Origin of the sequence: Lacticaseibacillus camelliae DSM 22697 = JCM 13995 (assembly GCF_001436615.1) — a bacterium.
GTDB lineage: Bacteria > Bacillota > Bacilli > Lactobacillales > Lactobacillaceae > Lacticaseibacillus > Lacticaseibacillus camelliae.
In genome coordinates this window covers 1-44,041 of sequence record NZ_AYZJ01000016.1, presented here as the reverse complement: position 1 = coordinate 44,041, position 44,041 = coordinate 1, and the positions used below count along the sequence as shown (strand labels likewise).

Genomic DNA, 44,041 nt, shown 5'->3' with positions numbered 1-44,041 from the left:
GAACCAGATATTGTTGTGGTAGAAAATTTGTCTAACTTTTCTATGGCACTTCATTGGACGCACCGCGACTTCATTATCCACTTTTTATTCGAAGGACTGCAACAATGTCAACAAAGCCGCTGAGATTTGCTGCCGCTTTGCTTCTGGCAAAGTTTTGAGGTAATTCAGCAACGCCAGGGTGTTGATATCGGCGAACTGGTCGGCCGCAAAAAAGTCAGCCAGAGTAAGTCCCAACGCATCGCCGATTTCCGTTAATTTCTTGATGCTGATGTTATCAACGTCGCCGCGTTCAACTCGGGAAAGCAAGCTGACCGAAACGCCAGCTTGCTCTGCCAGTTGTTCGATCGTCAAGCCGAGCTTTTTGCGTTGCGCGCGCACCAGCCGACTAATATTTTTCAATCGCCGTTCAGCTCCATTCACACTTAACACACTTAACTAGCCTACACGGTATAAGAAAAACGGTTTCAATTAAAGAGCTTAAAAGATGCAGAAAATAAAAATAACAGTTTCAGAAGAAAATAATAAATGAAAGCCGCGGCCGCGGTGAAAATCGTGCTTATTTTCAGCAAATAAAAAACTTAGATTTAGAAATATTTTTTTCTGTATATGGAGACTATCTGCGGGTTAACCATCAATTCAGTCGACTCGGGTCAGCTCATCCAACGTTTTCCCATCGTCATCGATCAATTCTAACCAGCCATTCGTGTCGCCGTAATACAGAAACAGACCGACTTCGTTCACACTGCGCAGGGTCACCGCGGCAGTCGTGGTGTAATCAGAAATCTTAGCCGCGTTGTCTGCGCGCAACTTGTCTCCGTACTTGGTGCCGTAGCTCTGCGAACCGTCGCGATTGAGCATCGGCTCACGGACCAGCTTGGCCCCAGGCACAATAGTCATTTCCTTGGCTGCAGTCCAGTACACCGTCGCCTCGCTACCGCCGCGTTTCACGTGGAACGCGTGCGTCTTCAGCGCCTTGTTGAAGCGATGCCGGGCCTTGGGGGGCCGCTTCTTAGTCGGAGCGGCATCCTTCAGCTGAATGCCTAAGCGGACCAACACCCACATCTGCGCCTCCAGCAATTGCTGAACCGCTGTCCCGGTGGCCGAAGCACTGCCGTCTGCGATCAGCTGTTCAAAAAAGCGCTGGACCTTGACCCCGTCCACGCTGTCCGGGACGCCAAGGATAATCACACCGTCCGCCTTCGCTGGTACGTCGCCAACGCCGACCAACACCTTAGCGGCCGTCGCGAGGCGCACATCATTTGCAGGCACCGGTTGCTCCAGGTCGCGCGTCAGCAGCATGGTGCCCAGCCCATCGCCTAGGGTCACGCGTGTCTCCGTGTCAGTCATGGTCACTGTCATTGTCAGTTTCATGTTTTTCTCCTTGAGATAAAAAAAGCGGCCAGCGCGGTCGCTTTTCAGCGGATGTTACTTCGTCTTAGCAAGCGGCTTTTCCGCCCGCGTTGTTTTCAGGTACTGCGTCAGGACTTTGATTGCCCAAGCGTAGTGTGTGGAAGCAACCATGGTCGCAAACTCGCCAAGCGACAGGCTGCCGGTCCAGGGGTAGAAGCCCCTGAGGAACATTTCCTCATTATTGGCTTGCTCGAACTGGTCCATCAGATCGCTGTACAAACTTTCGAAGGCTTTTTTGGCCTCCGTCAGCGTGGTCTTCTGGTTGGCCTGCCAGATCTTGCGGCTCAGCTTACCGCTATTCTTCCAACTATAGGGTTTCGGCATGAAACGCTTTGCGGTCCCAGCCAGGTTTGCTTTGCTCCAATCCAGGTACATTTTTTGCCAAGCTGCCAGCTGGACCAAAACGTCGCGAACGTTACGATCGCGGCCTTTGAAAGGAAAGGTCCCGTTTAATTCTTCATCTGACATGTCGCTTAAAATCTGATCGAGCTTATCGTGCCGCTCAAACGTTGCCAAAATCAATGACTGCCGTGAATGTGGCTCTGCCAAGTTTAATCGCCTCCTGAGGGATTTGAGATAAACGCATTCAACACTGTCTCCACTCTCTATGGTGGGCCTAAACGCGAAAATTTTCAAGGCCGGGCCTTAGAATTGACAAACAAATATTTTAAAATATAACAGAAAGCGAATGCAGAAAACTCGCCGTCACCAGACGGAATCGATAAAAAAAGCCCTTTGCATCTCTGCAAAGGACGGATGGTACTAGTCTTCAACGACAAATGGCAGAAGACCCATGATGCGTGACCGCTTGATTGCGATCGTCAGCTTGCGCTGGTTTTTGGCGCTGGTACCGGTCACCCGACGCGGCAAGATCTTGCCCCGTTCAGAGATGAACCGTTCCAACAAATTGGTGTCTTTGTAATCGATGTAATCGATGTGGTTTGCGGCGATGAAGTCGACTTTGCGACGACGACGGCCACCACGACGCTGTTGTGCCATGGATGTCACTCCTTTACTCATTGATTGATTCAGCCTTACCTAGGTGAGACTGATTGGATTAAAACGGCAGATCATCATCAGAGATGTCGATTGTCTTGCCATTGTTGGCAAACGGATCGGCACTGTTGTCAGACTGAGCCGGCTTTTGCTGGCTCGCACTGGCTGCTGATGATGCAGGGGCGCCAAAGTTTGGTGTTTGCGGGGCCCGTTGTTGAGGCTGCCCGCCGCCAAATCCTGACTGAGGCTGTTGGCCGAAGCCGCCAGCCTGTGCTTGGTTGTTGCCGGTTGCCGGTTCAGACGGCCGCGCTTGGGTGGTCGCCTTGCTTTCCAGCAGCGCGAAGTTCTCGACGACGACTTCGGTGACGTAGACCCGCTGGCCTTGGGCGTTGTCATAGGTGCGCGTTTGAATGTGCCCCTCGACGCCGACCAGTGACCCCTTGCGCGTGAAATTGCTGAAGTTCTCAGCACTCTTGCGCCAGATCACACAGTTAATGAAGTCCGTCTCGCGCTGGCCTTGGGCATTGGTGAACTGCCGGTCAACAGCCAGGGTGAATGACCCGACCGCGGTCCCACTTTGGGTGTAACGTAGGTCGACATCGCGCGTTAAACGCCCGGTCAATGATACATTATTGATCATTCAAGTTTCCCCCTTAACGATAACTAGTCGTTGCGGACAACGATCATGTGGCGAAGAATTTCGCTACTGATCTTAGCAAGTCGGTCGAATTCGTCGATCGCCTTGGAATCGTTAGCGGTCAGGTTAACGATGTGGTAAGTGCCTTCTGTGAAATTCTTGATTTCATAGGCAAACTTACGCTTCTGCCAATCCTTGGAATCAATGATGCTGGCACCATTTTCCTTCAAGATATTGTCAAAACGTTCAACTAATTGAGCCTTGGCCTCTTCGTCGATATCTGGACGAATGATGTAGGTCACTTCATACTTAGTTTCAGCCATTTGACATGTCACCTCCTTATGGACTATTGGCCCTATTCCCTAGGGCAAGGAGTAAGCGTGCCAAAAGGGCACATGCTCACAAGCTAGTAGTGTATCATACCGAATGGTTTTACTCAAGGAATTTCGGGCGGCACCTAGGGGGGGCGGAGCGGCGACCTCCGGCGGAATTCGGCTGGCGACGCGGAGCTCGAAATGGTGGGCACCGCTTCGAGCCTCGGTGTAAGCGGCAGCTACGCATGGCTTAGAGTATGCGGCAAAGCCGCTTACTCTAAGCTCAAGCCGCTAACACCAATTTCACCACTGAGCTGATTCCGCCTCCGGTCGCTACTCCTATTCTCTATATGTAACACTAATTAGGACCCCAAACATAAAGGTCAGATCGACACGGTCTGGATCTGCATGATGTTCTTGTTCATCGAAATGTCCTCAATGATGTCCGCGTAATTCATGCCCCGCGGCAGCTCGATTTCATAGATGTTGGTGTAAACCGAATCGGTGTCCGACTGGGTCACACGGAAGTTGACGTCGGTGACCTTGATGTGGTGATCGTCAAAGTACTGCTGGATGAATTCCTTGGTTTCGACCCGGTGATGGTACTGAACCAACAATCGTTTCATCGTGTTGACGTGCAGTAGATTTTTGGCGAAGACCAGCACCAAAATAATCAGGATGGAGCCCGGAATCGCGATGTCGTAGTTACCCATCCCGATCGCCAAGCCGATGGCGGCAACGGCCCACAGACTCGCCGCAGTCGTCAGGCCGCGCACGGTGCGGTGCTGCACGATGATGGTGCCGGCACCCAGGAACCCGATGCCGGAAACGACCTGGGCGATCAGACGTGCGTCATCGGCCCGCAGCACACCGGAGAGCTTAGGTTCAGCCAACGCGGTGTTCAACGCGTTAAAGCCGATCTCTTTTTGCATCAGCGCAATCATGCATGCGCCCACGCACACCAGCACATGAGTCTTAATGCCCGCTGGCCGGTTCTTATGCTCACGGTCGTAGCCGATTACCCCAGAGATCAACATCGCCAGCAGCAGCCGCCCAATGATCTCTAGCAGACTCAAAGAATAGTGCATTGTCTTTACCCACTTCTTTCAAAAAGGACCGGGAAGGTAAAATCCCCCGCCCGGTCCGTATCTAAGTAACAATTATTGATCGTCGTCTGAACTGTCATCACTGTCGTTGCTATCGCTGGCCGATTGATCATCTTGATCATCCTCGGCGCGCTTCAGCAACTCGTTGACCTGCGAGTCTGCATCCCCAGCGTAGGAGCCGGCACTTGCTGCGTCGCTGCCTGCAGGCTGGTCGGCGGCCGCTGCGGCACTGCCGTCAGCACTTGCCGCACTATCGGTTGGTTCTGGCTCATCTGGCTCTGGGGCCAGCTTTGCCATCGTTGCAACCTTGGCGCCATCATCGACCTTGATCAGCCGCACGCCAAGCGTGGACCGCCCAGTTTGCGAAACCGTGTCAATGTTGAAGCGGATCATGACCCCAGCATCGGTGATCACCATGATGTCTTCAGTGCCATCAACGGTGGTGACGCCGGCCAGCGGCCCGTTCTTTTCGGTGATATTGGCAGTCTTGATGCCCTTACCACCGCGCCCTTTGATTGGGTACTCAGAGGCGGCGGTCCGCTTTCCGTAGCCTTTTTCGGAGATCACGAAGACTTCCGAATCCGGCTTGAGAATGTCGGAACCAACCACGTAGTCCCCGTCCCGCAGGCGCACGCCGCGGACCCCGGTAGCAGAACGGCCCATGCTGCGGACGTCCTGCTCCTTGAAGGTCACAGAGTAGCCCAGGTGCGTGCCAATGAAGATGGTGTTTTCGCCGGTGGTCGAAATGACGTTGCTCAGCTCGTCGCCGTCTTTCATGTTCAAGGCAATCAGGCCGTTCTTGCGGATGTTGTAGAACTCCCGCGTCGGCGTGCGCTTGACGACCCCGTTGCGGGTGACGAAGAACAGGTAGTCATCGCTGGCAGCCTCGGCGTCCTCATCCGCGTCTGTGTCGTGGCGCTTCACATTCAGCACCGTCTGAATCTTTTCGTTGTTGTCAATGCCCAGCAGGTTGATGATTGGGATGCCCTTGGCCGTGCGGCTGTACTCAGGGACTTCGTAGCCCTTCATCCGGTAAACCTTACCGGTGTTGGTGAAGAACAGCAGCATGTCATGGGTCGAAGTCGTGACCAGGTGCTCGACAAAGTCATCGTCGTGCACACCAGTTCCTTGGACTCCACGGCCGCCGCGGTTTTGCGCCTTGAACTCATCGCTTGGCAGGCGCTTGATGTAGCCGTTGTGCGTGAGGGTGATCACAACGTTTTCCTCTTCAATGAGGTCTTCGTCTTCGATGGTCAGGTCCTCGCCGACCAGCAGTTCAGTGCGGCGCTTGTCACCGAACTTCTTTTGGATGTCGAGCAGTTCGTCGTAAATGATTTGGTGGATGCGTTCAGGCTTGGCCAAAATGTCCTTGTAATCGGCAATGGCAGCGAGCACGTCTTTGTACTCGTTTTCGACCTTCTCGCGTTCCAGACCGGTCAGGCGGACCAGCCGCATGTCGAGAATGGCCTGGCTTTGCTTATCAGACAGGCCGAACTTATCCATCAGGATGACCTTAGCCTTATCCCCGGTTTCACTGCCGCGGATGATGCTGATGATCTCGTCGATGTGATCCAGCGCGATTTTCAACCCGGCCAGGATGTGCTCCCGCGCCTGGGCCTTTTTCAGATCAAACTCGGTCCGCCGGCGAATGACTTCTTCCTGATGCTTCAGGTAGTACTGCAGGATTTCCTTGAGGCTGAGGGTCTTCGGCGCCCCGTTGACAATGGCGACCATGTTGAAGGAAAAACCGGTCTGCATCGGTGTCAGCTTGTACAAGTTGTTCAGCACCACGGAAGCGCTCATGTCGCGGCGCACATCAATGACAATGCGCATCCCGTCGCGGTCGGACTCATCGTTCAGGTCGGTGATGCCATCGATCTTCTTTTCCCGGGCCAGCTCGGCGATGCGTTCAACCATTTTCGCCTTGTTGACCATGTACGGAATTTCGGTGACGATGATGCGTTCCTTGCCGGTTTTCGACGTTTGAATCTCGGTCTTGGCGCGCACGATGATCGTGCCCTTGCCGGTTTCGTATGCCCGGCGAATGCCAGACTTGCCGATGACCAGCCCGCCAGTCGGAAAATCGGGCCCAGGCAGCGCAGACATCAGGTCCGCTGTCGTCGCGTCCGGATTATCCATCAAGATGTGCAGCGCGGAAATGACCTCCGCCAGGTTGTGCGGCGGAATGTTAGTGGTCATCCCCACGGCGATCCCGGTCGCGCCGTTGACCAGCAGGTTCGGGAAGCGCGCCGGCAGCACGGTCGGCTCTTTTTCGGTGCCATCGTAATTGTCCTGATAATCGATGGTGTCCTTGTTGATGTCGCGGAGCATTTCCATTGTGATCTTGCTCATGCGGGCTTCGGTGTACCGCATCGCGGCGGCACCATCGCCGTCGACAGAGCCGAAGTTCCCGTGCCCGTCGACCAGCATGTAGCGGTAGGAAAAGTCCTGCGCCATGCGGACCATGCCTTCGTAAATCGATGAGTCACCATGCGGGTGATATTTCCCCATGACATCCCCAACGATACGTGCGGACTTCTTGTATGGCTTATCCGGTGTGACCCCGAGTTCATTCATGCCGTACAGGATCCGGCGCTGGACCGGCTTGAGGCCGTCTCTGACATCGGGCAAGGCCCGTGCCACGATGACGCTCATCGCGTACTCCAGGAATGAGGTCTTCATGGTTTTGGCCAGATTAACGGTGGTGATCCGGCTTTCTTGACGATCATCCATGTGAATTCTTAGCTCCTCTCAGTGGTGCTGTTTAGTGGTACTTCTGTTTACTTAAAAAGTTTACTGATGCCTCGGGAGTGGCCTCCGTACAAGCAATGTAGCGACGCGCTCGAGGGGACATATCTGCCATCGGTGATGCCGTCTTGTGGCCGGAGCCGGGAATGTCAGTTTCGAAATTCTGCTTGGCGGTTTACCGCCTAGCAGAAGACCCGACTGAGAGACTCGCTTGCGAGGCTCGAAGCGGTGTCCGCTACTTCTAGCTACGCGTCGCCAGCCATTCCCGGCGTAGGTCACAAGGCCCCCCGATTAAGCATCGATGTTCTTGCTGTCGACGTAAACCGCGTTATCTTCGATGAACTGGCGGCGCGGGCCGACCGAGTCGCCCATCAGCATTTCGAAAATACCATCAGCGTTCTCGGCGTCCTCTGGGGAAACCCGCAGAAGCCGGCGCTTGTCCGGATCCATGGTGGTTTCCCAGAGCTGGCTGGCATCCATTTCGCCAAGCCCTTTGTAACGCTGAATCTCCGGCTTTGGTGACGGTGGCAGCTGCCCCAGCGTTTCTTCCAGTTCTTCGTCGGAGTCGATGTACTTCATCATTTTGCCTTGACGCACCCGATACAGCGGCGGCTGGGCGATGTAGACGTAGCCGGCATCCAGAAGCGGCCGCATATAGCGATAAATCAGCGTCAGAAGCAGCGTGCGAATGTGCGCACCGTCAACATCGGCATCGGTCATGATGATCAGTTTGTGATAACGAGCCTTGGAGACGTCGAAGTCATCGCCAAACCCGGTGCCCATGGCGGTGAACAGCGTCCGAATTTCCTCGTTAGCCAAAATGCGCTCCATGCTGGCTTTTTCAACGTTCAGGATCTTCCCCCGAATCGGCAGGATGGCCTGCGTCAAGCGACTGCGGCCGGACTTCGCGGAACCGCCCGCGGAATCCCCTTCGACGATGAACAGCTCGGAAATCTCAGGATCCTTGCTGGAGTTATCCGCCAGCTTGCCTGGTAAGTTGGAAATTTCCAGCCCAGACTTCTTGCGGGTGACCTCACGCGCACGTTTAGCAGCGGCGCGGGCCTTATTCGCCAGCATGGCCTTGTCGATCAGCTGCTTACCCTCTGCCGGGTGCTCCATCAAGAACTTGGAGAAGTGCTCGGAGAACATACGGTCAACGGCCGTCCGGGCGTCAGCATTGCCAAGCTTGGTCTTGGTCTGACCTTCAAATTGCGGATCCGGGTGCTTGACGGAAACCACAGCGGTCATGCCTTCACGCACATCTTCACCAGACAGCGGCTCGTCGTTTTCCTTCAAGGCACCTGACTTGTGGGCGTAGTCGTTGATGACACGCGTCAGCGCGGCCTTAAAGCCGGTTTCGTGAGTCCCGCCTTCGATGGTGTGGATGTTGTTGGCAAACGTCAACAGGTTGCTGGCGTAGCCGTTGGTGGCGTACTGAAGCGCGACTTCAACGGTGATGCCTTTGTACTGGCCTTCCACGTAAATCGGCTCCGGCAGCAGGTTGTCCTTCCCCTTGTCGAGGAATTCGACGTACTCGCGAATGCCGCCTTCCGCCTTGAACGACAGCTTTTCGGCGGTGTCCTTGCGCTTGTCGGTGAAGTTCAGCTGCAGGCCCTTGTTCAGGAAGGCCAGCTCGCGAATGCGCTGCACCAGAATTTTGTCGTCATAGGTCGTGGTTTCAGTGAAAATGTCCGGGTCCGGTACAAAATGAACCTTGGTGCCGTGCTCATGCTCCGGCGCATCCCCGATAATCTTCATCGGGGTCTTCACTTTGCCGCGCGTGAAGTCGATGTAGTAACGCTTGCCGCCACGGGTGACCACGACATCCAGTTCGGTCGAAAGGGCGTTGACGACAGACGCGCCAACCCCGTGCAGCCCGCCGGACACCTTGTATCCGCCGCCGCCAAACTTACCGCCGGCGTGCAGAATAGTGTAAACCGTCTCCAACGCTGGCCGGCCGGTTTTCTTTTGAATGTCGACTGGGATCCCGCGTCCGTCATCGGTGACGGTGATGGAATTGTCCGGCTCAACCACGACATCGATTTCGCTGGCAAACCCGGCAAGGGCTTCGTCAATCCCGTTGTCGATGATTTCCCACACCAGGTGGTGCAGACCCTGACTCGAGGTCGTCCCAATGTACATCCCCGGCCGCTTGCGGACCGCTTCAAGACCTTCAAGGACTTGGATCTGGCTGGCGTCGTATTCGGCGGCCTTTTCCTCTTTTTCCTTGACGAGCTCTTCTTGGGTTTCTTTATCTTCTGCCATTCATGCTCCTCCTTACGCTTCCGCAGAGTCTGCGGTCAGAACCCCATTTTGCACGTGATACACGGCCGGGGTCTCAATTATTTCCTGGGCAATGCCATCCAGGCTAGTGGTGGTGAGAAAAGTCTGCACCTTGTTTTGGATGGCCTTCAGTAAATGAGTCTGGCGCGTGTCATCCAGTTCGGACAGCACATCGTCAAGCAGCAGCACCGGGTACTCCCCGGTTTGGGCCTTCATCAGGTCGATTTCGGCGAGCTTCACAGCCAGCGCAGTGGTGCGCTGCTGACCCTGGCTGCCAAAATTTGCCACGTCTTTGCCGTTCACAATGAACGCCACATCATCGCGGTGGGCGCCGACCAGCGAGGTGCCTTGGTCGATCTCCCGGCTTTGGTGTTCGCTATAAAGGTCCTGAAGCGCCTTGTAGGCCGTTTTGACATCGCCACGGGCACTTGACGGCACTTGCGTCCGGTACTCGAACGTCAGCTTCTCCTGGCCTTTGGTGATGCCGCTGTGGATTACCGCGGCAAAGCCTGCCATCTGGTGAAGCAGGGTCTCTCTCGCAGAGACAATTTCGGCGCCGTACGCTGCCAGCTGATCCGACAAAACGGAAAGGTAGACCAGGTCTTTAGCCTGGTGGTACTTCAGCTGCTTAAGGTACGCGTTGCGCTGTTTCAGCATGGTGCGGTACTGAGTCAGGTTGTACAGGTACTTGGGACTCATCTGTCCGAATTCCATGTTGATAAAGCGCCGGCGGTTGGCCGGGCTACCTTTGACAATCGCGAGGTCTTCCGGCGCAAATAACACCACGTTGAACCGACCAAGGTATTGGGAGAGCTTCGGCTGCTCGATCTGATTGACACGGGCACGCTTCCCCTGCGTTGAAATCACCAGCTCCAATTGCATCGGGCCACTGCTGCGACCGATGCGCCCATTGACCCGAGCGAAGTCTTCACCAAAACGGATCAGTTCGCGGTCATTGTTGGTGCGGTGGCTGCGTGCTAACGCCAACACGTACACCGCCTCGAGCAGGTTCGTTTTGCCTTGTGCGTTCTCGCCGATCAGCACGTTGATCTGCGGCGAAAAATCAGTATCGACGTCCGCATAATTACGGTAATTATGCAGGGTCAGGTGCTCAAGCTTCACGCGCGCGCCACGGTGAAGCTGGTGTGATCCGGTAAAGTTACGGTATCGCCAGCCTCAAGCTTGCGCCCACGCCGGTCCTCGGCCTGGTCATTGACCAGCACCGTATTTTCTTTCAGAAAATACTTAGCCGCGCCGCCGCTATCCACGACACCGGCATCTTTCAAAAGCTGCCCCAGTGTAATGAAGGCGGTTGTGATCGTCACAGTCGACATGCTGCCACTCCTTTGACGTTAGATTTATCGCAATGTGCGAATTTACTACCTATATATTATACCGTATTAATGCATAAGCTTCAATCCAATTTGGCGTTTTAAGCGGCTCTGCGGCTGATTTAGTGGGGGACGGTCCACCGTACACAAAGAAGGCAAAAACGGCCAAAACGCAAAAAATGGCCATTCTCGCGTTTTTCGGCGAGAATGGCCACTTTATTATGAGGTTGGGCCCCGAATCAGACTAAACGTTATCTCTGCCGTGTAAGTGCCAGGTGAAAGCAGCGGCGTTTTCGGAATGATCAGCCGACTTTCGGCTAGGGACACGGTTTGATTATCAACTCCAGAAAGCGCAATCGCCGCCTCTTCGGTTCCGGTCTCCTGCTCGCCCAAACGCAGCCGCATCGGCAGCGCTGGTGGCGCCTTGAGACTTATTTGCAGTGTCCACGGTCCGTTCGCGGTGATGTCCAACTGATGCCACTCAGGCGCAACGGCGATCGAGCCGGCGGCGATTTGCGCCAAAGTATATGTACCAGTGAAAAGCGGTGGCAGTGGGACGACGGGAATGTCGCTGGTTAGTGGATCGAGAAACGTTCCCAAAATATTGTCGTAATCGTACACCTGCGACGCCTTGTCGTCATCACTCTTGAAAGGTGAGATTTTATACTCAATCTGCCATTTCATCGGGAAGCTCGCCCTAGTTAAGCCGCTAAAATGGACCGTGCCATCTTCTGTAATTGGTAATACAGTTCTTTTGCCGCTAGCGCTGACCCATGCAAATCTAACCTGGCCATCGCCATATGGTGGCACAATAACAGGCAGCTTAACGGTGGCTTCCCCACGTTGATTGACAGCAATAGGATTTGGATGATGAATAACCCTGTAGCTGCCTGCTTGGATTCTCTGAAGGTCTGTGACCGCTGGCGGTCGATACACAGTAAGCTCTTCATTAGATGACAAAGGTTGCAAATTGGGGGTCAACACTAAGGAAAGCATATTGGGGTCTGCCGCTGTATGCCATTTACTTAAAGGGAGCACATATTTATGCTCATTTACATCGACCAAAAATAGTTCAAGCGGGACAAAATCGAATATTTCATACCCGTTAGTATTCACGCGAAAAGCTTTTGGGTCTGTGCCAACACTTGAAACGACATGCAGAGTGAAATCCATCTCAAAGCTCTCTTCATTCTCCAGATTGATAGTTTTTATCCGATAAAATTGTTCACCAACCGTTCTTGGTTTAATTAACAGGTCTCCGAACAAGGAAATAGATAGTTCCGGCGCTGGTTGAATCTGACCTGAACTGCTTGTGTTTATTCTTGAAATAATTAACTTCGGACTTCCCAAAAAGCTTCGTCCGTGGTCCAATGTCCAGGGAGTTCTTAGCTTAACGTCTTGATTGACCACTGTCCAAAGGTCTTTGGGAAGCATATACATACCCCCACTTTGCATCCCAGGCGACCACGTCACATTTTCAAACAACAGATTCTGATAAGGCAGCGCCGCCTCGACTCGCTGCCCGCCACCCCAAAACATTCCGACCAACATGACGAACCATAACCACCACTTACGCATCTCGCGGCCCCCTTTCTAGCCGTAGATTACGCAATGCAAAAACCCCTGCGACCAAAAGGCCACAGGGGTAATATCAAAACGGGTTTAGTTAGAAGGTCCGGACTGGTGTGATCAGCTGAACAAAGTGCTCTTTGTCCTCAGTTGGCACCAAAGTGAATGGCCGTAGTGGCGCAGTGAACGCGAGAACGATTGAGGTCCCGCCAATGCCTTGCAGCGCATCTTTCATGTAATCCGGGTTGAACGAAATTTCGAGGTCGTCGCCTTCCAGCTTCTGGAACTGGAGGGCTTCTTCGACGTTCCCGACGTCAGGCGAGTTGCCGTAAATCGTGGCCGTTTGCTTGGCAATGTTCAGGCTGAGCCGAACCACGTTGTTGGAGCTTTCGTGTGACAGTAAGCTGGCCCGGCCAATGGCTGCCAGCAGAGTTGGCGCGTCGAATTCGATGTTGGTCGTGCTGGTTGTTGGAATCAGGCGGCTGGTATCCGGATAGTTGCCTTCCAAAAGTCGTGAGTAGAACATCGTGTTACCGGCGATGAACAGCACCTGATTAGAGGCAAACCGGATTTCGACATTCTCAATGTCATCGGTCAGTGTCCGGCCCAGTTCAGTCAGACTCTTACCTGGAATGATGACGTCGTAGCTGGCATCCCCGGCATTGGGCAGATCCAGTGTGCGCTGAGCCAGGCGGTGGGAATCGGTCGCAACGGCAATCAGCTTGCCCTTTTCAATTTGAATGTGGACACCAGTCAGGATCGGCCGACTCTCCTGGGTCGAAACAGCAATAACGGTTTGTGAGATAAGCTGACGCAACACGTCGGCTGGCACCGTCAGTGCATCCTCGCTGGACACTTCTGGCAATCGCGGATAGTTGTTTGCGTCCAAGCCGTTGATCTTGAATTCAGACGAGCCACTGGTGATGACAGTCTGGAAGTTGTCCTGAACGTCCACGGTCATCGTCTTCTCTGGCAGGCGCTTAACGATTTCGGTGAAGAACCGTGCTGGCACGGTGATGCTGCCGGTGTCTTCGATTTGCAGATCGTTTTGCTCACTGGTGGCGTCGATTTTGCTTTCAATTGAGATGTCGGCATCACTGCCGGTCAGCACTAAAGCAGTGTCCGTTAAGTCCATCTTCAGGTTCGTCAGGATCGGAATGGTGGTCTTCGTGGTAATGGCCCTGGACACATCATTCAACGATTTGATGAACGTGGCACGTGTGATCGTGAATTTCATTTTTTCTGTCCTCCCAAGCGTAGCGTTATCTATATAATACGCTTTTTAAGTAATAGTAGTAGAGGCTGTGGACCTTGGGGAAAAACTTGAGAAACCCAGGCAAATAAGTTTTCCACCTGTGGATAACTCGGCGTAAAAGTCGGTGCTGAATCCCTGAGTTTTCCACAAGTCCTATCCACGGTTGCGCAACCGGTTCTTCAGCTCGATGACCTGATCCTTCAGCGTGGAATCGTCTGTGATGGCTTGCTCGATTTTTTCGTGGGCGTGAATGACGGTGGTGTGATCCTTGCCGCCAAACTCCTGGCCGATTTTCGGCAGACTGTTGTCGGTCATTTCGCGGGCCAGATACATCGCGATTTGCCGCGGCATGACGATTTGCTTGACGCGCTTTTTGCCTTTCAGATCGCTGACGGAGACCTGATAATATTTGGCGACGATATCCTGAATTTTGGCGATCGACAGCTCGGAGTCCTTGCCCGACAGCTTCAGACTCTTGAGCGCCTCAGCTGCCATGCTGGTCGTGATGTCCTCATGGGCCATGGTGGCGTAAGCCTGGACCCGCACCAGCGCGCCTTCCAGCTCACGCACGTTGGAGTCGATTTGGCCGGCGATGTAAGACAGGGTGTCGTCGGGGATGACGAGGTGCTCGGCATTGGCCTTGTTGCGTAAAATGGCGATCCGAGTTTCCAGATCTGGCGGCGTCACATCAACGGACAGGCCCCACTTGAAGCGGGACACCAGACGCTCTTGCAGCTTGGGAATCTCGTTGGGCAACCGGTCCGACGTCAGGACGATTTGTTTTTTGTTCTCATATAAGGCGTTGAATGTGTGGAAGAACTCTTCCTGCGTGGCTTCCTTGTCGCCGAAGAACTGAATATCATCGACCAGCAGGAGGTCGACGTTGCGGTACTCCTGCCGAAACTCCTCCTGTTTCTTGGTCTGGATGGAGTTGATGAAGTCGTTCGCGAAGGCCTCCGAGGTCACATACTTCACGTTGGCCTGAGGGTTGTATTCCAGCAGCTGGTGACCGATGGCCTGCATCAGGTGGGTCTTGCCCAGCCCCACGCCACCGTACAAAAATAGCGGATTGTAGAGTACGCCGGGTTCCTCGGACACGACTAAGGCCGCGGCGTGCGCCATTTGGTTGCCCTTGCCGGTGACGAAGGTCTCAAACGTGTACTTACTATTGAGATGAGATGTTTCCTTATAGGTCGGAATCGGGGCCGACTCTGCCTGCGAGTTGGCAGGCTGGGTGCCTGGTGCAGCGGTGCTGGTGGCAGTCGAGTTGTCACCCATGATTTTAATGACAGGCGAGATCTCGAGGTTGCCGAACTCGTAGCACCACTCGACGACCTTCGTCACTAGGTTCTGTTCCCAGTAGGTTTTGTGTAGCTGTGACGGGACCCCAATGGTGATCGTGGTTTGGGTCAACGTTAGCGGTTTGACCGCCCCGACCCAAGTGTTAAAGCTGACTGGGGTCATTTCTGCCCGGAATTTTTCTTCTAAATATGCCCATAGCTCATCGATATTTGGCACGTATTGCCCCTCCGCAACCGAAAAATGTAGTCGAAATCAAGCCGCCAACCGATTTTCCCATGGATGATCGATTCGCGACATCGCACTTTTCAGTTTAGCATTGCCCTGTAGAGTTTTCCACAGAATCAGAAGTTTTCCACATGTTGACCGTCCAAGAAAATCAAGTTTCCCCAGCGCAGGGATAATCTTGTCCCCAACGCGTGAATAAACCGCTAAAAGTCAGCTTTTTTTCGAGTTATGCACATTCTGGTGTGAAACGTAGGGCCCGTTGTGATGCATGTTTCACAAGTTTTGAACAGGTTGAAAACATCCTGTTGATAACTTTCTCAACAGGCTGTGATTTTGCCGACAAGCCGTTCATCAGCCTGGGGATAACCGAAAATAGCGAAAAGTCGGGTGACAGGTTGTCCACAGCTTTGTGCGCAAAGTGGCCAATTTGTGGACAATTCCAGAAGGGATTTTTTTCAAGGAATCCTTGACGCGGCAGGGGGTAGTCCGTATAATGAAAAGTTGTTTACTGACAATCAGTTATTCGGCGTAGCAATACGCATTAAATAGCAAACTTAACAGGAGGTGTTCCTATGACCACCAAACGGACTTTTCAACCGAAGAAGCGCCACCGCGAACGTGTACACGGCTTCATGAAGCGGATGAGCACGAAGAACGGCCGCAAAGTGTTAGCACGGCGTCGCGCTAAGGGACGTAAAGTATTATCTGCCTAACCAACCACTGACCGCGTCAGTGGTTTTTTTTTGCAAGGTGCCTTGCAGTCGCGCTCTTGGCAGGATGGGTAGCCGCTACGCATAGCTAGCCACTCCTGAGTTGCGACTGCAAAGCCCGATTAGGGATCCTCACCTTTTATTATAGGTGGAAACCCCAGAAAAACCCGTGCGAGGCGCGGCCTGGTCTTGTATACTAGTAAGCAGATTGTGAGGGAGCGCTTTGCGAAAGTCATACCGCATTAAAAAGGAATCAGAATTTCAAGACGTGTTCGACAACGGCGCATCAGTCGCGAACCGCAATTTTGTGATCTACACCCTAAAGCGTGACCAGAAACATTTTCGCGTTGGCATTAGTGTCGGCAAGAAGGTGGGTCACACCGCAGTGATGCGCAACCAGATCAAGCGTTACATCCGCCAGAGCCTGCTTGAGCTCAAGCCTGAGATCGACCCGCAGGCGGATTTTCTCGTGATCGCACGGCGCAGCGCCAACCAGCTTGACATGGCCGGGACCAAGAAGAACTTGGTTCACGTCATGAAGCTGGCTGGCCTACTCGCTGAATCAGACGTGACAACGATATAATACGGTTTTTGTTGGAGGACTTATTCGTGAAAAAATCGACCAAACGGCTCTTACTGAGTCTTGGTATCATTACGCTGGTGCTAGTTTTAAGCGCTTGCGGGACGTCGACAGTTACTAAGGCATCGACGAACCCGTGGGACCGTTACGTCATTTATAATGCGGCCCAATTTGTTCTTTGGCTGGCTAAGATTTCCGGTGGTAACGTCGGTGTCGGGATCATCTTATTCACCCTGATCATCCGGATCCTGATTTTCCCGCTCAGTTACTACCAGATCAAGAGCATGAGCAAGTCGCAGGCGATTGCGCCGCAGCTCAAGGAACTACAGAAGAAGTACAGCTCCAAGGACACTGAGACCCAGCAGAAGTTGCGTGAAGAAACGCAGAAGCTGCAGGCCGAAGCGGGCGTCAACCCAGTTATGGGCAGCTTGCCGCTGCTGGTCCAAATGCCGTTCCTGCTGGCCCTGTACCAGGCGATTTACCGGACCCCGGCGCTGAAAGTCGGGCAATTTCTGTGGATGAACCTAGGCAAGCCTGACCCGTACTTCATCATGCCGATCCTGGCGGCGCTGTTCACCTTGGCAACGTCGGTGGTTTCCACGCTGGCTCAGCCGACGCGGACATCGACGAGCTGGATCATGGCCGCCGTTTCGCCGCTGATGATTTTAGTCGTGGCCTTTAGCTTCCCAAGTGCCCTGTCGATTTACTGGGTCGTCACCAACGCCTTTTCACTGGCGCAGACCTTCCTGCTTCAAAACCCATTCAAGATGAAGAAGGAACGGGAAGAAAAAGCACGGGCCGAGAAGGAACACGAAAAAGCTGTTCGCAAGGCTTACAAGCGTGCACTGAAGAAGTAATCGGGAGGTTATCATGCCCACTTTCCAAGGAGCCACGATCCAAAAAGCGATCGACGCCGGTCTGAAAGCAATGAAGCAGGACCGCGCCGCCGTTTCTGTCGAGGTCGTGCAAGAAGGCAAAAAGGGCGTCTTAGGCATTGGCAAAAGGCCGGCGATTGTGAACCTGCAGATCAATCCGGAGCCAAGCCCCGCACCCAAGGTCAAACCTGAACCTAAATCACACCACCGCCCACCGCTACCCAAGCCTAAGTTGCCAGAGGCGTTGCGCCGTGATCAACCCGTACGTGACGACCAAACCGCCATTGCGCTGGTTCAAAGTTATCTCGAAGACATTACCACGCAGCTGCAGATTCCCACCACGATCGACAGCGAGCGTCGCGGGGACACCGTGTGGTACGCGATGACCACACCCAAAGATGCGCTGCTCATCGGTAAGCACGGGAAAATTATCAACGCGATTCAGTACCTGGCCCAAACCGAGTTTAACCACTACGGTAAAAGTAAATGGACCATTATGCTGAACGTCGGCGATTATCGTGAGCGCCGCGATGCTGCGGTTCGCCGGTTGGCCGAAAAGTCCGCCCGCGAGGTCATCGCACGCGGCACGGCGATTTATCTCGACCCGATGCCGTCGTTTGAGCGCAAGGCGATTCACCAGACCCTGGCCGACAATGAATACGTTGAGACGCATTCCGAGGGCCTCGACCCGCGGCGGTACGTCGTGATCACGCCGAAGCGGCCGAATTTTTGACAGATGGTCCGCAATTTTGTATGATACAGGCAATTCAATAAGCGATAAAGTAGTCAAAGTGCTTTGTCCATGCTGATCCCCAGACTGGGGACCAGTGTGGCGACGCACTTTTTTTATGCTATGGTGCGTAGAGTTCGCGGTCTTAGCCCGACGATCAGCCTAGCTTGAAGGTTTGCCGCCGTTTTTTGGCGGCGAGCCTTCAGGCGTAGCTGAGCGCTCGGGCGTTGCGAACTCGTAGCCCGATTAAGGTGAAGGTGCGCAGAGTTCGCGGTCTTAGCAGGATGGGTAGCCTAGCCTAAGGCATTGCCACTGGTTTTTGGCGGCGGGGCCTTAGGCGTAGCTGGCCACTCCTGCGTTGCGAACTTGGAGCCCAGTTAGTGAAAGGACGATTAACGTGGCACAAACAGTCACTGAATACGATACGATCGCGGCCATTTCGACGCCGCCTGGCGAAGGGGCGATCTCCATCGTGCGCCTGTCAGGCGAAACGGCGGTCCAGACTGCGAACAAGCTTTTCAAGGGCAAGGACCTGACCAAGGTGCCCACGAATACCATTAACTACGGGCACATCATCGATCCGGATTCCGGCGAGGTGGTCGACGAAGTGATGGCGTCCGTGATGCGTGCGCCGCGGACCTACACCTGCGAGGACATTGTCGAGATCAACTGCCACGGCGGCATCGTCGGCACGAACCGCGTCCTGCAGCTGGTGCTCGGCGCCGGCGCCCGCATGGCCGAGCCTGGGGAGTTCACCAAGCGCGCCTTCTTGAACGGCCGAATTGACCTCACCGAAGCCGAATCGGTCATGGACCTGATCCGCGCCAAAACGGACCGCGCGATGCAGGTGGCGGTCGATCAGCTGGATGGTGACCTGCGCAAGCTGATCACCAACCTGCGCCAGGAAATTCTCGAGGTGCTCGCCCAAGTCGAGGTCAACATTGACTACCCCGAGTACGACACGGATGAGATGACCACCAAGATGCTGCGCGAAAAGGCGGAGCTGGTGCTCAGCCGCGTTGACGAGCTGCTGCAAACGGCTAACCAGGGCCAGGTGCTGCGTGAAGGGCTCGCCACGGCGATTGTCGGGCGGCCCAATGTCGGCAAGTCCTCGCTGCTGAACCACATGCTGCAAGAGGACAAGGCCATTGTCACCGATGTGCCCGGGACCACGCGTGACGTGCTGGAAGAGTACGTCAACGTGCGCGGCGTGCCGCTGAAGTTGGTCGACACCGCCGGGATTCGCAAAACTGAGGACAAGGTCGAAAAAATCGGCGTTGAACGCTCGCGTAAGGCAATCACCCAGGCCGACTTAGTGCTGCTGGTACTGGATGCCAGTCAGCCTTTGGCCGCAGAAGACCGCGAACTGCTTGATTTGACCAAGGATAAAAAGCGCATCGTCGTGCTCAACAAGCAGGACCTGCCGCAGCAGCTTGACATGGCGGCACTGGCCAACCTGGTGCCGGAGGAGCAGATCATCCGCACCAGCATGCTGGATGTTTCCGGGGTGGACGCGCTGGACAAGCAGATCAAAAACCTGTTCTTTGGCGGCATTGAAAACAGTCAAAGCACAGTGATGGTCACCAATGCCCGGCAAAGCGGGTTGTTGCGCCAGGCCAAGGCGAGTCTCAAGAGCGTGCTGAGCGGCATCGACGCGGGGATGCCCATCGATCTGGTTCAAATCGACATGACTGCCGCCTGGGACAAACTTGGTGAAATCACCGGGGATGCCGCACCGGACGAGCTGATCACCCAGTTGTTCAGCCAATTTTGCTTGGGCAAGTAGTGGTTGCCGGCACCGTTCATTTTTTAACGATAAAGGAGTTCTTAAATCATGGCAGATCCAAAAGTACGTGAATACGAGGCTGACACCTACGACGTGATCGTGGTTGGTGCCGGTCATGCCGGCTGTGAGGCCGCGCTGGCCGCGGCGCGCATGGGTGAGAAGACCTTGCTGATCACGATTAGCCTGGAAATGCTCGCCTTCATGCCGTGCAACCCGTCTGTGGGCGGGCCGGCTAAGGGCGTCGTGGTCCGGGAAATCGACGCACTGGGCGGTGAAATGGGCCGCAACATCGACAAGACCTACGTTCAGATGCGCATGCTCAACACTGGCAAGGGTCCGGCGGTTCGCGCGCTGCGGGCGCAGGCGGACAAGGCCGCTTACCACCGCTCCATGAAGGACACGATTGAAAAAGAAAATAACCTTGACCTGCGCCAGGGGCTGGTTGAGCGGCTGCTGGTCGAAGACGGCACCTGTGTCGGTGTCGTTGCGGCCACAGGGGCACGCTACCGCGCCAAGAGCGTGGTGCTGACGGCTGGTACGTCTTCACGCGGCAAAATCATCATCGGTGAGCTGATGTACTCCTCAGGCCCGAACAACTCCTTGCCTTCCATCAAGCTGTCAGAGGACTTGGAGCGCCAAGGCTTTAAGTTGCGCCGCTTCAAGACCGGCACACCGCCGCGCGTGGACGGCAACTCAATCGACTTTTCGCAGACCGAGGAGCAGCCGGGCGACACCACGCCGCACGCGTTTTCCTACGAGACACCGGATTCCGTGTACCTGAAGGATCAAATGTCGTGCTGGATGACCTATACCAACGAAACGACGCATAAAATTATTCGCGCCAACCTGGACCGCGCCCCGATGTTTTCGGGGGTAATCAAGGGCGTTGGGCCGCGCTACTGCCCGTCCATTGAGGACAAGGTCGTCCGCTTTGCCGACAAGCCGCGCCACCAGCTGTTCCTGGAGCCTGAAGGCCGCGACACTGAAGAGTATTACGTCGGCGACTTTTCGACGTCGATGCCCGAAGAAATCCAGCTGAAAATGCTGCATTCCGTCGCCGGGCTTCAGCACGCTGAGCTGATGCGGCCGGGTTATGCCATCGAGTACGACGTGATCGAGCCGTGGCAGCTGACCGCAACGATGGAAACGAAGATCGTCAAGAATCTCTTCACTGCCGGCCAGATGAACGGCACCAGTGGCTACGAAGAGGCAGCCGGTCAAGGCATCATGGCGGGCATTAATGCCGCCTTGCGTGCCCAGGACAAGCCTGGCTTCACGCTACGCCGCTCCGACGCCTACATTGGGGTGATGATCGACGACTTGGTCACCAAGGGCACTAACGAGCCGTATCGGCTGCTGACGAGTCGTGCCGAGTACCGCTTGATCCTGCGCCACGATAACGCGGATCTGCGGCTGACGGAGATGGGCCACGAGCTGGGTCTGATCTCCGACGCCCGCTACGCCAAGTTCCAGGAGAAAAAGGCGGCGATTGAGGAAGAAATTAAGCGGCTGGAAACCACTCGTCTCAAGCCGAGTCAAGTCAACGACTGGCTGGCCAGTATCAACGCTGCGCCACTTAAAGATGGCGTGCTCGCCAGCGATTTTCTGCGTCGGCCGGAGGTGTCTTACGATGACCTGATGCAGTTTATTCCCCGGGAAATACCACTGGACCATTATGTCACGGAGGAAGTTGAAATCTCCCTAAAGTACGCCGGCTACATTGAAAAGGAAAAGCAAAGCATCGCTAAATTGGAGCGGATGGAAGCCAAGAAGATTCCTGACCGGATCGATTATTCCGCGATCAACGGACTGGCGACAGAAGCGCGGCAGAAGCTGACCAAGATTCAGCCGCAGACCTTGGCCCAGGCCAGTCGCATCAGCGGGGTCAACCCAGCAGATGTGGCGATCCTGTCGGTTTATGTCGAGCAAGGCAGAATCGCAAAAGTGGCGCCTGGCGCCTAACGAAAAACGGCACTGACCTCAATGGCCAGTGCCGTTTTCATGTACAGAGATAGGTTAAGCGCGTTTTTGCTGAATCTGCTTGTATTCGGCCGGTGGCAGCTTGCCCAGCTCGACCAGCTTGCTTTCAATCTGGTCCAGAACGGCGTTGCGGTCATCGTGGTCGTTGACAAAGTCGTATTTGTCGCGGTCGATCGTCAGCAGCGTGGAACGCGTGTAGCCCTTGGACCAGTCGCGGTACGCCTGGTTGACGCGGTGGTAGTAGTCGATCAGTTCCGGCTTTTGGCGAATATCTTCCATTTCGCGACCGCGGCCCTGGATCTCATCGATTTCGTGTTCCGGGTCGATTTTCAGGTAAACAGCCAAATCAGGCATGCCATTCCAGGGACTGCCGTTGACGTTGGCCTGCATTTCCTGGGATAAGGTGACATAGACGTTGAAGTCGACATCATCGATTTCACCGTGCTTGTGCAGCTGGCTGGCCATGACGAAGTCCGATTCCAGTGAGGAATCCATCACCGCATTCTCCTGCAGGATAGCCTTCTTGAGCTGCTGGTAGCGGAACGTCAGAAAGGCGATCTGCAAAATAGTCCCAGTGGTTTTCCGGCTATCTTCGCCAGCGGAGTAGAACTTCTGCAACATGTTGGCGATCATGCCGTTGCCTTCGACGTCCTCATAAAACGCTGAGGAATGGAGATCCTGTGACAGGATTTTTGTGAGGGAGGTTTTGCCCGCACCGATACTTCCGAGGATATAGATCATGAGTCTGCTTCTTTCTGTGACCAGTAGTTTCTAGACAATAACGTTGTCCATTATACGCGAAATCAGCGGGCTTAACAGCGCAAAATGGGCCAGATGTGGGTGGTATTCGACCCGCCCCCACAAGATACGCCGAACAAATGGCGCGGTGCCGGGGATGCCACTGGGGGCGCAAAAAAACCAGCACCACAGGAAAATGATTTCCCAAGTACTGGGTTGATTGCCAAATTTTTAGGAGTCCCCAGGCGGCCTTGTAAAAAGGTCTCAGCGCACCGTGAGCAGGCTGATGATGACGCCGGCAACAATGACCGCGACCACGCCCTTTAAGCCTGTAGCGCGCAAGGAGAGCTGGTTGGTGCGCCACTCCGCAAAGATCAGGCCCAGCGTGACGATCAGTGCTACGATCCCCATGATCAATAATTTCATTACCAGTGCGTCCATGAGCCGCCTCCGCGTCAGTTATACTTCTAGGTCAAAAAAGGGATTGATCTGCTTTTGCAGGTCGTGGATCTGGACCAGGTTGACCGAAGGCATCAGCCGGTAGATAAAACCGGCAAATGTGTCACGGTGAAACTTGTAGTCCATCCGGCCCATCCGGTGCGGCCGGCCGTTCTTTTTTTCCCAGACTTCGAGATTATATTCCGCGTCCGGGATGATTGCAATATACCTGTGATCGTCGAGCGCGACGATCGGCTTAACAACTGATTGATCCAACATCGCCATTTCCTCCAAATTCCAATCGAGCTGATGGCCTGCCTTCCGGAATGTGCTAACAGGTAATCGCTGTGACATCAATTATAGCAGAGTCGGTGCAACCGGCGCGGTAAAAAAGTTTGTGAAATCTCGTGAATCAACTTTCACAAGCGTCCAAATTGGCGCGGCCGTAAGAAGTAGCCTGTCAAGCCCCAAAATCAGGAAAGGCGCATTGAAACAAGGATGAAAGCATACTATGGTACGCACCAAGCGGCCACAAAAAAATATTTTTCCTTGGCCACCCAGACAACTAAATTTCACAAAGTCGGTGCGTCCGACTGCACTGACACTGATTATACGAACGAATGTTTGCCAAGTCAACAGAGATTCGTTGACCACTGAAAATTAATTCATTTATGTCAGGAAGAACGCGACGATTGGATTCAAATGTCCCAAAGAGGCGGTCGCGACATCCGGAAGCGGAATGACGTCACGCCAATTGAAGGCAGCAGGCATTCAGCCCCTACGCCTGTGCCTGCAATGTTATTTAATGGCAAAAATGGCCGAAAAGCCCGCGTCAAGTGGCACGAGCTTTCCGGTCAGAAAGTATTTCCCGGGTGATGTTAGATCAGGTTGAAGTGCGTCAAGGCATCCACAATGCCACCTTGCTGGTAATCAGTGGTTTGGTAGTCAGCAATGGCGGCCACTTGCGGCAGTGCGTTGCCCATCGCGACGCCCACTGTGGCGCGCTTCAGCATGGGGATATCGTTGTTTCCATCACCAAAGGCGTAAGTGGGGATCCGCGCAAATTCCGGTCGGTCCGTCAGGATGTCGATGCCGGTGGCCTTGTTGATGCCGGCGTTGACCACGTCCAGCGCGAATGGCCCGTTGCGGAAGAAGGCGAGTTCCGGAAAGGCGGCGACATACTGAGCCCCAACTTCGCGGCCCTTGTCGGTGTTCGGCGTGAACAGCAGCATCATCACAGTCGGTTCGTGCAGGTAGAAATCGTGATCAACCGTCGGGTTGGCTTGGTGTACGAGCTTGTAGTTGCCTTCGATGTTGGCGTCGTGGTGAGTGGCCGCAACGTGTTGATCGTTGTAAAAGCTGATGGCGACGTTGTCCTTGTCTGCCTGGGTCACAAACCGTGCCAGTTGAGGTGCCCCCACTGGGCTTTGGTACAGGTGCCGCCCCTTGTAAAACACGTCTGCCCCATTGCCGCAGATCAGCGTGTCAATGCCGGTTTGCGCCACCAGGTCGTCCAGCTCCCAACGGTTGCGACCAGTGCAAATCACCGGCAGGACATCTTCGTCTTGCATCCGTTTGATTGCGTCCAGGTTTTCCTTAGGTACCTGCTTGTCTTGGTTCAGCAGGGTGCCGTCGAGGTCAAAAAAACAAACTGCTTTGGTCATGTGATCCTCCAATAAGATTAATAGGGCTATTCTACCATACCCGCACGTAAAAACGGCCGCGAGCACCAGCTCGCGGCCGTTAGTGGCAAATTACTTGCTGAGTTTGGAAGCGGCGGCTTCATCAATAATGATGATGGCGTCTTTGTGGTTTTGCAGGACCGAAGCCGGCACGTGGTCGGTCACAGGGCCCTCGATCGTGGCCTTGATGGCGTCGGCCTTATTTTCGCCGTAAGCCATCAGGATGATCTGCTTGCCCTTCATGATCGAGCCGATGCCCATGGAGATGGCGTACCGCGGCACGTCCTTTTCATCGTCGAAGAAGCGCTTGTTGGCTTCGATCGTCGATTCAGTCAGGTGAACCTTGTGTGTCGTCGAGTCGAAGCTGGAGCCTGGTTCGTTGAAGCCGATGTGACCGTTGCGGCCAATGCCGAGGATCTGGATGTCGATAGGGTTGTCGGCGATGATCTGGTCATAGTCCTTGGCTGCCTGCTCGATGTCAGCGGCGTTACCGTCCGGCACATACGAGTGCTTGAACGGCTTCTTGTTGAACAGGTTGTCCTTCATGAACTGGTGATAGCTTTGCGGATTGCCCTCTGGCAGACCCACATATTCGTCGAGGTTGACAGAGGTCATGTTGGAGAAGTCGAGGTCGCTGGCAACCATTTCTTGGTACAACGGAATCGGCGTGGAGCCGGTGGCCAGCCCTAGTACCTTGGCACCGTTGTCGATACCTTGCTTGATCAGCTCGAAGGCTTTCTTGCCGCCCTCGTTTTTATCTTTAACAGTAATGACTTTCATGTCTGTTCCTCCTTGTTTTGGTCTAGTCCATTATCGAACGTTCAGGAGAAAATGTCAACCGGTCTATACAGATTTTCACATGAAAAAAGCGGCCCTGGTGTCACTCGCCTTAGGACCGCTTTCATTATACGTAGATGGGCGCACTTTGCCTACTGATGCGGATCGGTCAAGTACAGCTGGCGCAAATCCCTGAGATCGGTCGCCGAAAAGCCCAGCTGTTGCATGACGTAATGCGGCCAGTCGCCAAAGTCGCTATCGATCAGGTCTTTTACGGCGACGTAGCAGGAGGCCTCAGCAGCGTTCTTGTTCATGCGGTCGACCAGCTCGCTGGCGCCGGTTTTCAGCGCGGCCTGAACCTCTTCCGTTGGGGCGAAGAAAACGGCGTTGGTCAGCAGGTAGTCTTCACGAATCGTGGCCTCAGGGACGCCCAGCGCGCCTTCGATCATCATTGCGCCGATGCCGGTGCGGTCCTTGCCCGCCGCGCAGTGGAAGAGGACCGAGCGGCCGGGCTCAGGATTGCCCAGCAGCAAGCTGAACAGCTCGCGGTAAACATTATTCGCATGCGGGTCGGTGAGCATTTTCAGGTAGACCTCGGCCATCGGATCCATCCGGTGATCAAAATGCGCACGCAGGTGGCGACCAATTTTCTGGACCAGACCGTTGTTGTCGAGCGGGTACACAGAAAGATGCTTGTAGGTGACGCCTGGCGCGAGCACGTCTGGACTCATCGCGACCTCACTGTCTGAGCGGAGATCGACGACGACATTGAGTCCGTATTTACGGAGCCAGACGGCGTCTTCCGGCGTCAATTCGGACAGGCTACCGGAACGCAGGAGCTTGTGCGACGCGATGACCTTGCCATCCGCTGCCGGGTAATCGCCGAGTTCGCGCAAATTAACGCTATTTTTCAATGAAATCAAACGGTCGACCATGAATCCGCCTCCAACTTAATGCTGAATCCATTATAGTATAGTCAGCTGGAGAAGGTTCAATCGGGCTGGTGATGCAGGAGTGCAAAGGGGCAGAGAGAAGTTTCACCAAACGCTGTTTCTAAAGGGTTTACCAGCTTTTTGACCTGGTTTTCTGAAAGCGGGTGGCCTAGGAATAGCCAGAACCGCCATTTTCGCGTATAATCGGAAACGACAAGCACGCAAATAAAGGAGCGAATCATGGCAGGAATCAAACTGTTCACGCTCAACGGCAATGTGCCGCTGGCGCAAAAAATCTCACAAGAACTCGGGGTGCCGCTGGCGCCTGCGTCAGTCAAGCATTTTGCCGATGGCGAAATCGCGATCGACCTGGATGATTCTGTCCGCGGGGCGGATGTTTACGTGATCCAGCCGATTTCGGACCCGGTCAACGAGAACCTGATGGAGCTTTTGATCATGATCGATGCGCTGCGCCGGGCTTCCGCGCACGCCATTAACGTCGTCGTGCCTTACTACGGTTACGCTCGTGCGGATCGTAAGGCCCGTTCGCGTGAGCCAATCACGGCCAAGCTGGTCGCGAACCTGCTGACCATGGATGGCATCGACCGCTTTGTCGCTGTGGATCTGCACGCCGATCAGCTGCAAGGGTTCTTCGACCTGCCAGTCGATCACCTGCGCGCGATGACCCTTTTTGCCAAGTACTTCAAGAGCCTGAACCTCGGCGCCGAAAATGTGGTCGTTGTGGCGCCGGATCACAGCGGCACCAAGCACGCCCGGGCGCTGGCGGAGCTGCTCAACACGCCGATTGCCATCGTCGACAAGCGAACCGATACCGGCGAGGTGGGTGTCATCGGCCATGTGCGCGGTCAGCACACCATCATCATCGATGACATGATCGACACTGGCAAGCGCGTAATTGACGCAGCTAAGGCCCTGCGTGAAGCGGGTGCGCTTGACGTGTACGCAGCGGCCACTCACGCGGTCCTGTCGCGCGGCGCTGCCACCAAGCTGAGTAAGCTGGACCTCAAGCAAATCGTGCTGACCGACACGATCAACATGCCAGCGGAAAAACACTTGCCGAACATGAAGATCCTATCCGTGGGGCCGATGCTGGCGGAGGCCATTAAACTGATCTCCACGAACCAGTCGATCCACCCGTTGTTTGAACCCCAAAACGATTAATTAGTAAATCACGGCGTCAGGCGAATTTGCCTGGCGTTTTTGCGTGGTCTCGCACAATTATGTCCGGGTTTGACCAGTTTTTTGGACTTTTTTGGCAAAAGGTGTTGCGCCAGTAGGGCTTGCATGATAATATATTTAAGTCGTCAAGTGATGACATCCAGATTCATGGGTGGTTAGCTCAGCTGGCAGAGCAACGGACTCTTAATCCGTGGGTCCAGGGTTCGATCCCCTGACCACCCAGAATAGCGTTATCAACCAGTAGCAAACGTTGTCAAAACAGCGTCGTTACTGGTTTTTATTTTAACCAGATTGTTATTGGCTGTCATTGATTATCAATAAAAGAAAACCACGAGAAAACCACGGAGTTCATTTCTGCTTGGCAGGCGGTGGCCGTCCATTATGGGCGGCTATTTTATTATCTATTGTTGCTACTGCATGTTATACTGTGTTCGTCTATAGAGACAATATAACCAAAAAGGAGGAATTATCATGCATTTTCTTTGGGCTTTAATTGTTGGCGCAATAATCGGCGCTATTGCAGGTGCGATTACAAGCAAGGGCAAGTCTATGGGCTGGATTGCAAATATTGTTGCTGGCCTTGTCGGTTCCTCTTTAGGGGAAGCACTCCTTGGGCACTGGGGTCCTCAGTTGGCCGGAATGGCCATAATTCCATCGATAGTCGGAGCAGTTATTATTGTCGCTGTTGTATCTTTCTTTGTTGGCAGATCTAAAGACTGACGGGAGGTCGGACTATGGACGCATTAAAATCGGTTTTTAAGTTCATGGTAGCAAGCACTTTTCTTGTTGGTGGTGTCTTGGTAGCTGGTACAATTTGGGCAGCTAAGGGGATCGACAAGGCTGGAGATAAATTGCAAGATTCGATTCACGATTGATAGGTGTTCTGGCCGTCCATCATGGACGGCTATTTTTGTGCCAGTAACTGGTTCTGATATTCGTTGTCTAGTGCAGCCACGACCGTACCTCAAGGAACAGTCGTTGAAATTGTGTCAGAACGCGTCTGTCAGCGCCGTATTCAAAGTGGATTTGAGCCACTTAGGACTTTTCCAGAACTCCATTGTTCCAGGTCAATTAGATTGACCTTAAATCCTGATGGCTCTTGCCCATAACGGATTATCAGCACACAAAAAAACGGGCATTTCTGCCCGCTAGATGAAAACGGCAAGTCACGTAGTCAGCTTCCAAAGCAGAACGATCTGCCGGTGAAGTTGTCTATTTTTGTGGCTACGGAGTACAAACGCTTCGCGATGATGAGCCACGGTCTGTAAAATGCGCCACCGGTTAGCTATGCCGTGCGTCGGTTAAAACGGATCTACCCGCTTATCGCCTAGGACTGTCTTAATTATATCATAATCTATTGGTTATTGATACTATACGTCTGCTGCGAACAAGCCACGTAGCTGCTGGATCATGCTGACCACTGAATACGGTGGTTCTTGACTCGCCGTGCTGACCTCACCCCGGTTTTGATACCAGAATTCGGTCATCATCGCCACGGCGACGTCGAACTGTGAATATTCTTCCAGCTTGGCAATGTCTGCGGTGCTGTCTACCGCATTGTGGACGTAGTCTTGAGCGGCTGTAATGTAGTTTTGAATGAGTGTGTCATCAGTATCAGTCTGCACACGCAGGCTATTTTTAATGTTATCAGTAGTGACAGTCATGTGCTCATCTCCTATATAAAAATAGGGCGTACCCCAAGGTACACCCCAGACTGTTTCATTAAGCTGCTGGCTTGGTTACCGGTGTGATGTCAACAATTCGAGCAGCGTCTGGATCAACCACTTCATAGTCGTTGCGAATGACCACGGCCAGCCCTTGGCTGTAGCTGTCGAACCGTTCCCACTGGGTGTTGACCTCGTTCTTCTGGGCTAAGAAAATTGCTTGAGAAAAGTCTCCGATGATGATCCGATAGGTGCCCGCCTTATCAGTCGGCAATACTTTGTTAGCAATCACGATCACCGGTGCACCGAACAGCTGCTTGCCAGATGGTGCCGTGATAGAGGGTTGAAGCAGGTAGCGACCTTCGCTGTCCTTGAGGGTGTCAAGGTAGTTGTAGGCGTCCTGATTAACGATCACAGACAGGGACAGCGCCGGGTCCAGTTCGATGTTGAACGTCTGCTTGATGTCGTCTAAGCCGGTACCGGTGATGTGCTTGAAGTTATCGTTGGTGCCCGTCTTGCCAGTCAGAACGCTGATAATGTTGCTATTGTCCGTGTTTTGTACCAGCTTCTTGAGTTGATTCTTAACCTCGGCAACAATATCAACTTCACTGTCTTCTACCAGTTCATTAGACAGATAGATCTTGCCAGCACGGGTCGCGACTTTGTAATCGACACCGCGGAACAGGGTCGCATCGATCTCCGGAACGTCGGCGAGTTCTTCCTTGGTGGCCAGTACGCCGTTGTTGGTGAGGGCGATCGGGTAGGTGCCGACTGGGGTACCAACTTGCTTTACCGTCACGTATTTAGCCAAGTCATAGTCGGATTTCTTGAGGTTCCAGACGTCTTCAATGACTTCTTGAGGGACGACAGCACCGGCGGTGGTTGTGGTCAGGCCGTCACGTTGCTCACCCATGCTACGAATGTAGTCTTCGTAGGCCCGCGATGCGGTGTATTCTTCATTATCAATAATGGTTTTTTCAGTCATGGTTTTATCTCCTTTTTCTGGTTGTTCAGTATTAGTTTTCAGCCACTCGGTGTAGCTGCGTTTGTCCACTTGGACGTTGGTATCGTCATACGCTGGAATAGCTACCAGTGAGACGTCAAACAGGCTCTTGACTTGCTTGATGGTACGGATCACTTGGCCACTGTCGTCCTTAGTGAACGTGTCACCATCGGGTGCTGCGTTGAAAGTGAAGCTCATGGCTGACAGGTTTCCAGCTTGGACGTTCGTGTACGCATCGTTGGCGGTGGTGGTGTCGGGGAGAGTAGCTTCAAAGTGAAGTCCCTTGTCGTCTACGTCAAGTTGTAGGGTGCCGGCTTTAGTGCTGGCGAGGACCTTGCTAAAATCGTGATCAGATACCAGATAGACGTCTGACAGATCCACGCCATCGAAGGCACTAGGATCGACGACTTCCTTAAAGCCACCTAGATCCTTGCTTGGACTATTGAAGACTACGGCATAGCCGGTGAGCTTCTTGGGTGTATCATTTGGTGCGGTGCTTGGATCCTTTTGGTCTTGGCTGTCGTCTGCTGTGGTAGGATCAGCGGCAGTTAGATCAGCGTCAGGATTCAGGCGCTTTTCTACGTCATCATTGTTCATTTGACGCACTTCCTTTCTGTTTATCTTGATAAGTGACAAGGTTGCTTAGCGGCGTATAGTTCAGGCTGGCCATGATCTCATCTCCACCGGGAATTGATGGCAGGTTCAACTTAGCGCGTGCTTCATTGGTGGTCAGCAGTCCGCCTTGCAGCCCCTTAATGGCTAGTTCTTGCATCGTCGTGGGGTCAGCACTGAACAGCTTGTCTGTGTTAAAACTAAACCGGTTGTCACCCGTTGACAGCTTGGCGTCCATCTCACTAGTGAAGCAGGTGAAGTATTGCACCAGCGTGTTTTGCAGATAGACTAGGTTTGATTGCACGGCGTTAGAGTGCTCGCTCTCAATACCTAATCGATCTAGTGGTAAGCCGAACGCTTTGGCAATCTGTTTCGTTGTCCAATCGCTAGAATTGACTAGATTCAGCACGTCAGTATTAACTTCGAGTTGCTTGTAGTCCATATCATTGTCGAGAATGATGGTCTTGAGGGCATTGTCACCGCTGTTAGCAGTCTCAAACTTTGATCGGATATTCTCCTTGGCCTTGGCATCGAGCTGGGACTTGTTCACCTTGAGTATGCCAGTCCCTTGGACACCGGTATCGAAGAAGCCTTTGAGTAGCTTGTGTCCCGCATGTTGCACCCGAACTTCATCATGCAAGCTGTAAAGAGGCGATAGGCCCTTGTATCCGTCTTGTGTGAAGCACTTGAAGTGCAATACCTCGTTGGCGCTTAAACGCTGTGAGCGACCATTCTGGGGCGTATACGTGTAGCTGATAATGCCGGTCGTATCGTCTTGCTTGACCACCATTTGGCTGTTTGGAACAAACTCGAAGCCGGTGACTTGTCCGCTAGGGTTCTTAGTAACGCGTGCGAAGCTATTACCATTCAGCAGCATGTTGGCCACTAGGGCAAACTTGAACGACCATGCTGTCATGTGATCGTTAGGGGCCTTGTTGAGTAACCCGCTGATACGCTTGTCATTGTATTCAATCGGGTTAGTCGCGAGGTCGCTGGCAATCACGCGCACCGCCGTAAATACGTCCGAGTTTCGCAAAGCATGAACGCCCACATAAACGCCGCTGTCGTTGCTCGTCATGCTGACAAGGGCATCTAGGAACGGTTCGCTGTTGTCATCGCGAGGTTGTGTTGTGTCATTCGTGAAAAAGCTCATTGTTTCACCTCCCTTTGTTGAAGTTGATGATGACTGCGATGGCGATCAGGGCTGCGCCGATTGCTACCATGCCAACGCCACACCCGAACAGCCACCAGATACCAGTGACGATACAGATCATGCCTAGCAGTAATAGCACGGTCTGTGCGTTAAAAGCTGAAGTCATCGCCCGAATAAAAGTCATTGTCCGCTACCTCGCTTTCTTTGTTTTGATCCATGGCAATGGTGTAGGCATTCATCAAAGCCGCTATGGGGTCGATCCGTGTCGCATTGTGTGCCTTGTCGATGATCGGGTTGTTGTTGGCGTCATACTTTAGAATGGCGTTGTTCACCGCATAGGCCAGTAGTTGGTTGTCTGCGTGCTTTAGGAGGCCGTTAAATAGATCATCACGGAACCGCACAGTCGGTATTGACAGCGTGCGCTGGCCTTGGCGTACCTCAACCATTGGCAAGTCTCGTTTCTCAAATTCTGGCAGTAGGTAGCCGAATGACCACGGATCGTAACAGATGGCGCGCACACTCCAGTGGTTCCGCTCGATTATGTCGAGAATGAAGCGTAGCACCTCGTCATAGTCGATCATGCCGCTGTCGAGTTTGGTAATGCTGCACTCGCCGCGACTGGCGCCACTGATGTAATCGAACCCGTCACGTTTGATTTTCTCTTCCAGTCCGTACTTAGTCCCCACGAATGAATGGCTGTCAGCATACAGGTAGCCATCTTCTGGAACTAGCCATGAGATGCTGGTCAGGTCACTAGACTTGGAGAGGTCCAGCCCGATATACACGTCTTTTCCTTTGGTGTCTGGCGGCTCGATAGTAGCTTTCTCCCAGTCGTCCAGACTGATGTAGCTGTCTGCTCTAGCTGATTGCCACATGTTGAAATTCTTGACGAGGATCGGTCGCAATGTTCCTTGCTTGGCTGACAGGTCCACGTCTGCTTGCAGGCTAGGCCGCATTGTCCTTGCTCTTTCAGCATTGGCCAGTAGTGGATTGGACTTCTCCCAAGTCTCTGGTGAAAAGGCTTCGTCTTTGCTATCCTGCTCAAAAATGGCAATAAAATACCGATCAGCTTGTTCGCGACCGGTTAAGATTTTGGAAACGAATTTGTATTCCTTATACATTGGGCCGTTCATGTCTGGCCCCGTCGTTGAGATGACGGCTAGTAAACTGTTATCACTGTTGATCTGGCCAGATTTGAGTGTTCGTAGAATCTCATCGGTACGAGCTAAGGCGAATTCATCAATAATAGCCAAGTCACTTTGATAGCCATCTAGGCTGTGCAGATCAGACGCAAGCGGCACGGCTCGGCTGTTGCTCGGCAAGTCAATGATCTCGTTGCGGTTAATCTTCAAACGTTCTCGCACAGAGGTAGAAACTTTCCAAACTTGACGTAAGCCGCTAGACAACATATCGAATGCTAAGTGTGCTTGAGCGTTGCTGTTGGCTGTATAGACGATCTCTCGGTTCATGGCTGGCTTGTTCTCCCTGAGGAGATACAACGCACCTAGATCAGCCATCAGGAAGCTCTTACCATTCTTGCGTGCCATGCTGATGTAGGCTCGATCATACCGGCGGTTGCCGGTTTCCTTATCACGCCAGCCGAACAGCTCTGAAATCAACCACTTCTGAAACAGCTCTAACTTGAGTGGTGACCCATCACGTGCCGGCATCAGTTCGATGAATTCAATGGCTTTGTTGGCAAAGTCCTCATCGAAGTAATACGGCCATGGGTTCTTCTTGCGCTTGCTGGCTTTTAGGTCTCGCCGATAACGTCTTGCAGCTTGCTTGATTTTCTTGCCGGCCACGATGTCGCCGCTTATTACCTTGTCGGTATATTCAGTCGCATAGTTCATTGGGCTATCAACTCCGCGAACGGGTCGTCAGGCTTCTTCTTAGTCTCGCTCTTCACTGCTAACTTAGCCCGGCTGTAGACGGATAGACCCAGCAAGTCATCGATGCGGATCATCTGGTTCGTGGCATCTAGCTTCATCTTCACGGCCGGATTGGCTTTCACGCTATCAGTGGTTTCAACCGTCATGCCTTGCTCTTTTACAAGCTCGGCCGCTTTCTGAATGTCAGAATAGGCTTGGCAGTGACTGGCAATCAGGGCAGCGTCCAGTTCGCTCACTGGAATGTCTTTCTTGAGTAACGGCACAATACGTTGCCACTCGGTCACGGCATAGTCATCAAGCCATGCAGGGGGCTGCTCAACTAATTCTTGATAGGTAAATAATGATTCTTCCATGTCGCGCCGATCGGCGAGCTTCTTCTTGCTCATCGTGCCACGCATTTGGGTAATGGATTTAAGCGGTGCGCCCATTGCTATCGCGTCCTTTCTTTATAATTTGGATCAGACTTATCTAATCTAATTATAACACGAATTTTCTAGTTTACATAATTAATTACGGTAATCACTGATTTTCAATGGTTAATCTGGGATGCTTGGTCCCCATGACTGCATGACCTAGCCCCCATAACTAGATGGGGATAGCGTGCGGCGTCTTCGACTTTCGTCTTCACGCCATGGCAAGTGTTGCACAAGCTTTGTAGGTTGCTCTCGTCGAAGCGTCGGCTCCAGTCCACACGTATCGGTACAATATGATCTACGACGTCGGCTTGCACGTATAAGCCGTTGGCCTTGCATCGTTCACACAGCGGATGTGCTAGGCGATAGGAATACGACAGCTTGCGCCATGACTTGGACTTGTAGAATTGGAAGTAGCGACCACCGATCTCTTTGCGGTGTGCATAGCGTTCGTTGTCGGACGCTCGCGGTTCTGGCTGGTGCTTGTCACAGTACCGTTGATTGAACGGCACCATGGTGTTGCACCCAGCGTGGTTACATAGCTTCATGATCATGCCAATACGCCTGCTTGTTGCTGGTCGACATAGTAGACGCTGACTACTAGCTTGTGGTGTTCCATTTCTAGAAGTTTATTTGCTGGCTCCTGATATACCTGAATACTTTTGACCTCTACCGAATGAATCGCAAAGAATGCTGTCAGCATGCGGTTGACCTCTTTCTCTGTTCCTGCTACTTCAAATTCTTTCATAGTTCTAAGCTCCTTTGGTTGTCTTCTTGAGCGTCACAATATCGAACGCGTTCGGATCATCGTCATAGGCAATAGACTTAATTGTGTACAGTGCGCTGTTCAGCTTTATCATCATGCTGTCGTCTAGCGCGTCAGTGTGACGTACCACGATGGCGATGGTGTCCTCTAAGTCTGTGCCAGTGATCTGGTAGGTCTGTGTAACGGTGCGGTTATATGATCCATAGAACAGGGTTCCAGTCGGCTCAAATGTAGAGATGTTAATACCTGCGCCAGTCCTGTGGTTAACTGTCTTACCGATTTCAGCCACCTTGTTCAGGCGGGCAATTGAATAGTTCTTCATGTGATTAACGCTCCTAATATCTCTTATCCTTGACAAGATCAATCATGCGTTCAATTGAACTAATGGTGTCACTTGCTGAGAAACAAAGTTCATGGTATGCAATATGGCTAATGCTTCCATATGAAGATCGTGTCAATAGGTTAACGTGTGAGAATTGAAAACCATCTGATATTTCAAACGTTGGATATACTTCGATTTCATAGCCTTCACGTTGCTTAACAATGATGAACCAATCTTTTGGTGTCATGCTGCGCACTACGTAGTGTTCCTTCACAAGCGCCCCGAGTTCAGTCCACTTGTCCCGATCGTGGTTAACGTCTAAGAGTGCTGCTCTGCGATATGCTGTTTTTGTCATTTTAATTTCTCCTCGCGTATAGTTTTAAACTTGTTTGTCTTTTACGTGGTCCACGTGGTCCACCCGGGCAAACGCCGGTATATCGGCGTTTTGAGTTACAGCTTACGTGGTCCATACCCGGTCCATACCCGGTCCAGTTTATTAGCTGTAAATGGTGGACCACGCATGGACCACGTATAGCCCACGTAGGCAAAACTCGCAATCCATTGCTGTGCCTGGGATTGACCACGTGGACCACGTGGACCACGTTAGAAACTAGAAAACTATATCCGCACATACCCATGTGGCCGGTTTCCGTGGATGCGTAACCTTTGCGCTTGCCAGCCTTCCATGTTGTCCATAATGAGCTTGATCCGTTTTGCGTCAGAGTTTGTACGCCCCATCAGGTAACGATCCACTGACTTGTCAAACACCACTTCCATGATTTCTCTTGTTGTGGTTTGTTGCAGTGGTTGTAATTCACCGGCGTCTAAGTGCTGTTGTAACCAAGTAGCAACATCGCCGTTATGGTCAATATGCGTGTGAAAGAAGCTGGCTTTTAGGCTCAATGACAGCTTTTCCCAATTCGACGGTACTTTCATGTTGAGGAAGTCCTCAATGGCCTCTTTCATCGGGTCCACGGTCTCTGCTTCCTGTTGATATGGTTTCGCCAGTTGCATCAGCTTATCGTCAGCAAAGACACTCTCACCTGCATCCACCCATGTTTTGACCTCTGCCAGTACCTGATGTACATCGTGGTTGATCTTCGGCACGCTTTCTTCATTGCGCCACACCACCTTTGTGGGCTTTGTAACGCCACATCTGATAGGGAAGAAACGACGTTCACCAGTGGCGTCTTTCAAATAGTCCTGTTGATTAGTGCTACCAATGAATACACACTTGCGTAAGTGTGGGTATACGTAATGGCTATAACTGCCGCGATATGAATCAGACTGGGCGCTAATGAAACTCTTAGCTGATTCAATCTCGGTCTTTTTCATAGCGGAAAGCTCACCGAGTTCCATGACCCAGTTGCCTTGTAGTTTCTTGTAATCCTCATCGGTCTTGCCCATCGATTTCAGTGAATCGCTGAACTTCTCCGGGAATAAGTTACGAGCAGCGGTGCTCTTGCCTAGCCCTTGTTTGCCTTCGAGAATTGGAACGAGCTCAAACTTGCAACCGGGCTTGTAGACTCGTTTCACTGCACCAGCTAACCACTTGCGCGTCACGATGCGTGTATATTCGCTGTCCTCGGCACCTAGGTAGTCGATGAAGTACCGTTCAGCTCTCGGGGTGCCGTCCCATTGTTCCGTTTCGATCCAGTCTTTAACCGGGTTGATCGACTGCTCTTTGCCAATGTTGACCATCGCGTCTTGTTCGTTTTGCTTACTGAACAATATATTGTGCTTGCGTTCAATGTATGAGCGGACGATAGCATCGTCTTCATCGGTCCAGAATCCTTTGCGGATTGGTAATCCTTTTGCGCCTTTGGTCTTGATGAGTAACTCTGAGAAGTCGTCCCATGCAATCACTCCGGCAAAGCTAGGATCATGTTCTATTAGCAGTTGTAGGTTGACGACTGAATCTTTCTTGATCCCACCGTTACCGTCAACCTTGAGTTCTTCTCGCCACTTCTCTTTGCCCGAAAAGTCGACACTGACCACTTTGTCAGCTTCCTCTTTAATATCTTCTGGCATTGTTTTAACCAACGGCACGCCTCCTCTCTTCGGCTTTCAATACTGACTTGAAAATCTTGTTCACTTCGGCTTCTGGTAGTGGGCTGTCTAAGTAGCTGTCGTTAGTGGTAAACAGCAAGTTATACACTGTTACTGGGTCTGCACCCGTAAAGAACAGCTTGCCAGCAATCCTAGTTAAGAAGTCGTTGCGGTTTCCATTTCCAGTACCGGCTACCATCTCGTCGAGCAGGCGACCGGACCAGCGCTTTCCTGTGTAAGCAGCGGAACCCAGATTCGGGTTCGGATGGTTGACACGCTGAATCTCAGTAAGTAACCACTGAGGCGCGGGTGATAGCTTGGTGATCTTGTGCCCTTTAAGTGGTTGATACATGCCGTTCTCGCGAATGCTAGGAAAAACCGGCACGCCCAGCGCCGTGTAATCGAGACCGGTTTTCTCTCCAGACTTGGAGAACAGATCGGCCCGACTAGTTAGCTTGATATTCTTGGGATAGGTGAAGAACATATGAAGTCCACCGTTTGGGGTAGTTTCAATATAGGTAGACGGTATCTGGCCAGCGCGCCCATCAGCGCTTAGTTTTGCCAGCGATTCATTGCCATCAGCGGCACTCTTGTGGCCCATGTCAATGTCGAATACCAGCATGCCGTCAAGTCCTAGGCCGATATTGTAGTCCGGGTGTTCACCCCACCATGCCTCGGCTTGCTTAGGGTCCGTGGTAGCATCCTTATACCCGTGTGAGCCTTTGAGCGGTGTTCTGGTGCCTGGTGCTAGGGGATAGACGGCAAAGCCGTGTTGCTGGTATGAGAGGGCCATCTCAAGCATTGTCGGCATCGGGATCACCACCTTGCTTCATACCAGCTTCTAGCAACCGACGGCTGTCGATGATCTTGTCCATCATGCAGCTAAGTAAAGCTTCGTACGTACCACTTGAACGCGTCACTTCTAAGAGCACGCGTCCTTCATCTTTTTTGTTAATACCGCCACTTGATAAATCATACAGAGCCTGAATTTTGTCAGATAGTGCTAGGCCAATGTTGCTTGCGTCTGTTAGAATTACGTTAACTTCTCCCAAATCATTAATATCCATCATAAATTGCCTCCATTTTCCTTGACAAAAGCATCTAACTAGAGGCAAGCTAAAAAGGAATATAGATCTTTTCGCTTGTCTTCTTCTCGCCTTGAGTTGCCGCTCTTGGCGATTTTTTTGTGGCTTCAATCAGTGAGCGCTTTTCGGCTTTTTGCGCTTGCCAGTACCGATCACACTCGGCATCGGCTTGCACGTAGTCTCGCCACTGAAATCCGAACCTTGTGCTAACCATTTTCGGCATGACGATCGTCCTCCGAGAATTGAACGTAAGCACCGCAGACAGCCCCAATCAGGAATGCCATGCAGAGTGCCGGGACGGTGAGCGGGTGGCTTAGTAGCCACGCAATGAGATTAATCATCAGCGGCCTCCTCGTTTTCATACAGCTTTAGGATCTCCGATACCCGCAGCAGCTCTTTTGCAGCCGTGATTGCCAGCTCACTGTTGGGGACATACTTACCGCCAACCGTGACATTGCTGTCTTCTGTAATGGCCAGAATGTTGAGGTTAATGTCGTCCATCAAGTCTCCGAGTTCGCGGTCTAGTGCCATCTCTTCTTTACTGAATAGCTTCATGATGTTGTGCCTTCCTGACGCTCCTGCGCCTGTCATAAGTTGCTTACAATTTGCCGCCTGCCCAGCGTGATTATTTGCCGTTGTTCTTCATGTAGTTGTCGATGTCTACGGTATTGATCCGCTTAACGCCACCAACCACTTGCATCGGCAAACCTTTTCTAGTCCAAGACAACAGTGTGTTACGAGCAACACCGGCATAAACTGCTGCTTGTCCGATGTTCAACTTTTTGGATTCTTCATGCCGTGGTGCAAGCTCGCTAACCGCTTGGATCACTTCCTGATGAATACGGCCTTGTAGCTGCTTGTCGAAGTCCTCGGACAACAATAGTTCTGCTTTCATTGAAGCCATTTGAATTCGCCCCCTTTCACTCACAATATGAGAATATCATAAACTCACATATCGTGAATGTCAAATGAAATCACATGCTGTGAGTCAATGTGCTATTATCAACTTTGAAAGAAGGTGAATTCGTGGAAAATAGGCTTGCACTTTTACGTAATGAAAAGGGATTGACGCTTAAACAATTGGGGAAAATTCTTAACGTTCGAGACAACACTTTAAGCCAATACGAAACAGGAAAAAGAAACCCTCAACTTGGATTATGGGAAGAAATTGCTGATTTTTTTAATGTCTCGTTAGACTATTTATTAATGCATACTGATAAACGAGACTATTCGTTTTCCTCAACTGAAGATGTAATAGATTTGCTAACAAAGTTTCACGATAAGAAGATTTATTATGATAATTTGTCGAAAGAAACTGTTCTAGAACTGTCACTATGGCTGTTAAATCATTTAGATTTGTTCACCGATGGTCAATATAAAAATCTTCTTGACGAGGTAGATGGATTAGTTAGATATGCTTCGTCTGAGTATAAAATGCTTAATGAATACTCTAAAGAGAGAAAGAAGCGAGAAAACGTTAAGCAGCAAATAGTCGATTCTTTGGATTATGAAGAACCGTACGACGTTCTTCCAAAACAAGTATTAGAGTTCATGAGGCTTTCCGATCGAAAGGGCTGGGACGTCGCTCAAAAATATTTGGAAAAACTCGACAAAGAACCAGATCCTCCGGAGGAATAATTTATAACCAATTCGTAGTTATCGTGGCCGATAACTCGGCCGCCACCTTTTACTCGAATTTGAGTAAAACTCTCCAATCTAACACCGCCTGCCCAGCGTGACGGATAGGAGAAGAATATGGCATCAATTAAAAAGTACGCAACGAAAGACGGCAAAGAGTTCTGGCGCGTTCAGGTCTTTGCTGGTAATGATCCACAGACTGGCCACAAGAAGTACAAGGTGCGGCGAGGGTTCAAGACAAAAAGAGAAGCCACTGTTGCAGCAGCTAGACTTGAACTAGCAATCAGCAACGGTGACTTAGAAGAAGAAAAGCCAACACCCGTGTTCTTTCGGGATGTATATGAGGAGTGGTATGGAAACTATATTAATACGGTAAGAGAATCTACGTGGGCCCGAACGGCTGGCATGTTTGACAACCATATTCTACCGGCATTTGGTGATAAGCGGATCGCCACTATAACCACTAAGGACGTTCAGAAGGCTGTCAAACAGTGGTTCGAGTTCACGTCAGCGAACTATAAGCGTTGGTATAACTATGTTTCATCGGTTATGGACTATGCAGTTCGGCAAGGGTACATGGACAAGAATCCAGCCAAAGCCGTTGTGCTACCGCACCATGACGATCTAGCGGGTGATGAGCCTGAGAACTTCTGGACTAAGGAACAGATGAATCATTTCTTTTCTTGCATTGACCAAGCAGCTCACTTCGACATTTTCGTCATGTTTAGGGTATTAGCCTATACCGGTGTTCGACGTGGTGAGTTACTAGCGTTGACTTGGAACGATGTCAGTTTCAAAGACAACAGCGTGAAGGTCAACAAGACACTGACGCAAGGCGATAAGGGACGGCAAATAGTTCAGGCGCCAAAGACGCGAGCGGGGCGGCGTACAATTCCGGTAGACAACCAAACGATTGCGTACTTGAAGCGATGGCGCAGAATTCAGCAGAAATCGTTCTTAAGACTGGGCATCAATACTATTGGGCCTGACCAGTTGTTGTTTACCAATACTAAAAACGGTTATCAGTCATTGAACACGCCCTCAAAGCGTCTGCATAAAATTCAAGATGATAATGACCTCACCCCAAGGATCACTATCCACGGGTTTCGGCACAGTTTTATATCAAACTTGTTGATTGCCGGCGTTCCTGTCACTTCGGTACAGAAGTTGGTCGGGCACACTGATCCGACTATTACGCTTGGCGTGTATGCTCATGTCAGCGCGAAACAAGAATCGGAGGCCACTGCTGCACTTGCCAAATATATGCAAAATTGAATTAGAAAACCACAGAGAAAACCACGGGAGTTTTAAGGCTGGTTGGTAACAGCTCTAGGGTGCATGGTTAAGGCGTTTCATGTGAAACAGTTACGTTTCCCCTGACCACCCAGAAAGCAACATTATCGTGGTGCATGTGGCTATATAAAGCCCGGTGCACCGCGTTTTTATTTCGCGGAAAGTTACCGAGATACAGCGGGCTATTCAAAAGAGCGACTCTTGCGATTTTTAGAATGAAAATCCGATTAGCGAGCGGGGATGCGCGGCCTTTCACAGGTCACGCGTTTTTTGTTTAGATAATTATTGAGTCCTAGAATCCCCCCAGGTCGCGTTTTCTGGGCTTATTTGTGGGATAGCGGAGCTAGGGAGTTCATTCCGACTACGCGCTACCTAAGAGATAAATGGGTGCTCATTGCTACGAGTGCAGGTTATTGCAGGTAGGATCATGCGCGGGTGTCAGATTTTTACAGGTTTCTGAAGCGTACACCCTCTCGCGCGAGTGATCTAGGATTATTCCGGATATCGGGACCATACGACCGGATCCCCGTCTGAGGTTAATCGCATTTCTGCAGACAGGGGAGCGAGCTAAACTCCCTAATTAATTGATACTGCATTGATTGTGAACGCGGTGTACAATTCGGTATGAAGCGGTTACTACGGCAATAGGGGCGCCTACGATGAAAATAAAGTTTAACCCAAAATTTTACAAAGGCTTGCCCTTTTGGTGTCTCATTGTGTCTGTTCTAATGTCGCATGTTGTCCATACGGGGTTTATATCACTGATTTTATGGTTGGGGACAGTCGCCACTATGTTTAAATTAGAACGAACCAGTAAGCAGTAACTCAGTGCCCAACTATCCAAAAATTCTGAAATATGTCGTCTTCTTGAGTGCGTGGCTATGTTTGTGCTTCTGCCTAATCACCGTAGGGCGGGCCTATTATGCGCTGTGGTATGGTAAACCATGCCAAATTGATCAGGGAGAGCTTCTGAGCGACTCTTACGAGCGTTATAACGGGTTGTAATTCGGTTTCCCAACGCTTAGCTAAGAGATGTCACATCATTGAAACTAGTTGGAATGATGCGTCGAGGATTTACACCACAAGTGCAACAAATTAACTAAATAGAAAAGTCCATCGCTTTAGTCTTTGTAGAATGGAATCACCACAACAAGGAGAACTCGACTATGAGCCTGCACAATCATCCTGCCTTAACGGAAGATTTGTCTGGTTATTCGAAAAGGGGAGTTGTTGATGAGAAGATTATCATACCGATCCGTGAGACCCGATGACTATCCTGTGATGGCGGCTTGGTACAGGGATCCCCGGGTGATGGCGCCGGTGGGTTTTCCCGAGGGGATAAGTAAAACCACTGATCAGATTGCCGCAACGGTCGCACGCGATATGGCGCGGCCAGGCGCCGGGTGGGATATCATCCTACTCGACGATCGGCCAATCGGTGAATTCATTTACAGTATGAAAACTTCGGATGCGTTGACGTTTGATATCACGATTGGGGATTTCAGTTGCCAGCAAAATGGCTTTGGTAGCCAAGTACTGCGCGAGCATCTGCCCATAGTGGCGCGTGCACAGGGCGCGAAACATGTGGTGATTGAAGTTGATGCAGCAAATGAGGTCGCACTGCATGTTTATGCCAAGGTGAGCTTTAAGCAAGATCCTCACCAGGCGGTATCCTGGCGTGATAGTCGTGGTCAGATACATGAAGCAGTTGCTCTAGTGTTAAGCCTGTGAGCCTTGCTGATTATTTCAATCATATTCGACTTGTATGTGATGCGTTAAGCAGATTGTGATAAGCGATTGTTCAGCGCAATCTTCGCCGGACGGGGTAGCTAAATTGTAAAAGTAGTAGTTTAAAGTTGCGCCAAACGAAAACCTCATCCCATAAAAATGGAATGAGGCTATTGGTGTAAGAAGAAAATGTAAGGGGAGTTAAAATTTTGCGTTTCTAGTGTTTAGATGTGCTTGCGCTGATTTCCAGCCATGCCAAACAATGCCCCAAGGACTGATAATGCGCCAACACTAGCCGCAACCACATTGTTGGTGCTACCAGTTTGTGGCAATGTCTTTCTGATTGGTTTACTCATTGCTACCGTTTTCTGGGGTTGCTTTTTTGTGATTGAAGCTGGTGCGTCAGTTTTGGTAGGAGCTTTAACTAGCGCCCACCCATTATCGTCATAGCCTGCCTGGCGGAGCTGATCCTTTGTGACAAAAAGGGGGTCGCCAACAACTGTACGAGTCTTAACTAAGGGTAAACCATTGGCATCAAACCCGGCTTGTTTTAATTCATCAATTGTAATGGATTCTGGCGTACCTACTTGAGTTTTATTAAACGAGTACTTATCCGACAGTGCTTGGGCTTCCTGCTTTTTAAATTCATTAAAAGTGGTGTTGGCCTGATCTTGCCGCTGTTGAGCTAGAGCTGCCGCCGTGGCGTTCATTACTTTGTTTCTATCCGTTACGCCTTGCTCGTATCCCTTGGTGAAAGCCTGATTTTTCAGTGCTGTGGCAGTAGGGGACTTGCCCTGGCGACCGATGGCGTAACCGTCT

Annotated in this window: 49 protein-coding genes and 1 tRNA gene; 13 read left to right on the top strand and 37 right to left on the bottom strand. The window is 52.0% G+C overall.

Translation table 11 applies throughout. The features are described from left to right. Positions 1–84: 84 nt before the first annotated feature. From FC75_RS02640 to dnaA, 14 genes are all read right to left on the bottom strand, one after another. Positions 85–399, bottom strand: a complete 315-nt coding sequence (locus tag FC75_RS02640; protein ID WP_054662828.1) for a helix-turn-helix domain-containing protein — start codon at positions 397–399, stop codon at positions 85–87. A 237-nt stretch (positions 400–636) separates the two neighbouring features. After that, a complete protein-coding gene (locus FC75_RS02635) occupies positions 637–1,371 on the bottom strand; it encodes a hypothetical protein (RefSeq protein ID WP_056989052.1) in 735 nt (244 codons plus the stop codon). Positions 1,372–1,425: 54 nt separating this feature from the next. Next, positions 1,426–1,959 (bottom strand): ClbS/DfsB family four-helix bundle protein, encoded by a 534-nt coding sequence (locus FC75_RS02630; protein WP_056989051.1) that lies wholly within the window; start codon positions 1,957–1,959, stop codon positions 1,426–1,428. Between the two features lie 213 nt (positions 1,960–2,172). Beyond that, the gene (gene rpsR / locus FC75_RS02625; RefSeq protein ID WP_054662813.1) at positions 2,173–2,409 is read right to left on the bottom strand and encodes a 30S ribosomal protein S18; all 237 of its coding nucleotides are present in this window, start codon (positions 2,407–2,409) and stop codon (positions 2,173–2,175) included. Between the two features lie 58 nt (positions 2,410–2,467). Then, entirely contained in the window at positions 2,468–3,046 is a 579-nt protein-coding gene (ssb, locus tag FC75_RS02620; protein WP_056989050.1) for a single-stranded DNA-binding protein, read from the bottom strand. A gap of 23 nt (positions 3,047–3,069) precedes the next feature. Then, the gene (rpsF, locus tag FC75_RS02615) at positions 3,070–3,366 is read right to left on the bottom strand and encodes a 30S ribosomal protein S6 (protein WP_054662810.1); all 297 of its coding nucleotides are present in this window, start codon (positions 3,364–3,366) and stop codon (positions 3,070–3,072) included. Positions 3,367–3,740: 374 nt separating this feature from the next. Further along, positions 3,741–4,445 carry an MgtC/SapB family protein gene (locus FC75_RS02610; RefSeq protein ID WP_054662807.1) on the bottom strand — a complete coding sequence of 235 codons (705 nt, stop codon included), beginning with the start codon at positions 4,443–4,445 and terminating at the stop codon, positions 3,741–3,743. Between the two features lie 72 nt (positions 4,446–4,517). Beyond that, positions 4,518–7,196: a DNA gyrase subunit A gene (gene gyrA, locus FC75_RS02605; RefSeq protein ID WP_056989049.1), complete on the bottom strand. Its 2,679-nt coding sequence runs from the start codon at positions 7,194–7,196 to the stop codon at positions 4,518–4,520. Positions 7,197–7,502: 306 nt separating this feature from the next. Beyond that, positions 7,503–9,476 carry a DNA topoisomerase (ATP-hydrolyzing) subunit B gene (gyrB, locus tag FC75_RS02600; RefSeq protein ID WP_056989048.1) on the bottom strand — a complete coding sequence of 658 codons (1,974 nt, stop codon included), beginning with the start codon at positions 9,474–9,476 and terminating at the stop codon, positions 7,503–7,505. A 12-nt stretch (positions 9,477–9,488) separates the two neighbouring features. Beyond that, complete coding sequence (gene recF / locus FC75_RS02595) at positions 9,489–10,616, bottom strand: DNA replication/repair protein RecF (RefSeq protein WP_054662801.1); 1,128 nt, start codon at positions 10,614–10,616, stop codon at positions 9,489–9,491. After that, positions 10,613–10,828, bottom strand: coding sequence for a S4 domain-containing protein YaaA (gene yaaA / locus FC75_RS02590; protein ID WP_054662798.1), 216 nt, complete (start codon positions 10,826–10,828; stop codon positions 10,613–10,615). Before yaaA ends, recF begins: the two co-directional genes overlap by 4 nt. 216 nt (positions 10,829–11,044) lie before the next feature. Continuing rightward, positions 11,045–12,403, bottom strand: coding sequence for a hypothetical protein (locus tag FC75_RS02585; RefSeq protein WP_056989047.1), 1,359 nt, complete (start codon positions 12,401–12,403; stop codon positions 11,045–11,047). Positions 12,404–12,491: 88 nt separating this feature from the next. Next, positions 12,492–13,631, bottom strand: coding sequence for a DNA polymerase III subunit beta (dnaN, locus tag FC75_RS02580; protein WP_056989046.1), 1,140 nt, complete (start codon positions 13,629–13,631; stop codon positions 12,492–12,494). A 171-nt stretch (positions 13,632–13,802) separates the two neighbouring features. Next, positions 13,803–15,167: a chromosomal replication initiator protein DnaA gene (gene dnaA, locus FC75_RS02575; protein ID WP_056989045.1), complete on the bottom strand. Its 1,365-nt coding sequence runs from the start codon at positions 15,165–15,167 to the stop codon at positions 13,803–13,805. A gap of 581 nt (positions 15,168–15,748) precedes the next feature. On the opposite strand from dnaA, the gene rpmH reads away from it, so the two are divergent. From rpmH to mnmG, 6 genes are all read left to right on the top strand, one after another. Then, a complete protein-coding gene (gene rpmH, locus FC75_RS02570; protein WP_003568442.1) occupies positions 15,749–15,889 on the top strand; it encodes a 50S ribosomal protein L34 in 141 nt (46 codons plus the stop codon). Between the two features lie 220 nt (positions 15,890–16,109). Continuing rightward, on the top strand, positions 16,110–16,469 hold the full coding sequence (gene rnpA / locus FC75_RS02565; RefSeq protein ID WP_054662792.1) for a ribonuclease P protein component: 360 nt from the start codon (positions 16,110–16,112) through the stop codon (positions 16,467–16,469). Positions 16,470–16,495: 26 nt separating this feature from the next. Further along, positions 16,496–17,323, top strand: a complete 828-nt coding sequence (locus FC75_RS02560) for a membrane protein insertase YidC (protein WP_202813278.1) — start codon at positions 16,496–16,498, stop codon at positions 17,321–17,323. 13 nt (positions 17,324–17,336) lie between these two features. Continuing rightward, positions 17,337–18,074, top strand: coding sequence for an RNA-binding cell elongation regulator Jag/EloR (gene jag, locus FC75_RS02555; RefSeq protein WP_054662789.1), 738 nt, complete (start codon positions 17,337–17,339; stop codon positions 18,072–18,074). Positions 18,075–18,468: 394 nt separating this feature from the next. After that, positions 18,469–19,857, top strand: a complete 1,389-nt coding sequence (gene mnmE, locus FC75_RS02550) for a tRNA uridine-5-carboxymethylaminomethyl(34) synthesis GTPase MnmE (protein WP_056989043.1) — start codon at positions 18,469–18,471, stop codon at positions 19,855–19,857. Between the two features lie 48 nt (positions 19,858–19,905). Further along, positions 19,906–21,819, top strand: a complete 1,914-nt coding sequence (mnmG, locus tag FC75_RS02545; protein ID WP_056989042.1) for a tRNA uridine-5-carboxymethylaminomethyl(34) synthesis enzyme MnmG — start codon at positions 19,906–19,908, stop codon at positions 21,817–21,819. Positions 21,820–21,873: 54 nt separating this feature from the next. Here the strand turns inward: mnmG and FC75_RS02540 are convergent, their stop codons facing one another. The 6 genes from FC75_RS02540 to FC75_RS02520 all read right to left on the bottom strand — a co-directional run bounded on the left by FC75_RS02540 (position 21,874) and on the right by FC75_RS02520 (position 26,407). Continuing rightward, positions 21,874–22,578 (bottom strand): deoxynucleoside kinase, encoded by a 705-nt coding sequence (locus FC75_RS02540; RefSeq protein WP_054662786.1) that lies wholly within the window; start codon positions 22,576–22,578, stop codon positions 21,874–21,876. Between the two features lie 261 nt (positions 22,579–22,839). Continuing rightward, positions 22,840–23,016 (bottom strand): hypothetical protein, encoded by a 177-nt coding sequence (locus tag FC75_RS12875; RefSeq protein ID WP_169790456.1) that lies wholly within the window; start codon positions 23,014–23,016, stop codon positions 22,840–22,842. A gap of 18 nt (positions 23,017–23,034) precedes the next feature. Then, the gene (locus tag FC75_RS02535; RefSeq protein WP_056989041.1) at positions 23,035–23,292 is read right to left on the bottom strand and encodes a hypothetical protein; all 258 of its coding nucleotides are present in this window, start codon (positions 23,290–23,292) and stop codon (positions 23,035–23,037) included. A 599-nt stretch (positions 23,293–23,891) separates the two neighbouring features. Then, entirely contained in the window at positions 23,892–24,677 is a 786-nt protein-coding gene (locus FC75_RS02530; protein WP_056989040.1) for a Cof-type HAD-IIB family hydrolase, read from the bottom strand. A 90-nt stretch (positions 24,678–24,767) separates the two neighbouring features. Beyond that, positions 24,768–25,475 carry a glucosamine-6-phosphate deaminase gene (gene nagB / locus FC75_RS02525; RefSeq protein WP_056989039.1) on the bottom strand — a complete coding sequence of 236 codons (708 nt, stop codon included), beginning with the start codon at positions 25,473–25,475 and terminating at the stop codon, positions 24,768–24,770. 149 nt (positions 25,476–25,624) lie between these two features. Next, positions 25,625–26,407, bottom strand: coding sequence for a tyrosine-protein phosphatase (locus FC75_RS02520; protein ID WP_056989038.1), 783 nt, complete (start codon positions 26,405–26,407; stop codon positions 25,625–25,627). A 237-nt stretch (positions 26,408–26,644) separates the two neighbouring features. Between FC75_RS02520 and FC75_RS02515 the strand changes: the two genes are divergently transcribed. The 4 genes from FC75_RS02515 (at position 26,645) to FC75_RS12870 (ending at position 28,479) form a co-directional block, all read left to right on the top strand. Continuing rightward, positions 26,645–27,586 (top strand): ribose-phosphate diphosphokinase, encoded by a 942-nt coding sequence (locus FC75_RS02515; protein ID WP_056989037.1) that lies wholly within the window; start codon positions 26,645–26,647, stop codon positions 27,584–27,586. Positions 27,587–27,753: 167 nt separating this feature from the next. Continuing rightward, positions 27,754–27,826 (top strand) — tRNA-Lys (locus tag FC75_RS02510). Positions 27,827–28,075: 249 nt separating this feature from the next. Beyond that, positions 28,076–28,324 carry a GlsB/YeaQ/YmgE family stress response membrane protein gene (locus tag FC75_RS02505; RefSeq protein ID WP_056989036.1) on the top strand — a complete coding sequence of 83 codons (249 nt, stop codon included), beginning with the start codon at positions 28,076–28,078 and terminating at the stop codon, positions 28,322–28,324. 14 nt (positions 28,325–28,338) lie between these two features. Next, positions 28,339–28,479 carry a hypothetical protein gene (locus FC75_RS12870; RefSeq protein ID WP_125580446.1) on the top strand — a complete coding sequence of 47 codons (141 nt, stop codon included), beginning with the start codon at positions 28,339–28,341 and terminating at the stop codon, positions 28,477–28,479. Positions 28,480–28,974: 495 nt separating this feature from the next. Here the strand turns inward: FC75_RS12870 and FC75_RS02500 are convergent, their stop codons facing one another. From FC75_RS02500 to FC75_RS02425, 16 genes are all read right to left on the bottom strand, one after another. Beyond that, positions 28,975–29,268 carry a head-tail connector protein gene (locus FC75_RS02500; RefSeq protein WP_054662777.1) on the bottom strand — a complete coding sequence of 98 codons (294 nt, stop codon included), beginning with the start codon at positions 29,266–29,268 and terminating at the stop codon, positions 28,975–28,977. Between the two features lie 58 nt (positions 29,269–29,326). After that, positions 29,327–30,868, bottom strand: coding sequence for a phage major capsid protein (locus FC75_RS02495; RefSeq protein WP_056989035.1), 1,542 nt, complete (start codon positions 30,866–30,868; stop codon positions 29,327–29,329). After that, on the bottom strand, positions 30,858–32,036 hold the full coding sequence (locus tag FC75_RS02490; RefSeq protein WP_054662774.1) for a phage portal protein: 1,179 nt from the start codon (positions 32,034–32,036) through the stop codon (positions 30,858–30,860). The genes FC75_RS02495 and FC75_RS02490 overlap by 11 nt, the downstream gene beginning before the upstream one ends. Positions 32,037–32,040: 4 nt before the next feature. Continuing rightward, on the bottom strand, positions 32,041–32,220 hold the full coding sequence (locus tag FC75_RS02485) for a hypothetical protein (RefSeq protein ID WP_054662771.1): 180 nt from the start codon (positions 32,218–32,220) through the stop codon (positions 32,041–32,043). Further along, entirely contained in the window at positions 32,186–33,889 is a 1,704-nt protein-coding gene (locus FC75_RS02480; RefSeq protein ID WP_056989034.1) for a terminase large subunit, read from the bottom strand. The genes FC75_RS02485 and FC75_RS02480 overlap by 35 nt, the downstream gene beginning before the upstream one ends. Continuing rightward, positions 33,886–34,356 (bottom strand): phage terminase small subunit P27 family, encoded by a 471-nt coding sequence (locus tag FC75_RS02475; RefSeq protein ID WP_054662768.1) that lies wholly within the window; start codon positions 34,354–34,356, stop codon positions 33,886–33,888. The genes FC75_RS02480 and FC75_RS02475 overlap by 4 nt, the downstream gene beginning before the upstream one ends. Positions 34,357–34,457: 101 nt before the next feature. Continuing rightward, positions 34,458–34,895: an HNH endonuclease signature motif containing protein gene (locus FC75_RS02470; RefSeq protein ID WP_054662765.1), complete on the bottom strand. Its 438-nt coding sequence runs from the start codon at positions 34,893–34,895 to the stop codon at positions 34,458–34,460. Further along, positions 34,892–35,089, bottom strand: a complete 198-nt coding sequence (locus FC75_RS02465; RefSeq protein ID WP_054662762.1) for a hypothetical protein — start codon at positions 35,087–35,089, stop codon at positions 34,892–34,894. The genes FC75_RS02470 and FC75_RS02465 overlap by 4 nt, the downstream gene beginning before the upstream one ends. A gap of 4 nt (positions 35,090–35,093) precedes the next feature. Continuing rightward, entirely contained in the window at positions 35,094–35,429 is a 336-nt protein-coding gene (locus FC75_RS02460; RefSeq protein ID WP_054662759.1) for a phage head closure protein, read from the bottom strand. Between the two features lie 13 nt (positions 35,430–35,442). After that, positions 35,443–35,784: a hypothetical protein gene (locus FC75_RS02455; protein ID WP_054662756.1), complete on the bottom strand. Its 342-nt coding sequence runs from the start codon at positions 35,782–35,784 to the stop codon at positions 35,443–35,445. Between the two features lie 263 nt (positions 35,785–36,047). Next, positions 36,048–37,472: a virulence-associated E family protein gene (locus tag FC75_RS02450; RefSeq protein ID WP_082397708.1), complete on the bottom strand. Its 1,425-nt coding sequence runs from the start codon at positions 37,470–37,472 to the stop codon at positions 36,048–36,050. After that, a complete protein-coding gene (locus tag FC75_RS02445; protein WP_056989033.1) occupies positions 37,465–38,289 on the bottom strand; it encodes a bifunctional DNA primase/polymerase in 825 nt (274 codons plus the stop codon). Before FC75_RS02445 ends, FC75_RS02450 begins: the two co-directional genes overlap by 8 nt. Next, a complete protein-coding gene (locus tag FC75_RS02440) occupies positions 38,273–38,548 on the bottom strand; it encodes a hypothetical protein (RefSeq protein WP_056989032.1) in 276 nt (91 codons plus the stop codon). The genes FC75_RS02445 and FC75_RS02440 overlap by 17 nt, the downstream gene beginning before the upstream one ends. 46 nt (positions 38,549–38,594) lie before the next feature. Further along, the gene (locus tag FC75_RS02435; RefSeq protein ID WP_054662753.1) at positions 38,595–38,786 is read right to left on the bottom strand and encodes a hypothetical protein; all 192 of its coding nucleotides are present in this window, start codon (positions 38,784–38,786) and stop codon (positions 38,595–38,597) included. 110 nt (positions 38,787–38,896) lie between these two features. Then, positions 38,897–39,118: a hypothetical protein gene (locus FC75_RS02430; protein ID WP_054662750.1), complete on the bottom strand. Its 222-nt coding sequence runs from the start codon at positions 39,116–39,118 to the stop codon at positions 38,897–38,899. Positions 39,119–39,188: 70 nt separating this feature from the next. Further along, on the bottom strand, positions 39,189–39,467 hold the full coding sequence (locus FC75_RS02425) for a helix-turn-helix domain-containing protein (protein ID WP_054662747.1): 279 nt from the start codon (positions 39,465–39,467) through the stop codon (positions 39,189–39,191). A gap of 122 nt (positions 39,468–39,589) precedes the next feature. Here FC75_RS02425 and FC75_RS02420 point away from each other — a divergent pair, with 122 nt between their 5' ends. From FC75_RS02420 to FC75_RS02410, 3 genes are all read left to right on the top strand, one after another. Continuing rightward, positions 39,590–40,201: a helix-turn-helix transcriptional regulator gene (locus tag FC75_RS02420; RefSeq protein ID WP_054662744.1), complete on the top strand. Its 612-nt coding sequence runs from the start codon at positions 39,590–39,592 to the stop codon at positions 40,199–40,201. A gap of 117 nt (positions 40,202–40,318) precedes the next feature. Beyond that, complete coding sequence (locus FC75_RS02415) at positions 40,319–41,476, top strand: site-specific integrase (protein ID WP_056989031.1); 1,158 nt, start codon at positions 40,319–40,321, stop codon at positions 41,474–41,476. A gap of 1,251 nt (positions 41,477–42,727) precedes the next feature. After that, positions 42,728–43,225 (top strand): GNAT family N-acetyltransferase, encoded by a 498-nt coding sequence (locus tag FC75_RS02410; protein ID WP_056989030.1) that lies wholly within the window; start codon positions 42,728–42,730, stop codon positions 43,223–43,225. Positions 43,226–43,446: 221 nt separating this feature from the next. Here the strand turns inward: FC75_RS02410 and FC75_RS02405 are convergent. Next, positions 43,447–44,041, bottom strand: a 595-nt coding sequence (locus FC75_RS02405; RefSeq protein WP_156403560.1) for an LPXTG cell wall anchor domain-containing protein, incomplete at its 5' end; no start/stop codon positions are given.

Excerpts from the sequence above, each read along its gene's own strand:
- FC75_RS02515 (WP_056989037.1), top strand. The coding sequence starts at position 26,645 with ATGGCAGGAATCAAACTGTTCACGCTCAACGGCAATGTGCCGCTGGCG.
- FC75_RS02470 (WP_054662765.1), bottom strand. The coding sequence starts at position 34,895 with ATGATCATGAAGCTATGTAACCACGCTGGGTGCAACACCATGGTGCCG.
- gyrB (WP_056989048.1), bottom strand. The coding sequence starts at position 9,476 with ATGGCAGAAGATAAAGAAACCCAAGAAGAGCTCGTCAAGGAAAAAGAG.
- jag (WP_054662789.1), top strand. The coding sequence starts at position 17,337 with ATGCCCACTTTCCAAGGAGCCACGATCCAAAAAGCGATCGACGCCGGT.
- rpsF (WP_054662810.1), bottom strand. The coding sequence starts at position 3,366 with ATGGCTGAAACTAAGTATGAAGTGACCTACATCATTCGTCCAGATATC.
- FC75_RS02585 (WP_056989047.1), bottom strand. The coding sequence starts at position 12,403 with ATGCGTAAGTGGTGGTTATGGTTCGTCATGTTGGTCGGAATGTTTTGG.
- FC75_RS02415 (WP_056989031.1), top strand. The coding sequence starts at position 40,319 with ATGGCATCAATTAAAAAGTACGCAACGAAAGACGGCAAAGAGTTCTGG.
- FC75_RS12870 (WP_125580446.1), top strand. The coding sequence starts at position 28,339 with ATGGACGCATTAAAATCGGTTTTTAAGTTCATGGTAGCAAGCACTTTT.
- ssb (WP_056989050.1), bottom strand. The coding sequence starts at position 3,046 with ATGATCAATAATGTATCATTGACCGGGCGTTTAACGCGCGATGTCGAC.
- FC75_RS02495 (WP_056989035.1), bottom strand. The coding sequence starts at position 30,868 with ATGAACAATGATGACGTAGAAAAGCGCCTGAATCCTGACGCTGATCTA.
- FC75_RS02435 (WP_054662753.1), bottom strand. The coding sequence starts at position 38,786 with ATGCCGAAAATGGTTAGCACAAGGTTCGGATTTCAGTGGCGAGACTAC.
- FC75_RS02465 (WP_054662762.1), bottom strand. The coding sequence starts at position 35,089 with ATGAAAGAATTTGAAGTAGCAGGAACAGAGAAAGAGGTCAACCGCATG.
- FC75_RS02430 (WP_054662750.1), bottom strand. The coding sequence starts at position 39,118 with ATGAAGCTATTCAGTAAAGAAGAGATGGCACTAGACCGCGAACTCGGA.
- FC75_RS02485 (WP_054662771.1), bottom strand. The coding sequence starts at position 32,220 with ATGACTTTTATTCGGGCGATGACTTCAGCTTTTAACGCACAGACCGTG.
- nagB (WP_056989039.1), bottom strand. The coding sequence starts at position 25,475 with ATGAAAGTCATTACTGTTAAAGATAAAAACGAGGGCGGCAAGAAAGCC.
- FC75_RS02410 (WP_056989030.1), top strand. The coding sequence starts at position 42,728 with ATGAGAAGATTATCATACCGATCCGTGAGACCCGATGACTATCCTGTG.
- FC75_RS02480 (WP_056989034.1), bottom strand. The coding sequence starts at position 33,889 with ATGAACTATGCGACTGAATATACCGACAAGGTAATAAGCGGCGACATC.
- FC75_RS02505 (WP_056989036.1), top strand. The coding sequence starts at position 28,076 with ATGCATTTTCTTTGGGCTTTAATTGTTGGCGCAATAATCGGCGCTATT.
- gyrA (WP_056989049.1), bottom strand. The coding sequence starts at position 7,196 with ATGGATGATCGTCAAGAAAGCCGGATCACCACCGTTAATCTGGCCAAA.
- FC75_RS02475 (WP_054662768.1), bottom strand. The coding sequence starts at position 34,356 with ATGGGCGCACCGCTTAAATCCATTACCCAAATGCGTGGCACGATGAGC.
- FC75_RS02530 (WP_056989040.1), bottom strand. The coding sequence starts at position 24,677 with ATGACCAAAGCAGTTTGTTTTTTTGACCTCGACGGCACCCTGCTGAAC.
- FC75_RS12875 (WP_169790456.1), bottom strand. The coding sequence starts at position 23,016 with ATGGACGCACTGGTAATGAAATTATTGATCATGGGGATCGTAGCACTG.
- FC75_RS02440 (WP_056989032.1), bottom strand. The coding sequence starts at position 38,548 with ATGATGGATATTAATGATTTGGGAGAAGTTAACGTAATTCTAACAGAC.
- FC75_RS02610 (WP_054662807.1), bottom strand. The coding sequence starts at position 4,445 with ATGCACTATTCTTTGAGTCTGCTAGAGATCATTGGGCGGCTGCTGCTG.
- FC75_RS02490 (WP_054662774.1), bottom strand. The coding sequence starts at position 32,036 with ATGAGCTTTTTCACGAATGACACAACACAACCTCGCGATGACAACAGC.
- FC75_RS02540 (WP_054662786.1), bottom strand. The coding sequence starts at position 22,578 with ATGATCTATATCCTCGGAAGTATCGGTGCGGGCAAAACCTCCCTCACA.
- FC75_RS02460 (WP_054662759.1), bottom strand. The coding sequence starts at position 35,429 with ATGAAGAACTATTCAATTGCCCGCCTGAACAAGGTGGCTGAAATCGGT.
- FC75_RS02425 (WP_054662747.1), bottom strand. The coding sequence starts at position 39,467 with ATGGCTTCAATGAAAGCAGAACTATTGTTGTCCGAGGACTTCGACAAG.
- yaaA (WP_054662798.1), bottom strand. The coding sequence starts at position 10,828 with ATGTCGACTGTGACGATCACAACCGCCTTCATTACACTGGGGCAGCTT.
- FC75_RS02520 (WP_056989038.1), bottom strand. The coding sequence starts at position 26,407 with ATGGTCGACCGTTTGATTTCATTGAAAAATAGCGTTAATTTGCGCGAA.
- FC75_RS02455 (WP_054662756.1), bottom strand. The coding sequence starts at position 35,784 with ATGACAAAAACAGCATATCGCAGAGCAGCACTCTTAGACGTTAACCAC.
- FC75_RS02500 (WP_054662777.1), bottom strand. The coding sequence starts at position 29,268 with ATGACTGTCACTACTGATAACATTAAAAATAGCCTGCGTGTGCAGACT.
- FC75_RS02635 (WP_056989052.1), bottom strand. The coding sequence starts at position 1,371 with ATGAAACTGACAATGACAGTGACCATGACTGACACGGAGACACGCGTG.
- rpmH (WP_003568442.1), top strand. The coding sequence starts at position 15,749 with ATGACCACCAAACGGACTTTTCAACCGAAGAAGCGCCACCGCGAACGT.
- mnmG (WP_056989042.1), top strand. The coding sequence starts at position 19,906 with ATGGCAGATCCAAAAGTACGTGAATACGAGGCTGACACCTACGACGTG.
- FC75_RS02445 (WP_056989033.1), bottom strand. The coding sequence starts at position 38,289 with ATGCCGACAATGCTTGAGATGGCCCTCTCATACCAGCAACACGGCTTT.
- FC75_RS02535 (WP_056989041.1), bottom strand. The coding sequence starts at position 23,292 with ATGTTGGATCAATCAGTTGTTAAGCCGATCGTCGCGCTCGACGATCAC.
- dnaN (WP_056989046.1), bottom strand. The coding sequence starts at position 13,631 with ATGAAATTCACGATCACACGTGCCACGTTCATCAAATCGTTGAATGAT.
- rpsR (WP_054662813.1), bottom strand. The coding sequence starts at position 2,409 with ATGGCACAACAGCGTCGTGGTGGCCGTCGTCGTCGCAAAGTCGACTTC.